Source organism: Streptomyces canus (assembly GCF_041435015.1).
GTDB classification, from domain to species: Bacteria; Actinomycetota; Actinomycetes; order Streptomycetales; family Streptomycetaceae; genus Streptomyces; species Streptomyces canus_G.
The window spans coordinates 1,083,353-1,137,483 of sequence record NZ_CP107989.1; the positions used below are offsets into that span (position 1 = coordinate 1,083,353).

At 71.3% G+C, this 54,131-nt stretch carries 61 protein-coding genes (2 of these 61 running past the window's edge); 26 read left to right on the forward strand and 35 right to left on the reverse strand.

From position 1 onward, the window contains the following. The 3 genes in view from OG841_RS05085 to OG841_RS05095 are tightly spaced (at most 55 nt apart) and all read right to left on the reverse strand, a layout consistent with a single transcriptional unit that may run on beyond the window. Positions 1-783, reverse strand: the 5' portion of a protein-coding gene (locus OG841_RS05085; RefSeq protein ID WP_328642578.1) for an aldo/keto reductase. The gene continues 189 nt to the left of window position 1, outside the view; the window shows 783 of its 972 coding nt (coding positions 1-783); it begins with the start codon at positions 781-783; the stop codon falls past the left edge of the window. A gap of 55 nt (positions 784-838) precedes the next feature. Beyond that, entirely contained in the window at positions 839-1,366 is a 528-nt protein-coding gene (locus OG841_RS05090) for a flavoprotein (RefSeq protein WP_328642577.1), read from the reverse strand. Positions 1,367-1,375: 9 nt separating this feature from the next. Further along, positions 1,376-1,834, reverse strand: coding sequence for a nuclear transport factor 2 family protein (locus OG841_RS05095; RefSeq protein WP_328642576.1), 459 nt, complete (start codon positions 1,832-1,834; stop codon positions 1,376-1,378). Between the two features lie 106 nt (positions 1,835-1,940). On the opposite strand from OG841_RS05095, the gene OG841_RS05100 reads away from it, so the two are divergent. Continuing rightward, positions 1,941-2,492, forward strand: coding sequence for a TetR/AcrR family transcriptional regulator (locus OG841_RS05100; RefSeq protein ID WP_328642575.1), 552 nt, complete (start codon positions 1,941-1,943; stop codon positions 2,490-2,492). Positions 2,493-2,620: 128 nt separating this feature from the next. After that, positions 2,621-3,106 carry a hypothetical protein gene (locus OG841_RS05105; RefSeq protein WP_371563738.1) on the forward strand — a complete coding sequence of 162 codons (486 nt, stop codon included), beginning with the start codon at positions 2,621-2,623 and terminating at the stop codon, positions 3,104-3,106. On the opposite strand, the gene OG841_RS05110 is transcribed toward OG841_RS05105, so the two are convergent. Together OG841_RS05110 and OG841_RS05115 are read right to left on the reverse strand one after the other, a co-directional pair. Further along, positions 3,081-3,281 (reverse strand): ferredoxin, encoded by a 201-nt coding sequence (locus tag OG841_RS05110; RefSeq protein ID WP_371563741.1) that lies wholly within the window; start codon positions 3,279-3,281, stop codon positions 3,081-3,083. The two genes, OG841_RS05105 and OG841_RS05110, sit on opposite strands and share 26 nt — an antisense overlap. Before the next feature lie 11 nt (positions 3,282-3,292). Next, entirely contained in the window at positions 3,293-4,492 is a 1,200-nt protein-coding gene (locus OG841_RS05115; protein WP_371563743.1) for a cytochrome P450, read from the reverse strand. A gap of 225 nt (positions 4,493-4,717) precedes the next feature. On the opposite strand from OG841_RS05115, the gene OG841_RS05120 reads away from it, so the two are divergent. After that, positions 4,718-5,167, forward strand: a complete 450-nt coding sequence (locus OG841_RS05120; RefSeq protein ID WP_328642571.1) for a nitroreductase family deazaflavin-dependent oxidoreductase — start codon at positions 4,718-4,720, stop codon at positions 5,165-5,167. Between the two features lie 62 nt (positions 5,168-5,229). Here the strand turns inward: OG841_RS05120 and OG841_RS05125 are convergent, their stop codons facing one another. Further along, positions 5,230-6,201, reverse strand: coding sequence for a cation diffusion facilitator family transporter (locus tag OG841_RS05125; RefSeq protein WP_328642570.1), 972 nt, complete (start codon positions 6,199-6,201; stop codon positions 5,230-5,232). 95 nt (positions 6,202-6,296) lie between these two features. Between OG841_RS05125 and OG841_RS05130 the strand changes: the two genes are divergently transcribed. Both OG841_RS05130 and OG841_RS05135 read left to right on the forward strand, forming a co-directional pair. Next, positions 6,297-7,316, forward strand: a complete 1,020-nt coding sequence (locus tag OG841_RS05130) for a glutathione S-transferase family protein (RefSeq protein ID WP_328642569.1) — start codon at positions 6,297-6,299, stop codon at positions 7,314-7,316. Between the two features lie 41 nt (positions 7,317-7,357). Next, positions 7,358-7,654 carry a DUF4235 domain-containing protein gene (locus tag OG841_RS05135; RefSeq protein ID WP_328642568.1) on the forward strand — a complete coding sequence of 99 codons (297 nt, stop codon included), beginning with the start codon at positions 7,358-7,360 and terminating at the stop codon, positions 7,652-7,654. Between the two features lies 1 nt (position 7,655). Here the strand turns inward: OG841_RS05135 and OG841_RS05140 are convergent, their stop codons facing one another. The 4 genes from OG841_RS05140 to OG841_RS05155 all read right to left on the reverse strand — a co-directional run bounded on the left by OG841_RS05140 (position 7,656) and on the right by OG841_RS05155 (position 9,073). Then, a complete protein-coding gene (locus tag OG841_RS05140) occupies positions 7,656-8,048 on the reverse strand; it encodes a VOC family protein (RefSeq protein WP_326660904.1) in 393 nt (130 codons plus the stop codon). A gap of 78 nt (positions 8,049-8,126) precedes the next feature. Beyond that, positions 8,127-8,594 carry a pyridoxamine 5'-phosphate oxidase family protein gene (locus tag OG841_RS05145; protein ID WP_328642567.1) on the reverse strand — a complete coding sequence of 156 codons (468 nt, stop codon included), beginning with the start codon at positions 8,592-8,594 and terminating at the stop codon, positions 8,127-8,129. 22 nt (positions 8,595-8,616) lie between these two features. Further along, a complete protein-coding gene (locus tag OG841_RS05150) occupies positions 8,617-8,961 on the reverse strand; it encodes a GNAT family N-acetyltransferase (protein WP_371563748.1) in 345 nt (114 codons plus the stop codon). Continuing rightward, the gene (locus OG841_RS05155; RefSeq protein WP_371563749.1) at positions 8,942-9,073 is read right to left on the reverse strand and encodes a hypothetical protein; all 132 of its coding nucleotides are present in this window, start codon (positions 9,071-9,073) and stop codon (positions 8,942-8,944) included. The genes OG841_RS05150 and OG841_RS05155 overlap by 20 nt, the downstream gene beginning before the upstream one ends. Positions 9,074-9,165: 92 nt before the next feature. Between OG841_RS05155 and OG841_RS05160 the strand changes: the two genes are divergently transcribed. Both OG841_RS05160 and OG841_RS05165 read left to right on the forward strand, forming a co-directional pair. After that, complete coding sequence (locus OG841_RS05160) at positions 9,166-9,528, forward strand: DUF1304 domain-containing protein (RefSeq protein ID WP_326660909.1); 363 nt, start codon at positions 9,166-9,168, stop codon at positions 9,526-9,528. After that, positions 9,525-10,088, forward strand: a complete 564-nt coding sequence (locus OG841_RS05165) for a TetR/AcrR family transcriptional regulator (protein ID WP_266555964.1) — start codon at positions 9,525-9,527, stop codon at positions 10,086-10,088. The genes OG841_RS05160 and OG841_RS05165 overlap by 4 nt, the downstream gene beginning before the upstream one ends. Positions 10,089-10,113: 25 nt before the next feature. On the opposite strand, the gene OG841_RS05170 is transcribed toward OG841_RS05165, so the two are convergent. Next, positions 10,114-11,073 carry a GlxA family transcriptional regulator gene (locus OG841_RS05170; protein ID WP_328642566.1) on the reverse strand — a complete coding sequence of 320 codons (960 nt, stop codon included), beginning with the start codon at positions 11,071-11,073 and terminating at the stop codon, positions 10,114-10,116. A 71-nt stretch (positions 11,074-11,144) separates the two neighbouring features. Between OG841_RS05170 and OG841_RS05175 the strand changes: the two genes are divergently transcribed. Then, entirely contained in the window at positions 11,145-12,095 is a 951-nt protein-coding gene (locus tag OG841_RS05175; protein WP_328642565.1) for an NADP-dependent oxidoreductase, read from the forward strand. Positions 12,096-12,099: 4 nt separating this feature from the next. Here the strand turns inward: OG841_RS05175 and OG841_RS05180 are convergent, their stop codons facing one another. Both OG841_RS05180 and OG841_RS05185 read right to left on the reverse strand, forming a co-directional pair. Continuing rightward, positions 12,100-13,206: an NAD(P)-dependent alcohol dehydrogenase gene (locus tag OG841_RS05180; RefSeq protein WP_328642564.1), complete on the reverse strand. Its 1,107-nt coding sequence runs from the start codon at positions 13,204-13,206 to the stop codon at positions 12,100-12,102. 42 nt (positions 13,207-13,248) lie between these two features. Beyond that, a complete protein-coding gene (locus tag OG841_RS05185; RefSeq protein ID WP_328642563.1) occupies positions 13,249-14,703 on the reverse strand; it encodes an aldehyde dehydrogenase family protein in 1,455 nt (484 codons plus the stop codon). 103 nt (positions 14,704-14,806) lie between these two features. Between OG841_RS05185 and OG841_RS05190 the strand changes: the two genes are divergently transcribed. Both OG841_RS05190 and OG841_RS05195 read left to right on the forward strand, forming a co-directional pair. Next, positions 14,807-15,244, forward strand: coding sequence for a MarR family winged helix-turn-helix transcriptional regulator (locus tag OG841_RS05190; protein WP_062040119.1), 438 nt, complete (start codon positions 14,807-14,809; stop codon positions 15,242-15,244). A gap of 134 nt (positions 15,245-15,378) precedes the next feature. After that, positions 15,379-15,795, forward strand: a complete 417-nt coding sequence (locus OG841_RS05195) for an anti-sigma factor antagonist (protein ID WP_328642562.1) — start codon at positions 15,379-15,381, stop codon at positions 15,793-15,795. 7 nt (positions 15,796-15,802) lie between these two features. Here OG841_RS05195 and OG841_RS05200 read toward each other — a convergent pair whose 3' ends face one another. Then, the gene (locus OG841_RS05200; protein ID WP_328642561.1) at positions 15,803-16,756 is read right to left on the reverse strand and encodes a ribose-phosphate diphosphokinase; all 954 of its coding nucleotides are present in this window, start codon (positions 16,754-16,756) and stop codon (positions 15,803-15,805) included. 220 nt (positions 16,757-16,976) lie between these two features. On the opposite strand from OG841_RS05200, the gene otr(A) reads away from it, so the two are divergent. Continuing rightward, positions 16,977-18,824: a tetracycline resistance ribosomal protection protein Otr(A) gene (gene otr(A) / locus OG841_RS05205; protein WP_371563754.1), complete on the forward strand. Its 1,848-nt coding sequence runs from the start codon at positions 16,977-16,979 to the stop codon at positions 18,822-18,824. A gap of 6 nt (positions 18,825-18,830) precedes the next feature. Here the strand turns inward: otr(A) and OG841_RS05210 are convergent, their stop codons facing one another. Next, positions 18,831-20,024, reverse strand: a complete 1,194-nt coding sequence (locus OG841_RS05210) for a cytochrome P450 (RefSeq protein WP_371563756.1) — start codon at positions 20,022-20,024, stop codon at positions 18,831-18,833. Positions 20,025-20,176: 152 nt separating this feature from the next. Between OG841_RS05210 and OG841_RS05215 the strand changes: the two genes are divergently transcribed. Further along, entirely contained in the window at positions 20,177-20,839 is a 663-nt protein-coding gene (locus tag OG841_RS05215) for a DUF4230 domain-containing protein (RefSeq protein WP_328642558.1), read from the forward strand. On the opposite strand, the gene OG841_RS05220 is transcribed toward OG841_RS05215, so the two are convergent. From OG841_RS05220 to OG841_RS05245, 6 genes are read right to left on the reverse strand one after another with little or no spacing between them, the layout of a single operon-like run. Then, on the reverse strand, positions 20,840-22,600 hold the full coding sequence (locus OG841_RS05220) for a complex I subunit 5 family protein (protein WP_371563758.1): 1,761 nt from the start codon (positions 22,598-22,600) through the stop codon (positions 20,840-20,842). Next, complete coding sequence (locus OG841_RS05225; protein WP_328642556.1) at positions 22,600-22,947, reverse strand: sodium:proton antiporter; 348 nt, start codon at positions 22,945-22,947, stop codon at positions 22,600-22,602. The genes OG841_RS05220 and OG841_RS05225 overlap by 1 nt, the downstream gene beginning before the upstream one ends. Then, a complete protein-coding gene (gene mbhE / locus OG841_RS05230; RefSeq protein ID WP_328642555.1) occupies positions 22,947-23,687 on the reverse strand; it encodes a hydrogen gas-evolving membrane-bound hydrogenase subunit E in 741 nt (246 codons plus the stop codon). The genes OG841_RS05225 and mbhE overlap by 1 nt, the downstream gene beginning before the upstream one ends. After that, positions 23,684-23,944, reverse strand: coding sequence for a hydrogenase subunit MbhD domain-containing protein (locus tag OG841_RS05235; protein WP_280860863.1), 261 nt, complete (start codon positions 23,942-23,944; stop codon positions 23,684-23,686). Before OG841_RS05235 ends, mbhE begins: the two co-directional genes overlap by 4 nt. Further along, on the reverse strand, positions 23,937-24,389 hold the full coding sequence (locus OG841_RS05240; RefSeq protein ID WP_328642554.1) for a monovalent cation/H+ antiporter complex subunit F: 453 nt from the start codon (positions 24,387-24,389) through the stop codon (positions 23,937-23,939). The genes OG841_RS05235 and OG841_RS05240 overlap by 8 nt, the downstream gene beginning before the upstream one ends. Further along, positions 24,386-24,568, reverse strand: coding sequence for a hypothetical protein (locus OG841_RS05245; RefSeq protein ID WP_328642553.1), 183 nt, complete (start codon positions 24,566-24,568; stop codon positions 24,386-24,388). The genes OG841_RS05240 and OG841_RS05245 overlap by 4 nt, the downstream gene beginning before the upstream one ends. Before the next feature lie 214 nt (positions 24,569-24,782). On the opposite strand from OG841_RS05245, the gene OG841_RS05250 reads away from it, so the two are divergent. After that, positions 24,783-25,346 (forward strand): VanZ family protein, encoded by a 564-nt coding sequence (locus tag OG841_RS05250; RefSeq protein WP_371563762.1) that lies wholly within the window; start codon positions 24,783-24,785, stop codon positions 25,344-25,346. A 110-nt stretch (positions 25,347-25,456) separates the two neighbouring features. Next, on the forward strand, positions 25,457-26,683 hold the full coding sequence (locus tag OG841_RS05255; protein ID WP_371563764.1) for an RICIN domain-containing protein: 1,227 nt from the start codon (positions 25,457-25,459) through the stop codon (positions 26,681-26,683). 7 nt (positions 26,684-26,690) lie between these two features. On the opposite strand, the gene OG841_RS05260 is transcribed toward OG841_RS05255, so the two are convergent. Further along, positions 26,691-26,927 (reverse strand): hypothetical protein, encoded by a 237-nt coding sequence (locus OG841_RS05260; protein ID WP_326660950.1) that lies wholly within the window; start codon positions 26,925-26,927, stop codon positions 26,691-26,693. Between the two features lie 102 nt (positions 26,928-27,029). After that, the gene (locus OG841_RS05265) at positions 27,030-27,839 is read right to left on the reverse strand and encodes an SDR family oxidoreductase (RefSeq protein ID WP_371563765.1); all 810 of its coding nucleotides are present in this window, start codon (positions 27,837-27,839) and stop codon (positions 27,030-27,032) included. 180 nt (positions 27,840-28,019) lie between these two features. Between OG841_RS05265 and OG841_RS05270 the strand changes: the two genes are divergently transcribed. The 4 genes from OG841_RS05270 (at position 28,020) to OG841_RS05285 (ending at position 32,208) form a co-directional block, all read left to right on the forward strand. Then, positions 28,020-29,060 carry a PHP domain-containing protein gene (locus tag OG841_RS05270; RefSeq protein ID WP_371563767.1) on the forward strand — a complete coding sequence of 347 codons (1,041 nt, stop codon included), beginning with the start codon at positions 28,020-28,022 and terminating at the stop codon, positions 29,058-29,060. Between the two features lie 39 nt (positions 29,061-29,099). Beyond that, entirely contained in the window at positions 29,100-29,756 is a 657-nt protein-coding gene (locus tag OG841_RS05275; RefSeq protein WP_371563769.1) for an HAD family hydrolase, read from the forward strand. Positions 29,757-29,785: 29 nt separating this feature from the next. Continuing rightward, entirely contained in the window at positions 29,786-30,952 is a 1,167-nt protein-coding gene (locus tag OG841_RS05280; RefSeq protein ID WP_371563771.1) for an FUSC family protein, read from the forward strand. Positions 30,953-31,248: 296 nt separating this feature from the next. Further along, the gene (locus OG841_RS05285; RefSeq protein WP_371563773.1) at positions 31,249-32,208 is read left to right on the forward strand and encodes an SDR family NAD(P)-dependent oxidoreductase; all 960 of its coding nucleotides are present in this window, start codon (positions 31,249-31,251) and stop codon (positions 32,206-32,208) included. Positions 32,209-32,487: 279 nt separating this feature from the next. Here the strand turns inward: OG841_RS05285 and OG841_RS05290 are convergent, their stop codons facing one another. Then, on the reverse strand, positions 32,488-33,144 hold the full coding sequence (locus tag OG841_RS05290; RefSeq protein WP_328642546.1) for a M15 family metallopeptidase: 657 nt from the start codon (positions 33,142-33,144) through the stop codon (positions 32,488-32,490). Between the two features lie 148 nt (positions 33,145-33,292). Here OG841_RS05290 and OG841_RS05295 point away from each other — a divergent pair, with 148 nt between their 5' ends. Continuing rightward, positions 33,293-34,321, forward strand: coding sequence for an SDR family oxidoreductase (locus OG841_RS05295; protein WP_328642545.1), 1,029 nt, complete (start codon positions 33,293-33,295; stop codon positions 34,319-34,321). A 21-nt stretch (positions 34,322-34,342) separates the two neighbouring features. On the opposite strand, the gene OG841_RS05300 is transcribed toward OG841_RS05295, so the two are convergent. The 5 genes from OG841_RS05300 to OG841_RS05320 all read right to left on the reverse strand — a co-directional run bounded on the left by OG841_RS05300 (position 34,343) and on the right by OG841_RS05320 (position 38,498). Further along, positions 34,343-34,588, reverse strand: coding sequence for a hypothetical protein (locus tag OG841_RS05300; RefSeq protein ID WP_328642544.1), 246 nt, complete (start codon positions 34,586-34,588; stop codon positions 34,343-34,345). A gap of 62 nt (positions 34,589-34,650) precedes the next feature. After that, positions 34,651-35,940 (reverse strand): ROK family transcriptional regulator, encoded by a 1,290-nt coding sequence (locus OG841_RS05305; protein ID WP_371570575.1) that lies wholly within the window; start codon positions 35,938-35,940, stop codon positions 34,651-34,653. After that, complete coding sequence (locus OG841_RS05310) at positions 35,937-36,980, reverse strand: phosphotransferase family protein (protein WP_371563776.1); 1,044 nt, start codon at positions 36,978-36,980, stop codon at positions 35,937-35,939. Before OG841_RS05310 ends, OG841_RS05305 begins: the two co-directional genes overlap by 4 nt. A gap of 311 nt (positions 36,981-37,291) precedes the next feature. After that, positions 37,292-38,149, reverse strand: coding sequence for a DUF3626 domain-containing protein (locus OG841_RS05315; protein WP_371570577.1), 858 nt, complete (start codon positions 38,147-38,149; stop codon positions 37,292-37,294). Between the two features lie 115 nt (positions 38,150-38,264). Then, positions 38,265-38,498, reverse strand: coding sequence for a zinc-binding dehydrogenase (locus OG841_RS05320; RefSeq protein WP_328642542.1), 234 nt, complete (start codon positions 38,496-38,498; stop codon positions 38,265-38,267). On the opposite strand from OG841_RS05320, the gene OG841_RS05325 reads away from it, so the two are divergent. After that, positions 38,488-38,892: a CGNR zinc finger domain-containing protein gene (locus OG841_RS05325; protein ID WP_328642541.1), complete on the forward strand. Its 405-nt coding sequence runs from the start codon at positions 38,488-38,490 to the stop codon at positions 38,890-38,892. The two genes, OG841_RS05320 and OG841_RS05325, sit on opposite strands and share 11 nt — an antisense overlap. On the opposite strand, the gene OG841_RS05330 is transcribed toward OG841_RS05325, so the two are convergent. Next, positions 38,856-40,163 carry an erythromycin esterase family protein gene (locus OG841_RS05330; RefSeq protein ID WP_371563779.1) on the reverse strand — a complete coding sequence of 436 codons (1,308 nt, stop codon included), beginning with the start codon at positions 40,161-40,163 and terminating at the stop codon, positions 38,856-38,858. The two genes, OG841_RS05325 and OG841_RS05330, sit on opposite strands and share 37 nt — an antisense overlap. Before the next feature lie 225 nt (positions 40,164-40,388). Between OG841_RS05330 and OG841_RS05335 the strand changes: the two genes are divergently transcribed. The 3 genes from OG841_RS05335 (at position 40,389) to OG841_RS05345 (ending at position 44,034) form a co-directional block, all read left to right on the forward strand. Further along, on the forward strand, positions 40,389-41,666 hold the full coding sequence (locus OG841_RS05335) for an FUSC family protein (protein WP_328642539.1): 1,278 nt from the start codon (positions 40,389-40,391) through the stop codon (positions 41,664-41,666). Between the two features lie 35 nt (positions 41,667-41,701). Continuing rightward, positions 41,702-42,724, forward strand: coding sequence for a hypothetical protein (locus OG841_RS05340; RefSeq protein WP_371563781.1), 1,023 nt, complete (start codon positions 41,702-41,704; stop codon positions 42,722-42,724). 92 nt (positions 42,725-42,816) lie between these two features. After that, entirely contained in the window at positions 42,817-44,034 is a 1,218-nt protein-coding gene (locus OG841_RS05345) for a lactonase family protein (protein ID WP_371563783.1), read from the forward strand. Here OG841_RS05345 and OG841_RS05350 read toward each other — a convergent pair. Both OG841_RS05350 and OG841_RS05355 read right to left on the reverse strand, forming a co-directional pair. After that, positions 44,002-44,727 (reverse strand): DUF2470 domain-containing protein, encoded by a 726-nt coding sequence (locus OG841_RS05350; RefSeq protein ID WP_371563786.1) that lies wholly within the window; start codon positions 44,725-44,727, stop codon positions 44,002-44,004. The two genes, OG841_RS05345 and OG841_RS05350, sit on opposite strands and share 33 nt — an antisense overlap. Positions 44,728-44,817: 90 nt before the next feature. Beyond that, on the reverse strand, positions 44,818-45,426 hold the full coding sequence (locus OG841_RS05355) for a TetR/AcrR family transcriptional regulator (protein ID WP_371563788.1): 609 nt from the start codon (positions 45,424-45,426) through the stop codon (positions 44,818-44,820). A gap of 107 nt (positions 45,427-45,533) precedes the next feature. Here OG841_RS05355 and OG841_RS05360 point away from each other — a divergent pair, with 107 nt between their 5' ends. Then, positions 45,534-47,054, forward strand: coding sequence for a cytochrome P450 (locus tag OG841_RS05360; protein WP_371563789.1), 1,521 nt, complete (start codon positions 45,534-45,536; stop codon positions 47,052-47,054). Here the strand turns inward: OG841_RS05360 and OG841_RS05365 are convergent. Further along, the gene (locus tag OG841_RS05365) at positions 47,022-47,831 is read right to left on the reverse strand and encodes a pentapeptide repeat-containing protein (RefSeq protein ID WP_371570580.1); all 810 of its coding nucleotides are present in this window, start codon (positions 47,829-47,831) and stop codon (positions 47,022-47,024) included. The genes OG841_RS05360 and OG841_RS05365 overlap by 33 nt on opposite strands. 130 nt (positions 47,832-47,961) lie before the next feature. Here OG841_RS05365 and OG841_RS05370 point away from each other — a divergent pair, with 130 nt between their 5' ends. After that, a complete protein-coding gene (locus OG841_RS05370) occupies positions 47,962-48,282 on the forward strand; it encodes a transposase (RefSeq protein ID WP_365120252.1) in 321 nt (106 codons plus the stop codon). Between the two features lie 113 nt (positions 48,283-48,395). Here OG841_RS05370 and OG841_RS05375 read toward each other — a convergent pair whose 3' ends face one another. Next, positions 48,396-49,397 carry a hypothetical protein gene (locus OG841_RS05375; RefSeq protein WP_328642532.1) on the reverse strand — a complete coding sequence of 334 codons (1,002 nt, stop codon included), beginning with the start codon at positions 49,395-49,397 and terminating at the stop codon, positions 48,396-48,398. Between the two features lie 495 nt (positions 49,398-49,892). Here OG841_RS05375 and OG841_RS05380 point away from each other — a divergent pair, with 495 nt between their 5' ends. Continuing rightward, on the forward strand, positions 49,893-50,561 hold the full coding sequence (locus OG841_RS05380) for an HAD family hydrolase (RefSeq protein WP_328642531.1): 669 nt from the start codon (positions 49,893-49,895) through the stop codon (positions 50,559-50,561). Between the two features lie 8 nt (positions 50,562-50,569). Here OG841_RS05380 and OG841_RS05385 read toward each other — a convergent pair whose 3' ends face one another. Continuing rightward, positions 50,570-54,131, reverse strand: the 3' portion of a protein-coding gene (locus OG841_RS05385; protein WP_371563792.1) for an nSTAND1 domain-containing NTPase. 389 nt of this gene lie beyond the right edge of the window; only the last 3,562 of its 3,951 coding nucleotides appear in the window; its start codon lies off the right edge, out of view — the gene reads right to left on this strand; its stop codon occupies positions 50,570-50,572.

Here is a 54,131-nt window from a genome sequence, read left to right on the forward strand (position 1 = left end):
GCCCCGGTCGCCGGCGATGCGGGTGACGGCCTCGACGATCGTGCGGTCGCCCTCCTGGTAGAGGCGGCTGCCGAAGTTGTCGGTGGAGCTGCGGTCGGTGACCGTGCCCCAGTCCCGGGTCAGGCGGCCGCGGGCCAGCGGGCTCCACGGCAGGGCGCTGACGCCCTGGTCGGCGCAGAGCGGCAGCATCTCGCGCTCCTCCTCGCGGTAGAGGAGGTTGTAGTGGTTCTGCATGGACACGAACTTCGTCCAGCCGTGCCGCTCGGCCGTGTACTGCATCTTGGAGAACTGCCAGGCGTACATCGAACTGGCCCCGATATAACGCACCTTGCCCGCCTTCACCAGGTCGTGCAGCGCCTCCATCGTCTCCTCGACCGGTGTGCGCGGGTCGAAGCGGTGGATCTGGTAGAGGTCGACGTAGTCGGTGCCGAGGCGCCGCAGGCTGTGGTCGACCTCCGTCATGATCGCCTTGCGGGACAGTCCGGCGGCGTTCTGACCGGACCGCATCGGGCCGTTCACCTTGGTCGCGAGCACGATCTCGTCGCGGTTCGCGAAGTCCGCGAGGGCCTTGCCGACGATCTCCTCACTGGTGCCGTCGGAGTAGACGTTCGCGGTGTCGAAGAAGTTGATGCCCGCGTCCAGGGCCTGCCGGATCAGTGGCCGCGACGCCCCCTCGTCGAGGGTCCACTCGTGCACGCCGCGGTCCGGCAGGCCGTAGGACATGCAGCCCAGACAGATCCGCGAGACGTCCAGGCCCGTCGAACCGAGCTTCACGTACTGCATCGTTGCTGCTCCTGACGTCGAGAGAGGTCCGAAGGGGAGCGTACGACTTCGCGCTTCAGCATCCTCCCGGCTCGACCAGATCCAGCGCCCGTTCCCACCCGAACTCCTCGCCCTCGGGGCCCTGATGGGGATGTCCGAAGCGCACCCCCATCCCCCGCAGCCGGGTCAGGCTGTCCTGGTAGGCGGGGTGACCGGCGAGGTCGTCGGAGACACAGGGCAGGACGCCGATCGGGACGCCCCGGCCGGCCACCTCGCACAGTGTGCCCACCGCGAGGGTGTCCGCGATTCCGGCCGCCCACTTGTTGATCGTGTTGAAGGTGGCCGGGGCCACCACGACCGCGTCCGGATCCGGGAAGGGCCGCGGGTCCCCCGGCCGCCGCCATGCGGAGCGGATCGGGTATCCGGTGGCCGCTTCTACGGCCGCCGTGTCGAAGAAGCCGTTCATGGCGGTGGGCGTGGCGATGACGCCGACCTGCCACTCCCGCTCCTGCGCGGCGGTGATCAGCTTTCCGACATCCGCCGCGATGCCGGCGGCGCACACGACGACGTACAAGAAGGGCGGTATCTCGTCCTGTTCGGTCACGCCGGAACCCTACTGAAGCGGGAAGGACAGCCCCCGCTCGGTCGCGGGGCGCGGTCCGTGGATCCGGCGCTCCTTCTCCTCGATCGGCACGTCGTTGATGCTCGCCTCGCGCCGGGTCATCAGCCCGTGCTCGTCGAACTCCCACAGCTCGTTGCCGTACGACCGCCACCACTGCCCCTCGGTGTCCTGGCACTCATACTGGAAGCGGACCGCGACGCGGTTGCCGTCGTGGGCCCACAGGTCCTTGCGCAGCGCGTACTCCCGCTCGCGTGCCCACTTCGCGGTGAGGAACTCGACGATCCCGGCGCGCCCGGTGACGAAGGTCCCGCGGTTGCGCCACACGGAGTCCTCGGAGTAGGCGAGTGCCACCCGCTGCGGATCGCGGGTGTTCCACGCGTCCTCGGCGGCCTGCACCTTCTGGACGGCACTCTCGCGGGTGAAGGGCGGCAGGGGCGGGCGGTCGGTCATGTCATCCTCCGTGGCCGAAGCGGCCGGAACAGGGGAGAACGCGCGTTCTCCCGGTTGCCTGTTACCGTAGGAGAACGCGCGTTCTCACGTCAAGGAGTGGTCGTCCATGGACAGCGCAGTGGCCCGCGAGCGGGTGCTGGACGCCGCCGAGGAGCTGTTCTACGGGCGGGGCATCCAGTCCGTCGGCATGGACGACATACGGGGCGCGTCCGGCGTCTCCCTCAAGCGGCTCTACCAGCTGTTCCCGGCGAAGGAGCAGCTGGTGGAGGCCTATCTGGAGCGGCGGGACGGACGGTGGCGGGGGCGGCTGGCCGAGTTCGTGGAACTCCGGTCGTCCCCTGAGGAACGGATCCTCGCGGTCTTCGACTGGCTGGAGGAGTGGTTCGGCGAGGAGGGCTTCCGCGGGTGCGCGTGGATCAACTCGTACGGCGAGCTGGGCGCGACCTCGGACCGGGTGGCGGACCAGGTCCGGGCGCACAAGAGGGCATTCGGGGACTACTTCGCCTCACTCGTGGCCGCCGCGGGGCGGCCCGCGGCGCTGGCCGGGCCGCTCTTCCTGCTCGCCGAGGGGGCCATGGTGACCGCGGGCATCACGCGGAGCACGCGGCCCGCGGCGCAGGCGCGGGAGGCGGTCCGGACGCTGCTGGAGCCGCGCTGAGGTCAGACGGCGGCGAGTGCCGTCACCTGCGCGCGGGCCCGGTCGAGGGAGTCCGTCACGAGATCCTTCAGACCCGCCAGGTGCGGCAGCAGACCGGCCGGGGTGAGTTCGGCCGCCACGACATGCAGGTGCCGTACGCCGAGCTCGCGAAGAAGCTCGCCGGCAGGGCCCGGCTGAAGGTCCGGGGCACCCCCGCCGTCCCGGAGGCCGAGCTCGGCCGGCATCGGCAGCTGGTGGAGGCGTTCCTGGCCGCCGCGCGCGGCGGTGACCTGGGCGGGCTGCCGGACATGCCGGCCCCGGACGTGGTGCGCCGGGCGGACCCGGCCGCGCTGCCGCCCGGGGTGCCGGCGGAGCTGCGGGGTGCCCGCGCGGTGGCCGAGGGGACCGTGGCTCTGCGCGAGGGGTCCCGGTTCGCGGCCGCGGCCCTGGTCGACGGGGACGTCGGCCTCGTCGTCGCCCCGCGCGGGCGGCTGCTGTTGGCGCTCACCGTGACGGTCGAGGGCGGGCGGATCACTGCGTACGACGTCGTCGCCGAGCCGGCCCGGCTGCGGCGGGTCGAGCTGGGGGTGCTCGACCCGCCTGGCCGGTTCAGCTCACCGTCTCCGACACGGTGATGGCGGCGACGGGGCGCGCCCGGGCGGCCTCCCGGACCATGGGGTCGCCGCCGCCGTCCTCCCGGCCGGGCAGAAGCATGCTGAAGCCGTCGTCGTCCTGGGTGAAGACACCCGGTGCGGCCGGCGCGCACTGGCCCGCCCCGATACAGGCGTCCTTGTCGATGTCGATGTGCATGGGCGGGCCTCTTACCAGGTCACGGGGAGTTCCAGCATCCCCTGGATCGAGTCGCCGGATTTGAACGGGATCGCACCCGCGGGGGCGGCGAGGCGGAGGGTGGGCAGCCTTTCGAAGAGGGTGCGCAGGGCGATCTCCAGTTCGGCGCGGGCGAGGTTCTGGCCGAGGCACTGGTGGATGCCGAAGCCGAACGCGATGTGGTGGCGGGCGGGGCGGTGCCAGTCCAGGGTGTCCGGGTCGGTGTAGACGCCCTCGTCGCGGTTGACGACCGAGGTCGAGAAGAGGACTCCCTCGCCGGCCCGGATCGTCGTCCCGGCCACCTCGATGTCCTCGAGAGCCATCCGCAGCAGCCCGTCGACGATCGACAGCATGCGCATCAGTTCCTCGACCGCGTTCGGGATCAGCTCAGGGTCGGTGCGCAACTCGGCCAGCCGGTCGGGGTGTTGGAGGAGGGTGTAAGTGCCGAGCGAGATCATGTTGGCGGTCGTCTCGTGGCCGGCGACCAGCAGGATGATCGCCAGCGCGATCAGTTCCTCGCGGGTCAGCTCCCCGTCCCGCAACTGCCGGTGGACGAGTTCGTCGAGTACGCCGTCACCGGCCTCCGGCCGCTTCTGTTTGCGGTCGATCAACTCGTCGAAATACTCCTCCAGTTGATCGCGAGCGTCCATGACGTCCGCAGCCGCGGGACCGCGCAGCAGTCGCCGGGACTGCCCTTCGAAGAAGTCGTGGTCGGTGTAGGGCACACCGAGCAGGGCGCAGATCACGGCCGACGGGACGGGCAGCGCGAAGGCGCTCACCAACTCGGCGGGTGGCCCCTGGGCGATCATCGCGTCGATGCGTTCGTCGACGATCCGCTGGATGCGGGGACGCAGTTCGGTGGCCCGCCGGAGCGTGAAACTGGGGCCCATCATGCGTCGCTGGACACGGTGCTCCGGGTCGTCGACTCCCAGCAGCGCGGTCCTCCGGGTCTTGATCGCCGCGGAGCGTGCCGTGGGCGCGGGAAAGCCGTCGCGGGTGCGGTCGGTGGACAGCCGGGGGTCGGCAAGCAGGGCGCGGGCCGTGTCGTGTCCGGTCACCAGCCAGGCCGGACGGCCGTCGAAGAGGGTGATCCGGGACAGCGGGCGGGCGGCGCGCAGGGGTTCGTAGCCGGTGGGCGGGCGGTAGGGGCAGGTCCGGTCCTGGGGGAAGGCGACAGGTTCCGTTTCCGTCATGGAAGACCTCGCAGACGAAGGGTGCGTCGTGCAGATCTTCATTAGATGCTCGGGGCATCTATAGGGCGACGAGAAGTTCGGCCAGATCGGTGGGGGCAATCTGGCCGGAGATCGCCGTCGGGCGGTCCCGGGTGTACAACCAGGTGCGGGGGGATGATTACCGTTCAGGACGGTGTTGCAGTCCCGTACGAGAACCCCGTAGCAGACGACGAGGAGACGTAGACCATGCCTCTTGAGGGCGAGTACGAGCCCAGCCCGACCCAGTGGGTGCGTGAGCAGGTGGAGCTGTACGAGAGCTCCGGCGGCACCAAGGGGAACACGCTCTTGGACACGGGGATGCCGGTCATCGTGCTGACCACCCGGGGCGCGAAGAGCGGCAGCATCCGCAAGACCCCGCTGATGCGCGTCGAGCACGACGGGCGTTACGCGGTGGTCGCCTCGCTGGGCGGCGCACCCAAGCACCCGGTCTGGTACCACAACGTCAAGGCCGACCCGCATGTCGAGCTCCAGGACGGCGCGGTCAAGCGTGACTTCACGGCCCGCGAGATCACCGGTGCGGAGAAGGACGAGTGGTGGGAGCGGGCCGTCGCCGCGTACCCGCCGTACGCCGACTACCAGAAGAAGACGGACCGGGTGATCCCGGTCTTCGTTCTGGAGCCCGCCGAAGAGGTCTGAGCGACTTCGGGAAAATCTTCCGTCGAAGACGCATGACCCGGTTTCGGCCGGGCACCCGTGCCTCAGGCCCCGCCGCGTTCCCCCGTCGCGGCGGGGCTTTCTCGTGCCTCCTGGGCCGGCCGGTCGGTCACGTCGAGGAAGATCTGGTCCGCCTCGGGCACGGTCCGGGCGACGGACCGCTTGATGCGTACGGCGACCTCCTCGACCTGTTCGCTGTCCAGGCCCGGCACCAGATCCACACGGGCGGCCACCAGGACCGAGTCCAACCCCATCTTCATGGTGAACAGCGCTTCCACGCTGTCGATCTCGGGCTGAGCGTCCAGCAGGGCCCTGATCCGGGCAGCGACCTCCGGGTCCGCGGCCTCACCGATCAGCTGTCCCTTGGCCTCGCGTCCGAGCCGGTAGGCCACGTAGACGAGCAGCACACCGATGGCCAGTGAGGCGGACGCCTCCCACACGACCTGCCCGGTGACCATGTGCAGCGCCATGCCGGCCATGGCGAGGGTCACACCGAGCACCGCCGTGCCGTCCTCCGCTACGACCGTGCGCAGGGTGGGGTCGCGCATGCCCTGGGCGGCCCCGCCCTGCCTGTGCACCTGGTGCAGCGCCCGCACGAGCGAGATCCCCTCGGCGATGAAGGCCACGCCCAGCACGATCAGGCCGGCCACATAGCCGCTGAGCTTCTCCTCGGCGCCGTTGCGCAGCGCCTCGATGCCCTGGAAGACGGAGAAGCAGCCGCCCATCACGAAGATCCCGACGGCCGCGATCAGCGACCAGAAGAACCGCTCCTTGCCGTAACCGAAGGGATGCCGCCGGTCGGCGGGGCGACGGCTGCGGCGCAGCGCGGCCAGCAGGAAGACCTCGTTGAGGCTGTCCGCGACGGAGTGCGCCGCCTCCGACAGCAGCGCGGGAGAGCCCGCGAGGAGGCCGCCGACGGCCTTGGCGACCGCGATCACCAGGTTCGCCGCGAGCGCCACCAGCACGGTGACGCGTGTTTTCCGGTCCGCTGTGTTGCTCTTCGATGTCCCGCTCACCTTCGCCGACTGCCCGGCTCCCCGGCACTCACACCGTGCCGACTGCCGAAAACGGGGAACGCGTCCACCAGGAAAGGCGTACTACGGGAGGAAGCATGGGCAGCGCCGACGACGGCAACAGCTCGTACGGCCAGAAGGCGTTCAAGCGGTCCAAGAGCCATTTCGCGGACCGGGTCACCGCCGACGGCCGGGACGGCTGGCCGGTGGAGGCCGGCCGCTACCGGCTGGTGGTCAGCCGTGCGTGTCCCTGGGCGAGCCGGGCAGTGATCTCGCGACGGCTGCTCGGCCTGGAGGACGCGCTGTCGATGGCGATCGCCGATCCGATCCAGGACGACCGCAGCTGGCGTTTCACCCTGGACCCGGACGACCGCGACCCGGTGCTCGGCATCCGCTACCTCAGCGAGGCCTACGACCGGCGGGAGAGCGACTATCCGGGCGGGGTCAGCGTGCCCGCGCTCGTGGACGTGCCCAGCGGGAAGCTCGTCACCAACGACTACCAGCAGCTCACCCTGGACCTGGCCACCGAGTGGACGGCCCTGCACCGGGACGGCGCGCCCGACCTGTATCCGCGGGCGCTGCGCGACGAGATCGACACGGTGATGGCGGAGGTGTACGAGGACGTCAACAATGGTGTGTACCGGGCGGGCTTCGCCACCGGCCAGAAGGAGTACGAGGAGGCGTGCGCGGGCGTGTTCCGCCGACTCGACCTGCTGGCCTCGCGCCTGGCCGGGCAGCGGTATCTCGTCGGGGACACCCTCACCGAGGCGGACATCCGGCTGTTCACCACACTGGTGCGTTTCGACGCCGTCTACCACGGTCACTTCAAGTGCAACCGCTGGAAGCTGACGGAGAACGAGGTGCTGTGGGCGTACGTCCGCGACCTCTACCAGACGCCGGGCTTCGGCGACACCGTCGACTTCGACCACATCAAACGGCACTACTACCACGTGCACACCGGCATCAACCCGACCGGCATCGTGCCGCTCGGGCCGGACCTGGCGGGCTGGCTGACGCCGCATCACCGTGAGGAGCTCGGCGGCCGTCCGTTCGGCGACGGGACCCCGCCGGGGCCGCCTCCCCCGCAGGAGCAGGTTCCGGCACAGGGACGGCCCTGATCGCCCCCCGATCAACGACTCACCCGACCTAGGAGACTCCCATGGCCAAGAAGAAGAAGCTGCCCCTCGCCTACCAGCCCCTCGGATTCGTCCTCGGCTGGTCGAGCGGTTGGCTCGCGGGACTGGCCTTCCGCAAGACCTGGATGGCGATCCGGCACGAGGAGGACGCGCCCGACGCCCTGGACCGGGACCGCGGCTGGGGGGAGATCCTCCTGGCGGCCGCCATCCAGGGCGCCATCTTCGCCGCGGTGCGCAGTGCCGTGGACCGCACCGGCGCGAAGGCCATCGAGCGGTCCACCGGCACCTGGCCGGCCTCCGACAAGGGCGGCCGGGACTGACTCAGCCCTGTTTGGGCGCGGTCGGTGTGACCAAGCGCAGGGTGAAGGAGTGGCCGGCGGGGTCGGCGTAGCCACGTTCCTCGTACGGCCCCGAGGCGTCCTTCGTCTCCAGTGGGCGCCCGCCGAGCTCCACCACCTTGCGCTCCGTCGCGTCCAGGTCGTCCACCACGAAGTCGATGTGGGCCTGGAGGGAGTTCTCGGGACGGGGCCAGCTCGGCGGTGTCGCGTTCACGTCGCGGCGGAACCCGAGCCGGAAGCCGTCCGCGCCCCTGATCTCCACGCGGTTGGCGGTCGCGTCCGTCTCCTCGGCGTCCAGCAGCTCCTTGTAGAACACGGCGAGCTTCTCGGGCTCGGCACAGTCGAGCACGACGACCCCCGTTTTCACCAGTGCCATGTCTCCTCCGAAGGGTTGGGCCACGGGGTGTTGGCGCCCCGCGGCCTCGTACCTTGCGGATATCCCGGCACGACCGATTCAGTCGCCGACCAGCCACTGTCCGTTCCTCATCACCACACGCCCCGTGAGCTCGTTGGCCTCCCGCCAGGCCTGCACCCGCTGCGGGTGGACCTTGAAGTACAGGTAGGGCGTGGCGAGTCGGCGGGGGTCGAAGCCGGTTCGCACGGCGAACCGGTCCCCCTCCTCGCCGGTCAGTTCGGCCTGGGTGACGGTGTCGACGGTGCCCTCGATCATCACGACGTCCCGGGTGGGCCCGAGGCCGAGGCGCACTCTGCCGGTCGCCTTCAGGTTCCGGCCGGTGGGGCTGTCGGCCGGGGTGGCCAGGAGGATGGTGGAGCCGTCCCAGAGGAACGAGAGCGGGACGAGATACGGCACACCCGAGCCGTCGTCCGGGGCCGTGGCGACCCAGACGTCCTCGTCGTGCTCCAGTCGGTTCAGGGTGTCCTGCTTACGCTGCTCGGCGGGGCGTGCGGGCTGTGCGGCCATCGGCGGGCGTCCTCCTGCTGGATCATCGACTGACGGCATCAGTCTGGCCGTTCCCACCGGATTCCACCTCCGTCTTTCCGCCGAGGTCGTACCGCAACGTGACGGCCTGGGCCCCGAACCCCTGGCGCTCGTAGAAGCGGATCGCCTCCTGGTTGGCCGCGTAGGCGTCGACCTCCGCCTGCGCGGCCCCCTCGGCCCCGGCCCAGGCGAGGAACTCCGCCACCAACTGCCCGCCGATCCGCGCACGCCGATGGGCCGGGCGGACGTACAGGCTGTTCAGCGTGGCCGACTTCACCGGCCGCACGGCGGACGGTTCCGTCAAGGATCCCGTCAGATGTCCGACCACCTCACCGTCGTGAACCACCACCAGGACGAGCCCTGGTTCCGGCGTCCTGGGCGAACAGGCCCGCGCTGGAGGCAACAAGCCCCGGGATGTCGTCGGGGCGGGCGCGGCGGACGGTCACGTCTTGATCGGTCATGGCGCGCACGCTGGCGGGCGGCACTGACAGCTGGACTTCCTGGACGGTTGTCCAGCTATAGTGGACACACGTCCAAGAAGTGAGGAAAGTTGATGGAGATCCTGGCCGATGTGCTGGTCGCCCTGGTGGCGGCGCTGCATGTGTACATCCTGGTGATGGAGATGTTCCTGTGGCAGAAGAAGCCGGGGATGTCCTTTCACGGCTTCGACCCGGAGATGGCCCGGGCCACCGCCGCCATGGCCGGCAACCAGGGGCTGTACAACGGGTTCCTCGCGGCGGGACTCGTGTGGGGGCTCGTGGCCGGGGATCCGACCGGGTTCCGGGCGCAGGTGTTCTTCCTGGTGTGCGTGATCGTCGCGGGTGTGTACGGCGCCGTCACCGCCAATGTCCGGATCCTCGCCGCTCAGGCGCTGCCCGGCGCGCTCGCCCTGGCGGCCGTGCTCGTGGCGCAGTGACCCGCGCCGCACCCGAGGACCCGCGGGCGGCGCGCACCCGGGCGCGGCTGCGGGAGGCGCTGCTCGCGGAGTGCGCCGAGCGGCCGCTGGAGGAGGTCGGCGTGGCCGCGCTGGTGCGGCGGGCCGGGGTCGGGCGGGCGACCTTCTACGTGCACTACGACGGCCTGGAGGCGCTCGCCGTCGACGCCTGCGCCGATGTCGTACGGGACGCCGTGGAGGCGCTGCACGCCTGGCGCGGGCGGCCCGACCCGGTGCACGCGCCGCCCGCGCTCGCGGAGTTCTTCGGCTCGCTCACCCCGCACACCGCCCTGTACCGGTCCCTGCTCGCCCCGGGCGGCGGCGGCCCCCTCGGCAGGGTCCTGCACCGGGACCTGCGGGCCTACAGTCTGCGGGAGCGCGAGCTCGCGGGCGCGGCGGACGCCCCCCTGGTCGCCTCCGCGGTCGCCGCCACCTTCGCCGGCGTACTGGCCGACTGGCTGCACGGACTGCTCGACGCCGGCGCAGCCGACATCGCCGACCAGGTCTGGCAGTTGCTGGTCGCGCTGCACGCGAGCCGGTGAGGCCGGATCACGTGCAGGCGAACGTTCAGCGCGCCGCCGTCTGGAACGTCCGCCGGTACACCTGCGGTGACACCCCGATCGCCGCGTGCAGGTGCTGTCGCAGGGACGCGCCCGTGGCGAACCCGACGCGGCCGGCGATCTGGTCGACGGCCAGGTCGCTGGACTCCAGGAGGTGCCGGGCCCGGGCGACACGCTGCTGGATGAGCCAGCGGCCGGGGCTCATGCCCACCTCGTCGTTGAAGCGGCGGGCGAAGGTGCGCAGGCTCATCCGGGCGTGGGCGGCGAGGTCGGCCAGGGTCAGGGACTCGTCGAGGCGCTCCAGCGCCCAGGCGCGGGTCCCGGCGGTACTCGCGGCGCCCTGTTCCGGGACCGGCTGCTCGATGTACTGGGCCTGGCCGCCGTCCCGGAACGGCGGGACCACACAGCGGCGGGCGACGGCGTTGGCGAGTTCACTGCCGTGGTCCTTGCGGACGAGGTGCAGGCAGACGTCCACCCCGGAGGCCGCTCCGGCCGAGGTGAGGATGCGGCCGTCGTCGACGAAGAGCACGTCGGGGTCGAGGTCGATGTGCGGGAACATGCTCCGGAAGCGGCCGGCGAGCTGCCAGTGGGTCGTCGCCCGCCGGCCGTCCAGGAGACCGGCCGCGGCGAGGACGAAGGCGCCGGTGCAGATGGAGACGATCCGGGCGTCGGGCCGGACGTACGCGAGGGCCTCGCGCACCTCCTCCGGGAGCTCGGCGGGCATCCGCTCCGGCGAGACGGGGGTGATCACCACGGTGCCGGCGGTGGCCAGGATCTCCGGCCCGTGCGCGACGCCGATGGTGAAGTCGGCGTTGCTGCGCACCGGTCGACCGTCGACCGAACAGGTCAGCACCTCGTACCGGCCGTCGGCCGCGCCGAGGATCCGGCTGGGGATGCCCAACTCGAAGGGGTACACGCCGTCCAGGGCCAGCACCACGACCCGCTCGGTCCGCTCCGCATCTCGCATGGCACGATCCTATCGAAGCTTGGCAATCATGCCATTTCCTCGGCGGGCGGGGCCGGGCAGGCTGGACCACCATGAGCACTGTGAACACCATGCGAGCCATCAGCCAGGCCACCCTCGGCGGTCCCGAGGTCCTCGAGGAGATCGAGGTCGAGCGCCCCGCGCCGCGGCCCAACCAGGTACTGGTCCGGGTGCGGGCGGCCGGCCTGAATCCGACCGACTGGAAGCACCGCGCCACCGGCGGCTTCCTCGGCGAGCCGCCGTTCGTCCTCGGCTGGGACGTCTCCGGCGTGGTCGAGGCGGTCGGCATCGGGGTCGCCACCTTCAAGCCCGGTGACGAGGTGTTCGGCATGCTGCCGTACCCGTGGGGCCACGGTTCGCACGCCGAGTACGTCGTCGCGCCGGTGCGGGCCCTCACACACAAGCCGTCGTCGATCGACCACACGCAGGCCGGCGCGTTGCCGCTGGTGTCGCTGACCGCGTGGCAGGCGCTGGTCGAGAACGCGGAACTCCGGCCGGGGCAGCGGGTGCTGATCCACGCGGCGGCCGGCGGGGTGGGCCATGTGGCCGTGCAGATCGCCAAGGCACGGGGCGCGTACGTGATCGGTACCGCGAGCGCGGGCAAGCACGACTTCCTGCGCGAGCTGGGCGCGGACGAGGTGATCGACTACCGGGACACCGACTTCACCGAGGCGGTGAAGGACGTCGACGTGGTGCTGGACACGCTGGGCGGCGACATCTCCGTGCGCTCGCTGCGGGTGCTGCGGCCGGGCGGGATCGTGGTGTCGATCCTGCCGGTCGGCTCGGACGAGTTCGGCGAGGAGGCCGAGCGGCTGGGCGTCAGGGCCGTGCGGATGCTCGTGGACGCCGACCGCGCCGGGATGAACGCGATCACGGACCTGGTGGAGAAGGGCGAGCTGCGGGCCACGATCGCGGGGACCTTCCCGCTGGCCGATGCCGCCGAGGCGCATGCGCTGGGCGACACCGGCCGTACGAAGGGCAAGCTGGTTCTGGTGGTCGACTGACCCGTCAGAACGTCAGCACGGGCTTGATCGCCTTGCCCGCGCCCATGTCCCGCACCGCCTGGTCGATGTCCGCGAACGGATAGGTGCTGATCAGGCGGTGCAGCGGGAGGCGCCCCTCCTTCACCAGACGGACCAGGGCGGGGATGAAGCTCTGGGTCTCGGCATCTCCGAGGGTGAGGCCGACGACCCGCTTGCCGCCGAGGAGCCCGTTGACGTCGAGGGAGACCTCGGTGCCGAACGGCGGGGCGCCCACGACGACCACCGTGCCGCGCGCGCCGAGCGCGTCGACGCCCTGGCGCAGGACGGTGACGTTGCCCGTGGTCTCCACGATGCCGTCCGCGCCCTGGCCGCCGGTGAGGGCGGCGAGCGCCTCGGCGAGGTCCTCCTCGGCCGCGTTGACGGTGTGGGTGGCGCCCAACTCCCGTGCCAGGGTGAGGCGTTCGCCGACCCGGTCGACAGCGACGATCGTCGTGGCGGGAGTGAGGGCGGCGGCCATGACGGCGGAGAGGCCGACCGCTCCGGCGCCGAGCACGACGATCGTGGAACCGGTGACCGGCTTCAGGACGTTCCACACGGCGCCGACGCCGGTCTGTACTCCGCAGCCGAGCGGGGCGATGGACTCCAGCGGCACGTCCTGGTCGACCTTGACGAGGCTGCGCTCGTCGACCAGGGCGCGCTCGGCGAACGAGGACTGGCCGAAGAAGTGCCCGCCGAGCGGCTCGCCGTCCCGGCTGATGGTGCTGGTGCCGTCGGCCCGGCGGCCGCCGAGGAGGTTCAGCGGCAGCCAGCCGGCACAGTAGGCGGGGTGGCCGCCGTCGCAGTTGCGGCAGTCGCCGCAGGAGGTGAAGGACAGCACGACGTGGTCACCGGGGGCGACGCCGGTGACGGACGGTCCGACGGCCTCGACGACTCCCGCGCCCTCGTGTCCGAGGACTCCGGGCAGCGGGAAGGGCAGTCCGCCGCTCGCCACCCCGAGGTCGGTGTGACACAGCCCGGTGGCGACCATACGGACGAGCGCCTCGTGCGGCCCGGGCTCGTCGAGCTCGATGTCGGAGAGGGTGAAGGGTGCTCCGCCGGACTCGACGACGGCGGCGCGGGTGGTGGTGGGCATCGTACGAACTCCCTTTGTCTTCGAGCGTGTTCGGGCGCGCACTCAGTCGAGCGAGACGACGACGGACTTGACCCTGGTGTAGGCGTCGAGCGCCTCGGGGCCGTACTCGCGGCCGTAGCCGGAGTCCTTGACCCCGCCGAAGGGCACCGCGGGGTCGAGCATCGCCCAGTCGTTGACCCAGACGATGCCCGCCTGGAGTCGGTCCGCGACCCGGTGCGCGCGGGCCAGGTTCGTGGTCTGGACGCCCGACGCGAGGCCGTACGGCGTGGAGTTGGCGAGGGCGACGGCCTCGTCCTCGGTGTCGAAGGGCTGCACGGTCAGCACCGGTCCGAAGATCTCCTCCTGCACGACCCGGGAGTCGTTGGAGAGGTCGGCGATCACGGTGGGCTTGTAGTAGAAGCCGCCGTCGAGGTCGAGCCGCTCACCGCCGCAGACGATCCGGCCGCCCTCCTTGCGGGCCAGGTCGACGTACTCCTCGACCTTCTTCAGGTGCTTCTCCCCCGCCATCGGACCGACGACGGTCCCGGGGTCGCGCGGGTCGCCGACCGGCACGCCGGGCACGGCCTCGGCGAGGATCCCCAGCAGGGTGCTGTGGACCGAGCGCGCCACGAGCAGACGCGGGCCGCCCATGCAGAACTGGCCGGTGTTGAAGACGAAGGCCTTGATGATCGCGCCGACCGCCTTCTCCAGGTCGGCGTCCTCGAAGACGATGTTGGCCGCGTTGCCGCCGAGTTCCATGGTGACGGGCTTGAGCGCCTCGCCCGCGGTGGCCGCCACGTGCCGGCCGATCGCGGTGGAACCGGTGAAGGCCACCTTGTCGACCCCGCGGTGGCGCAGCAGAGCCTCGCCGGTCACCGGCCCGGTGCCGGTGACCACGTTGACGACCCCGTCCGGGACGCCGGCCCGCTGGAGCAGTCCGGCCATGTAGAGAGCGCTGAGCGGGGTCTCGTCGGCCGGCTTGTGCACGACCGTGTTGCCGGCGGCGAGCGCGGGGCCGATCTTGGAACCGGCGAGGATCAGCGGGAAGTTGAACGGGGTGATCGCGGCGACCACGCCGAGCGGCTCGCGCTTGGTGTAGGCGAGGGCGTTCATGGGCGTGTTGCGGACGGCGCCGTCCAGGGAGTGGGCGAGGGCCGCGAAGTGCTCGTAGTCGTTGGCCGCGTTGGTCACGTCCACGGCGTGGCACAGCGAGATCGGCTTGCCGACGTCCAGGCTCTCCAGTTGGGCGAGTTCGTCGGCGTTCTCGCGTATCAGCTCGGCGACCCGGTGCAGGATCCGGCCCCGCTCGCGACCGCTGAGGCCGGACCAGGTGCCGCCGTCGAAGGTCTCCCGGGCGGAGCGGACGGCCGCGTCCACGTCGGCGGCGCCGGCCTCCGCGACGGTGGTGACGACCACGCCCCGGGACGGGTCGACCACCTCGGTGCGTGCGCCGTCGGCGGCCTCACGCCACTGGCCGCCCACAAACAGCCGTCCGGGTTCGATCTCGATGGGGGACATCGCCGCTCCTCAGCTTCGTCGCCAAGATTTCAACAAACAGGATTCCTGTTGGTTCGCAGTCTCTTTACGGACAGGTTTCCTGTCAATGGTCTAGCCTGAACCCATGCTCGAGACACAGGTGACCAAGGCGCCCCCGTCGCTCCTCTACATGGTGAAACAGGTGGAGCTCGTCGTCCGTTCCCATCTGGACGAGCTGGTCAGGCCGTCCGGGATCACCGCTCTGCAGTACACGGCCCTCACGGTCCTCGAGCGGCACGACGGGCTGTCGGCGGCTCAACTGGCCCGGGACTCGTTCGTCACCGCCCAGTCGATCGCCGATCTCGTGCGCTCCCTGGAGACCCGCGGGCTGGTGCGCCGGGAGCGCAATCCGAAGAACCGCCGCGAGCTGCTGATCCTGCTGACCGAGGAGGGGCGCGCGCTGCTCGCACAGCACGAGGGCCCCGTGCGGGAGCTGGAGGAGCGGATGGTGCGGGACCTTACCGCGCACCAGACCGAGCAGTTCCGTCAGGCGCTGACCAGGGCCTGGCACGCCCTGTCGTGAGCCGGGCGCGAGCCCCGCGCGCGCCCGGTGCGAACTGGCGGCTGCAATTCGCAGACATATGTCAATCGAACATGCTCAAATTCACTCCATCGAGGGTAACTTGCAGGGCGGGGGAACGGATTCGCACGCACCCCATGCCGCCTGTGGAGCCGGTTGGAGGCGATGTCGTCGTGCAGCAGGAATCCGCACCGCCGTCCCGGCATCTGCGCGTCCACCAGGACCGCGGTCACACGGTGCTGGAGTTCCGCGGGGAGATCGACATCGCCGCGGCCGTGGAGCTCCTGCCCCACCTGGACCGCGTCACGGGCCATCCCGACGCCCGGCTGGTCATCGACCTCAGCGCCGTGGAGTTCTTCGACTGCTCCGGGCTGCGGCTGCTGTACCGGGCACGCTCGCGCGTGCTCGACAACAACGGCACGCTGCTCCTGGTCTGCACACATCCGCTCACCCTGCGGGTCATCCGGGTGACCGGCCTTTCCCGGCTGCTGCCCCCGCTGCCGTCGCTGGACGCGGCCCTGGGCCGGCCCGAGGCCACGTCCGAGACGTTATGACCGTGCGCTACTCACTCCGGGGCGCGTCGAACAGGGCGCTGACGGACTCACCGTTGTGAATGCGCCGTACGGCCTCGGCGAGCGCCGGGGCGATGGACAGGATCCGCAACTTGTCGGTGCGCTCCTCGTCGGGGACCGGCACGGTGTTGGTGCACACGATCTCCAGTACGTCGGGCTGCTCGCCGATCCTCTTGAGGGCACCGTCCGCGAACAGACCGTGCGTGCACGCGACCCGGATGGAGCGCGGGCCCAACTCCCTTAGCCTGTCGAGAAGTTCCAGGACCGTGCTGCCCTTGGCGATCTCGTCGTCCAGCACGATGACGTCCCGTCCGGCGACCTCGCCGATGACGTCGCTGATGCTGACCCGGTCGTCGGCGAACCGCTGCTTGGCACCCGCGGCCACCTGGGCACCGATCAGCCGGGCGAAGGCGGCCGCCTCCTTGGCATTGCCGAGGTCCGGGGAGACGACGGTGGTGCGCGAGAGGTCGTACTGCCGGAAGTGCGCGGCCAGCTCGCGCAGGGCGTGCAGATGGTCGACGGGCACCGAGAAGAAGCCGTGCACCTGCGGGGAGTGCAGGGTCATGGCGAGGACACGGCTCGCCCCGGCCGACACCATCAGGTCGGCGACGAGCCGCCCGCCGAGGGAGATGCGGGGCTCGTCCTTCTTGTCGGAGCGGGCGTAGGAGTAGTGCGGCATGACGACGCTGATCCGGCGCGCCGAGGCACCACGGGCCGCGTCGCACATCAGCAGCAGCTCCACCAGGTGCTCCTGGACCGGCCTGACCAGCGGCTGGATGAGGAAGACGTCCCGCTCCCGGCAGTTCGCCTGGAGCTGCACCTCCAGGCAGTCGTTGGCGAACCGGCTGACCCGGGTGGGGCTGAGCGGCACACCGAGATGTGCGCAGACCTCCGCCGCCAGCTCGGGATGGGCGCTACCGCTGAACACGGCGATGTCTCGCACGGACCTGCTCCTAGGATGATCATCTCGGGCTGCCGGGCTCATGCTACTGGGCTCGCACACCGGCCGCCCGGCCGCCGATATTCGGTTGCGGTCCCCCTGCGGAGGGGCGACATCATGGCGATGTCCGAGCCCTCTCACGTCAGGATGCCTCGCATGCGCCGACTCCTCGAAGTCACCCAGTGCCCCCTTCGGCCCACGGCTTCCGAGGACTCGACCCCGTATGCACACCCTGAACATCGGCATTCTGGCCCACGTCGACGCAGGTAAGACCAGCCTCACCGAGCGTCTGCTGTTCGACCACGGCGCGATCGACCGGCTCGGCAGCGTCGACACCGGTGACACCCGCACGGACGACGGAGCGATCGAGCGGCAGCGCGGCATCACCATCCGCTCCGCGGTCGCCTCCTTCACCGTCGGCGCCACCCGGATCAACCTCATCGACACCCCGGGCCACTCCGACTTCATCGCCGAGGTCGAGCGTGCCCTGGAGGTACTCGACGGCGCGGTGCTGCTGCTGTCCGCCGTGGAGGGCGTGCAGGCGCAGACCCGGGTACTGATGCGGACCCTGCGCGGGCTGCGGCTGCCCACGCTGGTCTTCGCCAACAAGATCGACCGGGCGGGCGCCCGCGGCGAGGGCCTGCTCGCCGACATCCGGCGCCGGCTGACGCCGTACGTCGCGCCGCTGACGGAGGTGGTGGGCATCGGCACGGCCGACGCCCACGTGAGGGTCCTCGCGAAGGACGACCGGCGGCTGACCGAGGCTCTCGCCGACGTGGACCCGGACATCCTCACGGCGGTCGTGGACGGCCCCGCGCCCACCCCGGACGACCTCGACAAAGCCCTTGCCGCCCGCACCGCCGACGGCTCCTTCCACCCGGTGTTCTTCGGCTCCGCTCTCGGCGGCCAGGGCGTCCCCGAACTGGTCGAGGGGATGATCCGGCTGATTCCCCGCCCTCGCGTGACACCTGCGGGTGATCCGCGCGGGACGGTGTTCGCGGTGCGGCCCGGACCCGGCGGCGAGCGCACCGCGTATCTGCGGCTCTACGGCGGTGAGGTGACCGAACGCCAGCGCCTCACCCTCCTCAGGCGCGAGGCCGACGGGACGACCAGCCGGGTCTCCGGGCGGGTCACCCGTCTCGCCGGGCCGCTGACTGCGGGGAACATCGCGGCGATGACCTTCTCCTCCGGCCTGCGCGTGGGCGACCGGCTCGGCGAAGTCACCGAGCGCGCACCGCAGTTCGCGCCCCCGACCCTGGAAACCCTGGTCACCGCCCGCCACCCCGCACAGGCGGCTCGGCTGCGCTCGGCGCTGCTGGCCCTCGCGGACCAGGACCCGCTGCTCCACGCCCGTCCGACGCCCGGGGGCGCCACCACACTTCTCCTGTACGGCGAGGTCCAGATGGAGGTGCTCGCGGCGACCCTCGGGCAGGACTTCGGTGTCGAGGCGGACTTCGAGCCGGCCCGGGTCCGGTATCTGGAGCGCCCGCGCGGCAGCGGTGAGGCCTGCGACGAACTGCCCTGGCACGATCGCGGGCGCTACTGGGCGACGATCGGACTGCGGGTCGAGCCGGGTCAGCGTGGCTCCGGCGGGGTGTTCGCGTACGAAACGGAACTCGGCGCCCTGCCCCGGGCTTTCCACCAGGCCATCGAGGAGACGGTCCACGCGAGCATGCGGACCGGGCTGACGGGCGCGACCGTGACGGACTACCGGGTGGTCCTCGTCCGTTCCGGTTTCGTCGGGCCGCTCAGTACCGCCGCCGACTTCCGGGGGCTCACCCCGATCGTGCTGCGCCGGGCCCTGGAGCAGGCCGGGACGCGGCTGTTCGAGCCGTACCACGCGTTCGAGGCTGAGGTTCCCCTCGATGCGCTGGCCCCGGTCACCGCGCGACTCGCCTCAGCGGGGGCCGAGTTCACCGGCACGACCGGCGGCAGCACCGCATGGCTGATCACCGGCGAGCTCCCGGCCCGGAGGGTCCGCGCGATCGAACTTGGACTGCCCGGTCTCACGCACGGTGAAGGGGTGTGGTGGTCCAGGCCTTCGGGCGACCGGGAACTCAAGCCTCACTAGGAGTACTCACCAGGACACCGGCAACCGCCGCGGCCCCCGTGTCAACTGCCCCTCCCGCCACTCGATCGTCTCCGGCGTGAACTCGGCCCGCAGCCCCGGGAACCGGACCGCCAGCCGGTGCAGGGCCAGCCCCAGCTCCAGGCGGGCCAGCCACGCGCCGAGGCAGTGGTGGGGGCCGGCGCCGAAGACCACGCTCGGTGTGGTCACAGGGGCGAACAGATCGGTCTCGTCGGGCTGCGGGAAGACGTCCGGGTCCCTGTTCGCCGCGTTGGTCTGGACGGCGACCACCGCTCCCGCCGGAATGGTCACCCCGCCGACCTCGACCTCCTCGACGGCCCGGCGGATCAGCCCGGGCAGCACCCTCCCCTCACTCAACGGGATCGTGCGCAGGAGCTGCTCGACCGCGGTCTCGGCCGCCTCCTGGCTCTCGGCGAGCCCCGGCCAGGCCTGCCGCCCGTCGGTGAGGAGGTGGACGACGATGTTGCCGAGGGCGGTCATCGTCGTCTCATGTCCGGCGACGACCAGGCCCAGGACCAGGACGACCAGTCGGGGCTCCTCGATCCCGAGGCCGTCACCGGCGACGACCAGGGCGCTCACCAGGTCGTCGCCCGGCTCCTTGCGCCGCTCGGCGAGCAGTTCCGCGCAGAACAGACCGAACTCCCGCATGGCCGCGCCGACTTCCTCGGCACTGTGCGCACCGCCGGACAGGGCGTGGTCGGCCCAGACCCGGATGCGCTCCCAGTCGGCGTGTTCCAGGCCCATCAGCCGGGAGATCACCGACACCGGCAGCCGGCGGGTGAATCCCTCGACGATGTCGGCGGGTTGCGGCTGCCCCGCGAGGTCGTCGAGGAGGGTCTCCACCACGGAGGCGGTCCAGGGCCGCCAGCGGGCGACCGCGCGGGGGGTGAAAGCCCGCTGGACCGTGCCCCGCAGCAGTTGGTGGGGCGGGCCGTCCTGGTTGAGGAGGCCGTCCGGGGAGTCCAGCAGGTTCGGTACGACGAGAAGGGGCGGGGCGTCCGCGTCCCTGAGGGACTTCCTGTTGAAGCGGGGGTCCATGAGCACCTGGCGCACGTCGGCGTAGCGGGTCACGAGCCACACCGGGGTGCCGGTGGCCAGGGCGGTGAGCCGGGGCGGGCCGTTCTCGGGCAGGGGGATACGGTGCATGGGACGAAGGGTCCGGGACGTGCTGTCCGTGCTCATCCAAGTCTCCAGACACGCCGGTACACAGAGTTCTCCACGCTAGTGCGCCCCGCTGTGTCCCGTCAGTGTCCCAATCGGCCAACAAGACGGTCCCGCCGGGCTTTTGGGAGTCATCCCTGGGCATCCGTGCTTGTAGGAAGGAGGGCCGTCGCATGACGACTCCCATCAGGCGCGTGTCCAGGCGCATGCCCGGCTGGGCGAAGATACTGACCGCCGTCGTGGTGGTGCTCGTGGTGTTCTTCGCCGGGATCCGGTTCAGTGTGCTCCCTGGCCTCAAGGACCTGTTCGGCACGGAGACCCACGACCGTACGGGTCCCGCACTTCTGGAGTCCATCCAGGACATCAGCCGTTACGACGCCGCCTCCGGCAATTTCCAGGTCGTCGTGGACCTGGAGAAGGACACGAAGTTCCTGCCCGACGCGATCCGCGGCTCGCGCACCCTGTATGTCGGGGCGGGCGCCGTCGACGCCTATGTCGACCTCGGCAAGGTCGCCAAGAACGACGTGACGGTCAACGAGGACCGCACGGCCGCCACCCTCCATCTGCCGCACGCGCAGCTGGGCAAGGCCACGCTGGACGCCGACCGCTCCTACGCGGTCTCCAAGCAGCGCGGTCTGCTCGACCGGCTCGGCGACTTCTTCTCCGACAACCCCAACAGCGAACAGGCCGTGCAGAAACTCGCGGTGAAGCACATCACCGAGGCGGCCAAGGAGAGCGAGCTGACCAAGCGGGCCGAGACCAACACCACCAACATGCTCAAAGGACTGCTGAACTCGCTCGGCTTCAAGAAGGTCGAGGTCACCTACGGCAGCTGATCAGCCGCCGAGCATGCCCGGCAGGGTGAGGGCGCCGAGCACGGTCGTGCCGACCAGCACCCATGCCACGTAGTCGCCGACGTGCCCGGACTGCAGGCGCCGTAGCCACAGTGCCCGGTCCAGTGCGGTGAACGGCTTCGGGCGGGTGACGGCGAGGAGGGCGAGGGCCCCGGCCAGCAGGGTCGAGAGCAGGCCCAGCAGGACGCCGGCCGGGGTCCAGTGGACGGAGGTGAACACCCCCGCGGATCCGGTCTCGTTCACGGAGTGCGCGACCACCTTCGCGAAACCGGGGGCCACGCCGACGGTGACGGCTCCGGCGAGCAGCACGGCGGGCACCGCGGTCATGGTGTCCGGGATCCGGCTCAGCCGGTGCCGGGTCTCGGGCCGCTCGCCGGAGCCGGTGGTCTCGTACCCCGAACCGCCCTCGGGCCTGGGGCCCAGACCGCCGAACACCCGGGCGGCGACCCGCAGAACGGCCGCGGCGGTCACCGCGCTCGCCGCCACGTACAGCACCGTGAGCGGGCCTCCCACGGCCTCCTCCGTCACCGACTTGCCGAGTGCGGTGCCGAACGGCGGCAGGCCCGCGAGGCCGAGGGCTCCCAGGACGAACAGCACGGCTACGCCTTTCAGTTCGCGGGCCCTGCCGTACAGCGCGTGCTCGTCGACGCTGCCATAGCGGTCGAGGAGGATGCCGGTGCACGCGAACAGGGCGGCCTTCACTCCGGCGTGGCCGAGGACGTACAGGGCGATCCCGTCGTCGGCCTCGGGCTTCAGAACGCCGATGCCGATGAGGAACAGCCCGGTGTGGGCGACCGTCGAGTAGGCCAGCAGCCGTTTGATGTGCCGCTGGTACCAGCACATCACCGCGCCGATCACGGCCGTCAGCGCGCCCAGCACCACGAGGGCCCGCTCGAACTCCGGGGCCGGGACGCCGCCGGGTCCGGAGAAGACCGTGCCGTAGACGCGCCAGACGCCGAAGACGCCGAGTTCGACCATGACACCCGACAGCAGCATGCACACCGGGGTGGGGGCGACGGCGTGCGCGTCGGGCAGCCAGAAGTGGAAGGGGACGGAGGCCGACTTGACCAGCAGTGCGGTCATGACCAGGACGAACGCGGCGAGGACCAGGGCGTCGGGACGTCCGTGCGCGTCCAGCCCGCGCCCGATCTGGTGCATGCCGAGTTGGCCGGTGCGCGCGTACAGCAGCCCGATGCCCATGAGCATGGCGTAGGCACCGAGCGAGGTGACGACCGCGAAGGTCAGCGCGCCCTGCACGGCCCTGGCCTCCTCGACCCGGTGGCCGGTGAGGGCGTACGCCACGACGCTCATCAGCTCGAACCACACGAACGCGTTGAACAGATCCCCCGCGATCGCGAACCCGCACATGCCGCCCTGGAAGAGCAGCAGGAGCGCGGGGAAGGAACCGGCGTGGCCGCGCGGCGGTTCGTCGAAGTAGTGCCAGGAGTACGCCAGTGCCGCCAGGGTGAGCAGGGAGGCGAGCGCGGCCATGCCGAGGCCGGGGCCGTCCCCGGTCAGGACGATGCCGACGCTCTGTCCGTCCACGGGTGTCCAGCCGCCGGCCCACTCCAGGAAGGGCGGGGAGCAGTTCAGCAGGAGGACGAGGGCGAGGGCGGCCGTGCCGGCGGAGACCGCGCAGCCGACGGTCTCGGCGACGAGCCGGGGCATGAGGCGGCCGCCGGCGACCAGCAGGGCGGCGCCGAGGAGCGGTACGGCCACCAGCAGGGGCAGCGAAGCGTCCATCAGCCGCGCAGCTCGGAGAGTTCGTCGGGGTCGACGGTGCCGTGCCGTTTGGAGATCTGCACGACGAGGGCGAGCAGCAGGGCGGTGACGGTGGCGCCCACGACGACGTCGGTCAGCGTCAGGGCCTGCACGACCGGGTCGACGACGGGGCGGGAGCCGGGTTTCAGGTCGGAGAAGACCGGGGCGGTGGCGCCGTCGCGGTAGCCGACCGTCAGCAGCAGGACGTAGGTGCCGGCCTGGCACACGGACAGGCAGCCGACGGCGTGGATGAGGTTGCGGCTGGTGGCGAGGCCGTAGCAGCCGACCAGGAAGACCCATCCGGCCACCAGATAGGGAAAGACATCCATCACTTCCCGTTCCCCTCCTCGATCTCGACGGCCTGGTCCAGGAAGCGGGCGAGCAGGACGACGACCGCGCAGGCGACCTCCATGCCGACGGCCGCGTTCAGCAGGGGGACGGTGCCGCCGGACGACAGCGTGTTGAAGGTGCCGTACGGCAGCACGGTGTTGGCGAGGAAGGCCGTACCGCCGATCAGCCCGGCGAGGCCGGTGACGACATAGGCGGAGGTCGCGATCGCGTCGCCGGTCTCGTAGAGACCGACCGGCCGGACGCGTTCCAGGGCCCGGTAGTCGGCGCCCAGGTAGAGCAGGTGCAGGGAGGTCGCGGCGACGACCCCGCCCTGGAAGCCGCCGCCGGGGCTGAGCTGGCCGTGGGCGATCACGTAGAGGCCGGTGAGCAGGGCGACGGGCAGAAGGAGGAGGGCGTGGCGGCGGACCGGGCGGGCCACCGTCTCGGGGGCGGGGCGGCCGCGGTGTTCGTCACGGGTCTGCCGCAGCAGGATCACGCAGCCGACGACCGCCGCGAAGAGGATGGTCATCTCGCCGAGGGTGTCGAAGGCACGCTGGTCGAAGTTGACGGAGGCGATGACGTTGGCGGTGTGCCGGGCCAGGGAGGCGTGGACGGCACGGTCGCCGTAGGGATGGCGGTCGCCGCCGAAGGCGGGCAGGTCGAGGGCGGCGGCCACGAAGAGGGTCGCCAGGCCCGCGCCGCCCACCGCCAGGAGCCACAGTCGGACGCGTCGGCTCACCGGTGGCGTCCTTCTTTCCGCCCGCGCCGCTTCACCTTGTGGACCGCGAGCAGGAGCAGCAGCGGGGTGAGGGCGGAGCCGACCGCCAGTTGCGACAGGGCCACGTCGGGTGCCTGGAGCACGGTGAACAGGACCGCGAGGACCACGCCGAGCACGGACAACACGAGGGCCTGGCGCACGGGGTCGCGGACGGCGACCGCCGCCGTCGCGGAGACGGCGACCAGCAGCAGCGCGACGACGATCACCGCGTCAGCCACGGCGGACCCCCGGGAAGCCGCCGGACAGAGCACGTGAGGCGACCATGTTCCCGCCGATCAGCAGGGCGCCGACGACCAGGAGCTTGGCCATGGCCCGGCTCGGCCCGACGGCCACGCACAACGCGGGTACGACCACCGCGCCGACCGCGGCGGCCGCGTAGGTCAGGCCCCAGGCGCTCGGCGGGTCCTCGGCCAGGTCGTCGGCGAGCAGCCTGGCGAAGACGAGAGTGCCCACCGGGCCCAGCAGGGCGAGGACCAGGGCGAGATCGACGTAGGAGGGACGGTCGTAGCCCTGGGAGAGCAGCAGGAGGGCGGGGCAGGCGAACGCGGTGCACAGGTTCTGTGCCACGACCCGGCGCCTGAGCGGCCCGGTGGCGACGCCCCACACGGTGGCGCCCACTCCCCCGCCGAGGGTGACGGCCGCCGTGAGGATCCAGCCGTTCACCGGCCGGTCACCGCCCGTCGGGCGGCCCGGGCGGCGAGTGCGCCGAGGCAGGCGGCCCCCGCGCCGACCGCGAGTTCCAGGGTGTCCACGGTGCTGATGAACACGAGCCAGAGCACGGCGAGCCCGGCCCACCAGCCGAGGAGTTCGGCCGTGGCGAGGAGTGTCGTACGCCCGTTCATGCGCCACCTCCTCGCCGCCGCGGCCTGGGACAGGTCCGTCGCGCGCCATCCAAACACCGGCCCGAGGGCGTGCGGTGGCGACGCGCGCGGTACTCAGCCCGGAGTGCCCCGACCGTACGAAGGGAAACCGGGGCCGGTCGGGGCACGGCGGCATTCTCGGGCCGATCAGGGGTAATCGCCTCACGACACGGGGAAGTTGAGAGTGGAGGACTACATGGCCTGGGCGCCCTCACGTTCGCGAGCGGGGTCGGACACCGGCACCACCAAGACCGAGCGGGCGGCGAAGCCCGCCCGCCCGCGGCGCGATCCGCTCTCCCTCGTCGTGCGTTTCGTGGCGATGGTGTTCGCCTTCGCCTTCATGGTGGCGTTCGCCGTCGTCCTGGCACGGCTGACCCTCGAACCGTCGCCGGCTTCGGTGGACCTGACCCACACCAACCTGCATCCCGGTGACTCCCTCAAGGCGTATCTGGACCAGCCCGAGATGCGGGATGCCGTCAAGCAGATCGGCGGGAACATCCTGCTGGGCGTGCCGTTCGGGATCCTGGTGCCGATCGTGGCTCCCAAGACCCGCGGGCTGCTGCGGATCCTGCTGCTGACGGCCGTGGTGATGCTGCTGGTCGAGTTCGCGCAGGGCGCGCTCGTGGAGGGCCGGGCCTTCGACATCGACGACGTCATCCTCAACACCTCCGGCGCCCTGATCGGCTATCTGCTGCTGGGACGGCGGCTGAGCCGGGCGGTGCACAAGAAGCCGGCCGCCAAGTCGGCGAAGAAGGCGTAAGGAATCCCTTCCGGCTCAACTTCTGGTCCGTACCAACGTATTGACGAGCCCTTAACTCACTCCTTAAATCAAGAGGCGACACCTTCACCCCCCACCTCGAAGGAAGAGCCGTGGCCGCCTCACGCCTGCTGCGCAGATGCCTCCTCGCCGCCCTGTCCGCCGCCCTGATCTCGTCGGGTACCGCCCAGGCGAACCCACCCGCCGCGACCTCGTCCGTCGCCGCGGTGACCTTCTCCGACACCTTCGACGGCCCGGCCGGAGCCGCCGTCGACTCCTCGAAGTGGCAGATCGAGACCGGCGACAACGTCAACAACCATGAGCGGCAGTACTACACGTCGGGCAGCAAGAACGCCGCTCTCGACGGCCAGGGCCATCTCGTGATCACGGCGCGGCGCGAGAACCCGGCGAACTACCAGTGCTGGTACGGCACCTGCCAGTACACCTCGGCCCGGCTCAACACCTCCGGGAGGTTCACGGCGCAGTACGGACACGTCGAGGCGCGGATGAAGATCCCGCGCGGGCAGGGCATGTGGCCGGCGTTCTGGATGCTCGGCACGCCGGTCAACTGGCCGGACTCGGGCGAGATCGACGTCATCGAGAACGTCGGCTTCGAGCCCTCGACCGTCCACGGCACGATCCACGGCCCCGGCTACTCCGGCTCGGGCGGCATAGGCGCCGGCTACTCCCTGCCGAACGGCCAGGCCTTCGCGGACGCCTTCCACACCTTCGCCGTCGACTGGGCACCCGACTCGATCACCTGGTCCGTGGACGGGAACGTCTACCAGCGCCGCACGCCCGCCGATCTGGGCGGGCGCACCTGGGTGTTCAACAAGCCGTTCTTCCTGATCCTGAACCTCGCGGTCGGCGGCTACTGGCCCGGCGACCCGGACGGCTCCACGGCCTTTCCGCGGCAGCTCGTGGTGGACCACGTGTCGGTGACCACCGGCGACACGGCGACGGGGGCGGCGATCCGGGGCCTGGCCGGCAAGTGCGTGGACGTCGCCGGGGCGAACCCCGCGAACGGGACGGCCGTCCAGCTCTACGACTGCAACGGCACCGCCGCCCAGCAGTGGACCGTCGGCTCGGACGGCACGATCCGCGCGCTCGGGAAGTGCCTGGACGTGACGGGCGGCGGCACCGCGGACGGGACGGCGGTCCAGCTCTACGACTGCAACGGCTCCGGGGCCCAGCGGTGGTCGGTCACAGGCGCACGCGACGTCGTCAACCCGCAGGCCGACAAGTGCCTCGACGTGACGGGCAACAGTTCGGCCAACGGCACCCGGTTGCAGCTGTGGACCTGCACGGGCGGCGCCAACCAGAAGTGGACGGTCGGCTGAACCGGGATCAGTGCCGGGTCCAGGTGAACTTGTCGCCGCCCACCCAGCGGACCACGTCCGGGTCGTCCAGGTCGTGGACCGTGATGCCGAAGGCGGCGGCCGCCTCCAGGACGTCGGTGACGGCCCTGGCCTCGCCGACCACTTCCCCGTCGATCTCCACGATCCGGAAGGGAGGCGTGGTCGGCTGGACCCCGAGCACGATGATCCGCGGGTTGGCCATGTACGGGCTCGCGATTTCGGTCATGCATAGAGCGTAGAACGCAATGCCCGGGAGCGAGGGGCGGGCGTCAACGGCCGAGCAGGGTCAGGACCACCGCCTCGACCAGCGGAAGCCCCTCCCACCGCCTCAGGGGCGCCGCCACTCGTCGTCCTCGAGGTGCGAGCCGGCCTGCGGGCCCATCCGGAGCATGCCGCCGTCGACACTCCAGGACGCGCCGGTGACATACGTGGCCTCGGGGCCGGCGAGGAAGGCGATCACGCCGGCGACCTCACGGGCGTCCCCCGGACGGCCGAGCGGGACGCCGGGGCGGTCCTCGGTGTGGACGTCGGTGTCGTCCTGGCCGGTCATCGGGGTGGCGATCTCACCGGGCGCTACCGCGTTGACGGTGATGCCGTGCTCGGCGAGTTCCAGGGCCATGACCTGGGTGAGCAGCCCGAGGCCGCCCTTGGCCGCGCAGTAGGGGGCGGCGCCGACCCGCGGCTGGTGCTCGTGGACGGAGGTCACGTTGACGATCCGGCCGCCCGAGCCCTGCCGGATCATGTGCCGGGCGGCCCGCTGGCCGCACAGGAAGGGGCCGACGAGGTCGACGTCGAGGACCTCGCGGACGGTGTCGAGCTCCAGGTCGAGGAAGGGCGTCATGGTGCCCGTGCCCGCGTTGTTGACCAGGACGTCGAGGCGGCCGAGCCGGTCGCACAGTTCGTCGACCGTGCCGGCGGCGACAGGCAGTCGCGTGAGGTCCATCTGGGCCACGACGGCCCGCTGCCCGTGGGCGCGGACCTCCTCGGCGGTCTCCTCGGCACCCTTGAGATCGGTGTGCCACGTGATGCCGATGTCCATCCCCGCCCGGGCCAGCCGGACGGCGGTGGCCCTGCCGATGCCGGAGTCGGCTCCGGTGATCACGGCCACCTTGCTGCGGGGTGCGGTGGGGGCGGACATCTGGGCCTCCTCGGGAAGGGGGGCGTCGTCGGGGGTGACGAGGCGGTTGCCGGACGTCCGGGGTCCGAGGTCCGAGTGACATCCGACGAGGCATCGCAGTACCCGGCGGCGTACCGGACAAACCGTCCGCCCGTCGTGCGGGCCCCGTGGGCGTGGGGAACCCTGGAGTCGGAGGTGGCGATGGATCCCGTCGAAGCCCTGGACCGGATCGCCTTCCTGCTGGAGCGGTCCCTGGCACCGACCTACCGCGTGCGTGCCTTCCGTACGGCGGCGCGGGTGCTGGCCGAGCTGCCCGCGGACGAGGTGCGCGAGCGCGCGCAGGCCGGGTCGCTGGAGTCGCTCAAGGGCGTCGGCCCGAAGACGGCGCAGGTGGTGCGTGAGGCGCTGGCCGGAGAGGTGCCCGGCTACCTGGAGAAGCTGGAGGGTGAGTCCACCGCCGCGCCGCGCGCCCGGGGCGGCGACCGGCTGCGGGCGCTGCTGCGGGGGGACTGCCATCTGCACTCCGACTGGTCGGACGGCGGCAGCCCGATCGAGGAGATGGGCCGGACCGCGGCGGAGCTCGGCCATGAGTGGGCGGTGCTGACCGACCACTCGCCACGGCTGACGGTGGCCCGGGGACTGTCCCCGGAGCGGCTGCGGCACCAACTGGACGTGGTGGCGGCGCTGAACGAGACATGGGCGCCGTTCCGGCTGCTCACCGGCATCGAGTGCGACATCCTCGACGACGGCTCGCTGGACCAGGAGCCGGAACTCCTGGAGCGGCTGGACGTGGTGGTGGTGTCCGTGCACTCCAAGCTGCGCATGGACGCCCGGGCGATGACCCGGCGCATGGTGGCCGCCGTACGAAATCCGCACGCGAACGTCCTCGGGCACTGCACGGGGCGGCTGGTGACCGGGCGGGGGCGGCCCGAGTCGGAGTTCGACGCGGACGAGGTGTTCGCCGCGTGCGCCGAGTCCGGCACGGCGGTGGAGATCAACAGCCGTCCGGAGCGCCTCGATCCGCCGCGCAGGCTGCTGCGCCGGGCGGTCGACGCGGGAGTGCTGTTCTCGGTCGACACCGACGCGCACGCGCCCGGCCAGCTCGACTGGCAGATCCTCGGGTGCGCGCGGGCGGAGGAGTGCGGGGTGCCTGCCGAGCGGATCGTGAACACCTGGGCTCTGGAGGAGCTGCTGACCTGGTCCCGGGAGGGCCGGGTGCCGTCCCGAGTGACGAACGTCTGACGTGGTACTAGGGAGGGCACGACAGGAAAGGGGCGGTTCATGCGACGCGCGGCAGTGTTCGACGTCGACGGCACTCTGGTGGACACCAACCACCTGCATGTGACGACGTGGTGGGAGGCGCTCCGGCAGGCGGGCCACCGGGTGCCGATGCATGCCGTGCACCGGGCCATCGGACTCGGCTCCGACGATCTCGTCGCCCATCTCCTCGGCGACGACCGCGACAAGGACCAGGACGACGAGCTCGGCGCCGCCCACAAGGCCCTGTACGGGCAGTACTTCGACCGGCTGCCGGCGCTCCAGGACGCCGGTCGGCTGCTGCGCCGTCTGGACCAGGACGGCTGGCGGGTGGTGCTCGCCACCTCGGCGGGCGGAGCGGAACTGTCCGCGCTGCGCCGGGCGATCTCCGCGGACGACGCGATCATGGCCACCGCGAGCGCCGACGACGTGGAGGAGGGCAAGCCCTCCCCCGAGCCCGTCGAACACGCGCTGGAGCTGGCCGGGGTGCCCGCGGAGCGCGCGGTCTTCGTCGGCGACACCGTCTGGGACATGCGGGCCGGCTCCCGGGCGGGCGTGCGCTGCGTCGGCGTCCTGTGCGGCGGCATCCCTCGCGCCGACCTGGTGGAGGCGGGCGCGCAGGCGATCTACGACGATCCGGCCCACCTGCTGGCATCCCTTGCGGACAGTCCTTTGGCATGACGTGCCGGACGGCACGGAACCCACAGCGGATGACTGGTGTGACAGAAGCTCTACGTCGACCCCGCCCGACGCACGCGGTACGGGAGGAGGCACATGCCGTCGGCCGGGCGGCCCGTGCCGCCTGCCGTGGGCCCGGGCGGGAACGCGATCTGCTGGTGCAGTCGCTCAAGGCCTCGGCCGCCGCGATCCTCTCCTGGCTCGTGGCGGGCGTGTGGATGGGCGATCCGATGGCCCTGATGGCGCCCTGGGTGGCGGTGGTGCTGGTGCAGGCCACCGTGTACAGCTCGCTGATGCAGGCCGCTCGGCAGTTCACGGCGATCTGCGCCGGGGCGCTGCTGGCGTCCCTGGCGCTGGCCGTCACCGGGAACACGCTGGGCGCCGTGGCGCTGTCCGTACCGCTGCTGATGCTGCTGGCGAACTGGCCGCGCTTCGGCGACCAGGGGATCTACGGCGCCACCACCGCGCTGTTCACCCTCGCCACCGGCGCCGCCGACGCCTTTGCCGTCGGCCACCGGGTGGGTCAGGCCGCGCTCGGCGCGGTCATCGGTATCGCCGTGAACGCCTTCGTGCTTCCGCCGATCCATCTGCGGGACGTGCGGGAGAACCTCGCGGCGCTGGCCCGGGAGGCGGGCGACGTGCTGCACACCGTGTCCGGTGACCTGCGGGACGGCGAGTGGGACGCGCAGGGCTGGTCGCACGCCTCGGCCCGTCTGGAGCGCCGGCTGGACGCGCTGCGGTCCGCGCGTGGCTGGAGCCGGGAGAGCCTGCGTCTGACCGCCGCCCCGCGGCGTGCCGTACGGCGGCTTCCCGCGTCGGTCCCACCGGAGCAGGACGACGAGCGCTGGAGCCGTGTCACCGGGCACATCCGCGCGCTCACCCGGACCCTGGCCGTGGCCGCCGACGACGGTCGCGCCCCCGCGCCACCCACCAGGCCGGCGCTGGACGCGTACGCCGACCTCCTGCAGCTGATCGGCGACGCCTGTCACGCGGAGAGCGACCGGCTGTTGACGGCCGACGAAGCGGCCCGTCCGGACGACCATGCCGAGTCGGCGATGCGGGAGTTGCGCGGACAGCTGCAGGACGGTCTGCGGGAGCACGCCGGGCAGGGGGGCGACGGCACGACGGTGCTGGGGAGCCTGCTCCTGCAGGCCGAGAACCTGTGGAGCGAGACCGTTCCGACCGGTCGTCACGGGTGACACAGCTCACCCGGGAATGCCCTCAACGGCGGAACACCACAAGGTGGTTGCCCGTTGAACAGACCGTGGGTACGGACGGGACAGTGTCCCCGGGCCTCACCTTTTGCCCACAGGGACGATCGTTCGGCTGAAGCCCTGTGGAGCCTTTCGCCGAGAGGCGACCGCCGTCCGTACCCACCGCTCGACCGCCCCGACCGTGATTCCCCCGTCCGGTCGGGGCTTCCTCTTGTCCGGGCCCGTGCCCCGGGTGGCGTGGGCTTGACTTCGAGAGCACTCCAATTCGTAGCGTTCCCGTCATGAGCACTGCACAGCACAAGATCGGTTCGGGGTTCGGCGCCCACAGCACCGCCGACGACGTCCTCTCGGGCATCGACCTGTCCGGCAAGCTCGCCATCGTCACCGGCGGCTACTCGGGGCTCGGTCTGGAGACCACCCGTGCGCTCACGAAGGCGGGCGCCCGGGTCGTCGTCCCGGCCCGGCGTCCCGACACCGCCTGGAAGGCCCTGGCCGGCCTCGACGGTGTCGAACTGGACGAGCTCGATCTCGGCGACCTGGAGAGCGTGCGCGCCTTCGCCGAGCGGTTCCTCGACTCGGGCCGCGCGGTCGACTTCGTCATCGACAGCGCCGGGATCATGGCCTGCCCGGAGACGCGGGTCGGGCCCGGCTGGGAGGCGCAGTTCGCGACCAACCACCTCGGTCACTTCGCGCTGGTCAACCGGCTGTGGCCGGCGATCGAGCGCGGCGGCGCCCGCGTGGTCTCGGTGTCCTCGCGTGCCCACCACTTCTCCGGGATGCGCTGGGACGACGTCCACTGGCGGACCGGCTACGACAAGTGGCAGGCCTACGGCCAGGCCAAGACGGCGAACGTCCTGTTCGCCGTCCACCTCGACAAGCTCGGCGCCGACCGCGGTGTGCGGGCCTTCTCGCTCCACCCGGGCGGCATCCTCACCCCGTTGCAGCGCCACCTGCCCAAGGCGGAGATGGTGGAGCGCGGCTGGATCGACGAGCAGGGCAACGTGCTCAACCCCTCGGGCTTCAAGAGCCCGGAGCAGGGCGCGGCCACGCAGGTGTGGGCGGCGACCTCGCCCCAGCCGGCCGGGATGGGCGGGGTCTACCTGGAGGACTGCGACATCGCCGAGGCCGCCGTCGACGGCGACGAGACCAGCGGCGTCAGGGCGTGGGCGACCGACCCGGAGCAGGCGGAGCGCCTGTGGACCCTGTCGGCGGAGCTCACGGGCGTGAACGCGTTCGCCTGAGCCGTCGGGACGTCCGGGGTGGGGATCACCGGGGCGCTTTGACACGGCCGGCGTGGGCATCGCCAGGACGCTTCGACACGGCCGGCGTGGGCATCGCCAGGACGCGGCCGGCGCCTGGACCTCCCGAGCCCCTTCGGCACGGTCGGCGCCTGGCCCCCCCAAGCCCCTCGGCACGATCCGCACCTGGGCCCCCGGGCCCTCGGGACGATCGGTGTGCCGAGGACGAGGCGTCGAGATACTCAGCCGCTCCTCGGGAGGTCCCCGGGCCGCCGCCAGGCGTTACGCCGCGTCGAGTTCCTTCGCGCCGTACAGCGCAGCGGGCGCGCCGGTCTCCAGAGCCCAGTAGCGGTCGCCGTAGGACCAGTGCCACCACTCGGTCGGGTAGTTGACGAGGCCCGCCGCGCTCAGCGCCTGGCCCAGCACGGCCCGGTTGGTCTTGGCCTCCTCGGTGATGTTGCCGGCGCCCGTGTAGCAGGCGCCGTCGCTCTCCTCCGGATTGGCGTTCATGGCGGTGCCCAGGTCGAGTTCGCGGCCGTCGGCGTCGGTGAGGGTGAGGTCGACGGCCGCGCCGGCACTGTGCGGGGCTATCTCGGGCGGGGAGACATAGCGGCTGGCCGCGCTGCGGATCCGGTCGGCGGACCAGTCCGGGTGGGCGGCGCGCAGTCCGTCGGCGTACGTCTCGAAGTAGTGCCGCTGGAGGGCGGGCGGCCGGTACCCCTCGACGAAGAGCAGGCGCAGGCCGTCGGGCAGCAGAGCCTGCGCCCGGAGCAGCCGGTCGAGGACACCCTGGCGCAGATGGACCTCGGCACCCCGGGAGTCCTCGTGCTTGCGGTCGTCGACGCGGAGGTGGGCGCGGACGTCCACGAGGGGTTCGCCGTTCTCCTCGACGGGGACGGCGGCGACACGGGCGTCGGACATCAGGATGATCTCACTCATGGGGTGATCATCTCGTGGCCGCGGACCGTGCCGTGCACCGCGTGCACCGCGTGCACCGCGTGCACCGCGTGCACCGCGTGCTCCGCGTGCGTCGCGGGGGGTCGGGTACTCGGGGGTTCCCGCCCCAGCGGCCCGAAGGGAGCCGAACGTGAGCACTTCAACCGGAAGCAGGATCGTGGTCACGGGCGCCACCGGCAACGTGGGAACCAGCGTGGTGCGCCTTCTCTCCGAGGATCCGGAGGTCGGCTCCGTACGGGGCCTGGCCCGGCGGATCCCGGACTGGTCGCCCGCACGGACCGAGTGGTCCGCGGTCGACCTGGCATCGGAACGGACCGATCTGACCGAGGAGTTCGCGGGCGCCGACGCGGTGGTCCATCTGGCGTGGGCGTTCCAGCCGACGCACGACCCGGCGATGACCTGGCGCACCAACGTCCTCGGCTCGATCCGGGTGTTCGAGGCGGTCGCGGCGGCCAAGGTGCCGGTGCTGGTGCACGCGTCGTCCGTGGGTGCCTACTCTCCGGGTCCGAAGGAGCACGCGGTGGACGAGTCGTGGCCGACGCACGGCTGGCCGGACGCCGCGTACTGCCGGGAGAAGGCGTATCTGGAGCGCGCCCTGGACACCTTCGAGCGCGACCACCCCGCCGTCCGGGTCGTACGGATGCGTCCGGCGTTCCTCTTCAAGCGGGAGTCGGCGAGCGAGCAGCGCCGCATCTTCGGCGGCCGTTTCCTGCCGGGCCAGCTGGCCCGGCCCGATCTGCTGCGCTTCCTCCCCGACGTTCCCGGTCTGCGGGTGCAGGCACTGCACACCGACGACGCCGCTCAGGCCTACGCACTGGCGGTGCGCTCGGACGTGAGGGGCGCCTTCAACCTGGCGGGCGAGCCGACGGTCGATGCCGAGCTGCTGGCCGGGATGCTCGACGCCCGTCCCGTACGGCTGCCGCGCACCGCGGCCCGCTCGGCGATCGCGGCCGCGTGGGGCCTGCATCTGCTGCCCGCGTCCCCGCATCTGTTCGACGCGGTCCTGCGGCTGCCCCTGATGGACTGCACGCGTGCGCGTACGGAACTCGGCTGGCACCCGGAGCACACGGCGACCGAGGTGCTGGAGGAGTTCCTGCACGGGATGCAGCAGGGCGCGGGAGCGCGGACGGAGCCGATGAAGGGCCGCAAGGTCGGCTGAGCGGCCCCTGCGGCCCAGGCGTCAGCCGGTGGACTCCTCGGCTCCCGGGTGCTCGGGGTGCACGGTGTCCGACCGCGTCGCTCCCTGCCGGCCGGTGCCCGCCTCATCGGTGTCGGGGACGGCCTCGGGCTCGTCGTCGGTACCGGGCCTCTTGTCCGGGACGTCGGCGACCTCCCAGGGGTCCTCGCCCTCGCCCGCCTGCTGGTCCGGCAGATCCCGCGGGACGGGGTCACCGTTCTCGCCGGGCGCTTCTTGACGGTGGTCCACGGCGTCCTCCCTTCGCGTTCATGGCGGGAGCGCGAGTACCTCCGCGCAGGTCGGCGAAACGTTCAGTGCGGGGCCCGCTCCTCCAGGGCCGTCCGCCAGGCCGGTGCCGGTCCTTCGGGGGCGGGTTCGGGTCGCCGGCCGCCGCGGGCGAAGAAGTCGGCGAGCGGGAGGATGGCCGCGCCGACGGTGACCGCGTCGGGCCCGAGACGGCCGAGGTCGACGGTGACCTTCTCGGCCGGGTACCGCAGTGCGTACGCCGTCGCGTGGCGCCGTACGGCGGGCAGGAAGCGGGCGCCGAGCTGGAGCCCGGCCCAGCCGCCCACGATGATCCGCTCGGGCTGGAAGAGGTTGATCAGGTCGGACAGGCCTGCGCCCAGGTACTCGGCGGTCTCCTCCAGGACGGCCAGGGCCACCGGGTCGGGCTCGGCGCCCTCGGCCGGGTGGGCGGCGGAGAGCATCGCGGTCAGCGCGGTCTCCTCGTCGACGTCCTCGGGCGGGCGGCCGCCCGCTTCCCGCCAGCGCTCGAGCAGCGACTCGGCGCCCGCGTAGGCCTCCAGGCAGCCGAGGGCACCGCAGCGGCAGCGTCGCCCCCTGACCCGTACGGTCAGATGCCCCCATTCGACCGCCCGGCCGTGCTCCACCTCGGGCGTCACCAGACAGGCGCCGACACCGGAACCGAGGAGGACCACGACGGCGCTGCGGGCACCGCGGCCGCCGCCGAACCACATCTCGGCCTGGCCGAGGGTCTTGGCACCGTTGTCGATGAAGTACCGGACGCTGCCGGGCAGCGGGGAGCCGGTGCGCAGCAGTGCCTCCAGCGGGACGGCGTCCCAGCCGATGGTCTGTCCGTGCACGACGGCCCCGCTCCGGGGGGTGTGCGCGACGATGCCGGGCACGCCGATGCCGACGCCGAGCAGCGCCTCGGGATCGGTCCCGGTGCCGGCGAGCACCTCGGCGATGCCGTCGCGGATGTGCCCGACGATGGCCTCGACGTCGTAGCTCCGCTGGGTCAACGGCCGTTCGGCGCGGGCGAGTTCGGTGAGGGTCAGGTCGAACAGCTCGACGCGCACCCGGGTCTCGCCGACGTCGACGCCGATCATGTGGCCGCTCTCGGGCGCCACCCGCAGCAGGGTGCGGGGGCGTCCGCCGTCGGAGTCGACGCTGCCCGCCTCCTCCAGCAGGCCGTCGGCCACCAGGTCGGCGACGACATTGCTGACCGAGCCGGAGCTGAGCCCGGTGGCCGGGCCGAGTTCGAAGCGGCTGAGGGGGCCGTCGAAGTAGAGGCGCTGCAGTACGGCAGTGCGGTTGGCGCGCCTGAGATCGCGTACGGTGCGTCCGTTCACGGGGCTCAGGCTCCTGCGACCCGGGCGAGGGCCTCGATCTCGTCCAGGGCGGCGACGAGTTCCGGGGCCACCGCCGACTGGACCCAGCGTTCCCTCTCGTCGTCGACCGCCCTCGGGACGGTCTCGGTGAGCATGATCAGGTAGAGGTAGGCGCGGTAGAGGGCCAGACGCACCCGGGCCGGCACGTCGAACTCGGCCCGGCCGCCCTCCTCCCGGTAGCCCTCGAGGAACGCCTCGTCCTTCTTGATGTCCCCGAGCAGCGCCAGGGAGACGAAGTCGGCGAGGGGGTCGCCCCAGAGCATCCGCTCCCCGTCGATGAGCCCGCCGATACGGAGCTCCCCGTCCGCCCGGCGGTCCAGCAGGATGTTCCCGTCCCACAGGTCGAAGTGGACCAGGGCCGGGACCGTGACCTCGTCGAGGGCGGGGAAGCCGGCCGTCAGTGTGCTCGCCACCTGGTCGACGGAGCGGGGCAGCCGTGCTCCGTAGTCCCGGGCGTCGTCCAGGATGGCCTCGATCATGACCGTGAACGCGGTCCGCCAGTCGGGCGCGAGCGGACCGAGAGCACCGGAGGGGTAGCCGAAGCCCGGTCCGGTCACGGTGTGCAGCCGGGCCACCTGGCGGCCCAACTCCCTGCGCAGGGGCGCCCGTTCGGCTTCGGTCACCGAGCCGTCCCAGGGCTCGCCGGGACACGCCGTCATCAGCAGATGGGGTACCGCGGTGTCCTCGCCGAGGGCCACGACATGCGGCGCCGCCACCTCGGCCACGGCGGCGGCGCGATAGAACTCCGCCTCGGAGAGCAGGAGTTCACGCTCGTAGCGCAGGCCGGGAACGGTGGCCGCGGGCGGGACCTTGAGCACGTAACGGGTGCCGTCGGTGAGAAGGAGCTCCTCGACGGTGTTGTAGGTGCCGCCGCTCAGCGGCCGCAGCCCGGCCAGGCGGCCCGGGTCGAGACCCGCGCCCTCCAGTACCCGTCGGGCCCATTCCCAGGAGTCCACCAACGTCCCGCCCCCTTCTCCCTGCTCGGCAGCCGTCCGGTCGGCGTCGGGCATGTGTTCCCGGAACAGGGTACGGAACGCGTCCCGTACACCGGGGGCCGATCGTGGCTACCGTGCCGGTCCGGGCCGCCCCGAGGCGTACCGATCCCGTCGTCCGGAACATCCGCGTGTTCCTTGAGCCCGGGGTGGTTCGCCAGAGTCCTGGAATACCAGGCAAGGCGACCGCCGTACCCGCCACCACCAGTGCCCACGGATTCACGGCCCACCTCCTACGCGCCTGCGACGACGAAGCAGATGACGAGTGCGGTCACCTACCAGGGTCCTGCGGGCGCATAAGCATCAAACAAGCACGAACCGGTCGCCCCCTACCCTGCGCCGACGGAGTCGGCAGTCGCGCCAAGGGACCGCGCGCGTCGCCCCGCATGTGCCGTCGTCTCCGGCGCCCCGAAGCGGGCCAGTGTGTGCCAGACCATCTTCAGGTGCTGGAGTTCGTAGCGGCCCGTCCGGGCGGCGTCCCCGATGATCCGCGGGTCGACCACTCCGTCCTCGGCGATGCTCGCGCCCAGGTCGGCGTACTCCTGTCCGCGGTAGTGGGCGTGGCGGTGCAGTTCGGCGACGGTGATCCGGTAGCCGGGGTGCCACTCGACGGGGACGGGCAGCAGGTGCGCCGCCGCCTCGACGGGGGTGTTCCGGTAGCTCGCGTCCAGGACGAGGGCCTCCACATCGCGGGCCAGGTCCACCCCGCCGTGCACCTGAGCCTCGATGTAGTCGTCGAGGGCGTCCTGCTCGTCCGCCTCCGCGAGGGCTATCAGGGACATGCCTGCGGCGACCCCGAAGTGGACCGGCTCGGCGGCGCTGTCGGGGTAGCAGAAGGTGGCGCGGGCCAGCGGCTCACCGGTCAGCCGGAAGTGCGAGGACCCGAACCGCGGGGCCGCGCCCACCACTTGACGACGGAAGTTCAGCGCGCCGTACACGGGCCGGTCATGGGCGTCCGCGTCGTCGTAGGCGCCGCCGAAGATCCGGCTCTCCCAGCGCCAGCGGTCGCCGCCGGGGTGCGCGGTCAGCCCGCCGTTGCTCGTGCCGGTGACGAACTGCGAGTGGTAGGCGCCCTCCTGGGCCAGGGCCCCCAGGAGGGGCAGACCGCGCGCCACGCGGTCCGGATGGAAGTTCAGCGTGATGCGCACCTCCGGGGCGACGGCCGGCCCCTCCGAGACGGCCGCCACATGGCTCAGCGCTGCCCGTGCTCGTTCCGACCCCACTGGATCCACCGGCGTCTCCTCACCCACGACTCACCCACGACTCACCGGATGATCACCTGGCGAGGAGGACGCCCGCATCTCATTTGACGAATTCCGGTCCGACCGAGAGCACGATCTTGCCGCGGTTGTCACGCCGTTCCAGCCGCTCGTGGGCGGCCCGCGCCTCTTCCAGGGGTACGACGGTCTCGATCGGCACGCGATAGCCGCCGGCGGCGACCCGGTCGGCCAGTTCCCGTAGGTCGGGGCGCGGGTCGTAGCCGTGGATCTGGATGTTGGTGAGCTGGAAGACCGACGGAGGTGCGGTGCGAGTCACCGCTCGGGACTTGACGGACGCCCGCCTCCTGCGCGAGGCCCTGTACGGCCTGGTCCGCGCCGCGATGGCCGGCCGGGAACCCGACCCGGCCGACGTGGAGCGCGTCAACGCGGTCGCCGCCCAGCCGGATCTCGCGCCCCAACTGGGCCCGGCCCGCTGGACGGCGCGCAGTCCGGCCCGCGCGGCCCTGGCGACGGTGGCGCGGGACGCCGTACTCCTGGTGCGGGGCCCGCTCCTGGAGCGCGTCAAGGAGTGCGAGAACCCCGCCTGTTCCCTGCTGTTCCTGGACGACTCGCAGGCCCGCCGCCGCCGCTGGTGCTCGATGGACCGCTGCGGCAACCTCGCGAAGATCGCCGGTTACCGATCCCGCAGCCGGGCCGCCTCCACCCGGTGAAGGTGGATCAGAATGTCGTGGGTGCGGGCCAGGGCGACGTCGTGCGGGCCGTCGGGATAGGCGGTGCCGATCTGGTAGGTCGGGCGGGCCCGGCGGAGCCACGTGCGCGCCGGTGAGCCGACGGTCCGCAGGTCGAGCGCGTAGTCGCGGTACCTCACGCGGTCGAGGGTCCGCTCGTTGCTGCCGAGGGCGGCCGGGCCCACCGTCCAGCGCCGGACGGCGGTCTCGTCCTGGTCGGTGGCGTTGAACGAGCCCCGGTCGAAGGTCATGCCGATGTTCACGTACGACGCCCCCAGGCCGTCGCGCAGGAAGGCGCCCTGCATCTTCGGGGAGGCGGGGTCGTAGCTCTCGTAGCCGACATGGGCGTCGTGCGCGGACAGCAGGACCCTTGTCCCGCTGTGCCGTTGCCACCAGAGCACGTTGGCGGCCATCGCCTGGTCGCGGTAGCGCATGGCCTCGGCGATCTGTCCGGGCTCCTCGAAGTCGAAGGCGTACTGACGGGCGGTGCGGTCGATCGCCGTGGCGTCCTGGACGGTCCGGTCGTCCGCCCCCACCCGCCTCACCAGCTCCAGCGCCTCGCCGGTGCGTTCGGCCATCTCCCTGCGTTCGGCGTACGGCTTGCCGAGGTAAGCCTCGATGTACGTTCCCGTCGGCACGGTGGGCCGCAGCCCGCGGTACAGCCCGTTCAGGCGCTCGCCCGAGGCGGGATCTGCGGCGGCCACACGGGCCACGACCGTGTCGTACACCTCGGGGCCGGTCCAGGCGGTGTCGTCGCCGATGAAGCGGACGGGGTCGGTCGGGTGGCGGACGTTGTACGCCCGCATCCACTCGACGAGCCGCAGATAGTCGGTGTTGTTCCACCACAGGTAGTCGCGCTGGAACTCCTCTCGCATGATGCGCCGCGGGTCTCCCTTGCCGTGCACCACGTAGTCGTCGAGCCGCAGGCCGGTGCTCCAGGGGGCCTCCAGGGCGAAGGTGCGAAAGCCCTTCTTCTCGACGAGGTGGCGGAAGAGGCGGTCCTTGAGGGCGAAGAAGTCGTGCGAGCCGTGCGTGGCCTCGCCGACGCCGACGACCTCGGCGTCGGCGATCATACGGTCGAGGGGCCGCAGATCGCGGGTGTCGCCGCCGGGTTCGACGGTGCGCAGGGGGTGCGCGGTCCGGTCGAGGGCCTCGACGACGGACGGGGTCGGTGCCCGGGTCGCCGCCGCCGGCACGACCGTGCCGAGGGTGATGAGCAGGGTCAGGATGGTCGAGGTCCGTTTCCAGGTCATCGCTCCACGCTCTCGCCCCCGACCGGCCGCGGGCCATCCGGCGGTCCACCGTCGACGCCGGGGGTTTTCCCCAGGGATCGCCCGAGGTCGTGCCGGGTGTCCGCGATCACTGCCCCGGCCCCTTGCCGTCAATCGGCCGCACCCCACAATGTGGGCACGCTTGCGGACAGTTACGGTCCGCAAAGAGTGCACCGGACGCCTATGTGGAAGAGGAACACACTGAGGATGCGAGATGTACGTGAGTGGACGGCGTCCCTGGTGCGGTTTGTGAAGCGGCGCCGGGACCCCGTCGTCGTGCAGACGCTGCGGTCGGCGGGCGCGGCGACGATCGCGTACGTCATCGCGCTGCGGCTCAGCCCCGAATCGGCGCCCCTCACGGCTCCCCTGACCGCGCTGCTGGTCGTGCAGGTCACCCTCTACTCCACGCTCACCACCGGCATCCGCCGGGTGAACTCGGTGGTGACCGGAGTCCTCGTCGCCATCGCCTTCAGTCTGCTGGTGGGACTGACCTGGTGGAGCCTGGCCCTGCTGATCGTGGCGTCGCTGGTGGTCGGACGGCTGGTGCGGGTCGAGGAGTTCGTGCCCGAGGTGGCGATCAGCGCGATGCTGGTGCTCGGGGTGACGACCGTCGGGGACACCGCCTGGGCGCGCGTGGTGGAGACGCTGATCGGCGCGGCCGTCGGCCTCGCCTGCAATCTGCTGCTCGCTCCCCCGGTGTGGGTGGACGAGGCGGGCGAGTCGATCGAGGGGCTGGCCCGCCGGCAGCGGAAGCTGATGCTGCGGATGGGCGAGGAGGCCGCAGGCCGGACACCCGTGGAGCTGGCGACGGCCCGGCTGTACGAGGCGCGCGAGCTCGACCACGACATCGTCGAGGTGGACGCGGCCCTCCGGCAGGCCGAGGACAGTCTCAAACTGAACCCCAGGGTGAAGGAGGGTCTGCTGCACCGGGTGGTGCTGCGCACCGGCCTGGACACCCTGGAGATCTGCACGGTCGTGCTGCGGGTCCTCGCCCGCACCCTCACCGACCTCGCCAAGCAACGCGACCCCTTCGCCGACGATCCCTACACGGTCGACGAGGAACAGGCTCCCGAGCCGCTGTTCGGGCCGGAGACCGGCCGTACGGTGGAGCAGTTGCTGTCCGAGATCGGCGACGCCGTGGTCAGCTTCGCGGTCCTGGTCACCACCCATGTCAGCGTGAGCGCCGAGTCCGCGGAGGCCCGGCTCACCGCAGAGCTGCGCCAGGCCACGGCGACCCGCGACAAACTGGCCCAGCTGCTGCTGGAGGAGATCCAGCGCGACTCCCGCCACTGGCAATTGCACGGCGCTGTCCTCACCGAGGTCAACCGCATCCTCGACGAGCTCGACACCGAGCACCGCTCCCGCCGCCTGCTGGAGGAGCTGGACCGGGCCGCCCGTGAGCAGCGCGAGCGGATGCCGCATCTGACCCGGCTCCAGGAGCGGTGGCGCGGGAACCGCCCGGTGCTCTCCCGTCGTTCCAGGTGAGGTAGGCACATCGAGCGGACACAGGGGGCGGGCCGATGACCGGCACGAGCGTGCGGATCGACGGGAACACACTGCGGCTGCCGGGCGGTGCGGCGGTGCGGTTCGTCCGCACCCTGCGGCTGCCCGAGACGGGCACGCATCCGCTGCCGCCGGGGCTCGGCGAGTTCCCGGTGCGCCGCGTCTCCGACTACCCCGACACCGTGCCGGAGCAGTGGCGGGCCCGTGGCGGGGTGATGCTGCCGGTGTATCTGCGCGAGGCGATGTGGCTGAGCTTCGGCAGCACCACCGAGCCCGCCGCCCTCCAGGTCGGGGTGGGCAAGGTGTGCGCGGTCTCCGGGAAACCCTGGAGCGACCGGCTCACGCGTGACCCGCAGAACTACCTGGTCCTGCCCCGCCAGCCGTGGCTGGACGGCATCAACTCCGGCAAGGGGACCGTCCGCCAGTTCGTCGCCGTGCCGCTCGGGCTGGGCGCGACCGTCGAGGGGCAGGTCACGGGCGAGGAGGTCTGGGGCGGCGTCCAGCTGCAGTCCTTCCCGCTGGTCGAGGAGCGGCTGACCGAGTGGCGGGAGGCGCAGCGGCGGCTGCGGTCGGTGAGCAGGCCCGCCATGGGCTACGGCGCTGCCGCGCCCATGGCGATGGCCGCGCCCGCCGCTCCGGCGGGGGCGCCCCGCAGCGCTCCGGCCATGGGACTCGGCGTCGGCGGCTCCATGCGCCAGGAGGTCTACCGGGACGACCGGCCCCTGTCGGACTGGGCGGACACACCGGCCGGCCGGGTGTTCGTGCACCTGGTGACACCGCCCGAGTGGCGCCGCATCACCGGCGAGGCTCCCCCTCCGTCGCCCGTGGACCGCGCCGCGTACACCAACGCGGGGCTGCCCTGGTTCGACTACTACGACCAGGACGCGGAGGACCTCGCCCCCACGGACCCGCTGGAGGGTGTGAAGCCGGTCGGGGACTGGCTCGGGGACGATCACGAGCCCTGGCAGCCGCCGGGGTCGCACCAGGTCAAGAAGCTGGGGGACGCACCGGGCAAGCCGGTCCAGGACGGCGACTGGTAGCGGGCCGCGGGGGCTCGGGTTGCACGGGCCGCGTGATCCGGGTGAAGGTGGCTGTCACGACCGCGACGATCGATCACCCGGGGTGCGCAGGGATGGGCAGTGCGAACGGCGGCTGCAGCAGGCGCGGCTTCGTCGGCGTTCTCGCGGGAGCCGCCTCGGGACTCGTCGGCTGCTCGACGTCGTCCGGATCGTCGGCGCAGTCGGTGCCCTCGCGGACTCCCGGCTCCCCCGGCACGGTCTCACCGAGCCCGACGAAAACCCCGTCGGCGCCGGCTCCGACCGGCCCCCGTCCCTTCTACCTCGGCACCTACACCTCCGTCGAGGGCGGTGGCAACGGCATCGGCGTCGCCAGGTACGACCCAGACAGCGGTCGTATCACCGGCATCGGCACGATCACCGGCGTCACCAACCCCTCGTATCTCGCGCTGCACCCCGACGGCCGCACGCTGTACGCGGTCGCCGAGCAGGACGCCGGTGCCGTGACCGCCGTACGCCTGTCCGACCGCAAGGTTCTGGGGAGCCGCGGCACCGGCGGCGCGGGGCCGTGTCATCTCTCGGTGCATCCGGGCGGCCGCTGGCTGCTCAGCGCGAACTACGGCTCCGGCAGTGTGACCGTGCATCCGATCGACTCCTCGGGAGCGCTCGGCGAGCGCAGGGATACGGTCACGCACTCCAGTCCGGCGCCCGGACCCGGCCAGGAGGGTCCGCACGCCCACCAGTTCCTCACCAGTCCCGACGGCGGCCATGTGCTCGCCGTCGACCTGGGCACGGACACCGTCTACAGCTATCGACTGAACGAACGGACCGGAGCTCTCACGGAGGTCTCGCGGGCGCACACCCGGGCCGGTGCCGGACCGCGCCATCTCACCTTCCATCCCGGGGGCCGGTACGCCTACCTGGCCAACGAGGCCGACAACACGGTGGCGGTCTGCGCCTACGACCGCAAGGCGGGCCGCCTCTCCGTCGGGGCGGCGCAGTCCACGGGAACGGGCTCGGGCACCAACTACCCGGCGCAGCTGCTGGTCACCGCGAACGGCTCGTACGCCTATCTCGCCAACCGGGGCCACAACAGCCTCACGCGCTACGCGGTGGAGGCGGACGGCGCCCGGCTCCGGCTGCTCGACACGGTTCCGGTGAACGGTGACTTCCCGCGGCAGATCGCCTTCTCGCCGGACGGGACCCTGCTGTTCGCGGCCAACCAGAGGTCGAGCAGCGTCAGCGTGTTCCACGTGAACGCGGCGAGCGGTGACCTGCGGGCCGCCGGCCGGCCGTTCGCCTCACCCGTCGCGGTCTGTGCGCTGCCGCTGTAGGGCACGCGGGCAGGACGCTGCGCTCGTCTGGGTCAGCAGGACGTGCATGCGCTCCGTCAGCCGCGCCACGTCGTCGGCGGGTGCGTGGAAGGGCAGGCGTACGTCGCCGTGGGCACGGGTGCGCTCGATGCGCAGCGTCAGTCCGTGCCGGTCCACGGCGAGGGGCTGGACGCGGACCGCGCCGTGCAGGCTGTCGGCCTCGACGAGCCGGGTGAGCCGCTCGACCGCGTCGGGGTGGCAGTCGGCGAGGTGGGTGAGCAGCCGGGCCTCGGCCGTGGCGAGCGGGTCGGGCTCGGCGGCGGCGAAGTCGTCGAGGTCGACGACCACCGCGCCGGACGGCCGACGCAGCACGACGCGTGTGGCCTTGAACTCGAGCCGGCCGTCCCCGGGGACGAACCAGCCCGCGATCCACAGCCGGGCGCGGATCCGGCTGCGCACGGGGACGGGTGCCACGTCGGCGAACTCCAGGACGGCGGACGGCTCGCCGCGGGGCGCGCAGATCGCGGCCGCGACCAGGGTGCTGTCCTCGGGCACGTCCAGTGTCACCCGCCCGTCCTGGGCGACGGTGTGCGCGCCGACGAACTCCTCGCGGCCGCCCTCGGCGGTCACCGCGCAGGACCACGAGGCGGCGAGCACCGACCGGGCGTGTTCCGCCGCGGAAGGCGCGGCCGTCCAGGTTTGGCTGTCACGCATCCATTGCCTCCTAAGGTAAGCCTTGCCTAACTTATCGAAGATCGGCGATGAAGCCAACCTTGGAAGGCGTGACGGACGTGCGCATCCCCATCAGGGTCGGAGAACGCCGAGCAGGGCCCGCGCGCACAGATCGCGCACCTGTTCCCGGGAGAGGTCCGAGCCCCTCAGCCACTCCAGACAGACGGCCGTGGTGAAGGCCAGCCAACCGCGGACGGCCAGCCGAAGGTCGGGGCGCTCTTCGGCCTGGGCCCCGAACTCCGGATCCGCGGCCAGCGCCGCCAGGATCTGCCGCTCCTGTGCGGCCAGCGCCCGCTGGTAGACCTTGCGGACGGACTGGTCCCCGGCGGCGTCGGCACGGTGAAAGGCCCGGTAGCCGTGCGCGTGCGCCGACACGTACTCCAGATAGGTGTCCAGCCCCGCGGTGAGCTGCTCGCGCACCGGGACGCCGGGCACGGCCGCGGTCATGGCCAGCATCCGCCCGCTCTCGCGCTCGACGACCGCCGCGAAGAAGTCCCGCTTCGTCGGGAAGTAGTGATAGAGCAGCCCGCGCGAGACACCGGCGATCTCCGCGACCTGCTCGATCCACACCTCGTCGTACGGGCTCTCCGAGAACAGCCTCGCCCCCACCGACAGGAGTTGCTCCCGGCGCTCCCCGGTGCTGAGCCTGCGGCGCGCGCGCTCGCCCTGCTTCCCGGCCATGCCCGCACTTTACTTGACGCCGGTTCAACAACGGGATCAGACTGAGGCGCGTTATTGAACCCACGTACAACGCGCTCAACTGCCGCTGGATCAAGGGAGATCTCGTCATGGCGGAGACGACGACAAGGGCCGCGCAGCCGAGGGGTTTCCGCAGTGCCGAGCTGGGCTGGCCGGAACTGCACCGCATTCCGCACCCGCCGCGCCGGCTCCCCCTGCTCGGTGACGTGCTCGGCGCCAACCGGGCCACCCCGCTCCAGGACTCCCTGCGCTTCGCTCGCCACTTGGGGCCGATCTACCGGCGCAAGGCGTTCAACCGGGAGTTCGTGTTCGTCTGGGGTGCCGAGCTGGTGGCGGATCTGGCGGACGAGTCGCGGTTCGCGAAGCATGTCGGTCTGGGGGTCGCCAATCTGCGGCCGGTCGCCGGCGACGGGCTGTTCACCGCGTACAACCACGAGCCGAACTGGCAGCTGGCACACGACGTGCTGGCACCGGGCTTCAGCCGCGAGGCGATGGAGGCCTACCACCCGATGATGCTGGCCGTCGCCGGGCGGCTGACGGACCATTGGGACCGCGAGCAGGCGGCGGGCCGGCCGGTCGACGTCCCCGGTGACATGACCAAGCTGACTCTGGAGACCATCGCTCGGACGGGGTTCGGCCATGACTTCGGCTCCTTCGAGCGGGATCGGCCGCATCCCTTCGTGACGGCGATGGTGGGCACCCTGACCTACGCGCAGCGCCTCAACTCCGTGCCCTTCCCGGCGCTTCTACGACGTGCCGCGCAGCGCAACGCGGACGACATCGCCTACCTCAACCGCATGGTCGACGACCTGGTCCGGACCCGGCGCACGGTGGGTGGGGACGGCGACCTTCTCGACCGGATGCTGGAGACGGCCCACCCGGAGACCGGTGAGCGTCTGTCGCCCGAGAACGTCCGCCGACAGGTCATCACTTTTCTGGTGGCCGGTCACGAGACGACGTCGGGTGCGCTCTCCTTCGCCCTGCACTACCTCTCCCGACACCCCGAGGTCGCGGCACGCGCGCGTGCCGAGGTGGACCGCGTCTGGGGCGCGGCCGCCGTGCCGGGGTACGACCAGGTGGCGAAGCTGCGGTATGTGCGGCGGGTGCTGGACGAGTCGCTGCGGCTGTGGCCCACGGCACCCGCGTTCGCCCGGGAGGCCGTCCAGGACACCGTGCTGGCCGGGCGGTACCCGATGCGCCGCGGGGCGTGGACGCTGGTGCTCACGCCGATGCTGCAGCGCGACCCCGAGGTGTGGGGAGCCGACGCCGAGCGGTTCGATCCGGACCGCTTCGACCCCAAGGCCGTACGCTCGCGTCCCCCGCATGTCTTCAAGCCGTTCGGCACCGGGGCCCGGGCCTGCATCGGGCGGCAGTTCGCGCTCCACGAGGCCACGCTGGTGCTCGGGCTGTTGCTGCGCCGCTACGAGCTGCGTGCAGACCCCGGTTACCGGCTCAGCGTGGCCGAGCGGCTGACGCTGATGCCGGAGGGGCTGCGGCTGCACGTGGAACGGCGGGCGGGCGGTAGCGCTGCGGCCGCCCCCGTAGCGGATTCCGACGAGGCCCCGGCCGCCTCGGCGTCACGCTGTCCAGTGTCCGGGGCGGATGACTGAGTCCGGCAGCCGGGTGCCGGCGCTGCCCCGGGCGGCGTTCAGCTGGGGCTGGGTGAGGAAGAAGGCGCCCGTCAGGTCCGCGTCCGTCAGGTCGGCGTCGCGCAGATCGGCACCGATCAGATCCGCGCCGCGCAGGTCGGCGCCGGTGAGGTCGGCCGCTATGAGATAGGCGCCGCGAAGGGTGGCTCCGCGCAGGTCGGCGCCCTGGAGACGGGCGCCCATCAGGTCCGCGCCCCGGCGGTTCTTCCTCCCCTTCGCGACGCCGAATCCGGCCCGCACCAGCTCGCTGGTCCTCAGCAGAAGGACGTTGACCTCCTGCCGGTGCGCGGCGACGTCCAACGCGGCGAGTTCTTCGGCGGTCCCCCGGGTGAGCGCGTCGGTCCGCTCCCGCATGCGGCGCAGGTCGGCGTGGACCGGGCGGGCGGCGGGCAGGGTGAGTGCCTCGGTGAGGTACCAGAGCAACTCGTGGAGCTGGCGCACGACCGGGAAGACGTCGAACATCCGGCGGGCGTCCTCGCGCGGGCCCGTACGCCAGTCCCGGCCGGCGAAGGTGACCTGCGAGACCTTCTGCCCGGCGCCGAAGCAGTCGTAGACCGTGCATCCGGTGTAGCCCTCGACGCGCAGTTTCGCGTGGATGCCGCACCGGTGGTCGTCCCGGAGGTTGGGACAGGGCGTGCCGGCCGGCTTGTCGCGGGCGAAGTCCGCTGAGGCGGTGAAGGGCAGGGCGACACAGCACAGCCCGAAGCACCGCGCGCAGTCGCCGCTGAGATCGATCATTTGTTCTTGCATCGCCGCCAGCCTAGTAGTGCTTCGTCAGGCCTATGCATGAGCGCTGGAACCCAGCCCCCTGATCTTGGACACACGAGACACTGGATCCTGAGGATCTGAGAACGGACATCTCGTGGTCATGAAGAACTATCCGCCGCAGTTCAAGGCGGACGCGGTCGCGCTGTACCAGTCGCGGCCCGAGGCGACGATCCGGCAGGTTGCCGCCGATCTGGGCATCAATCCCGAGCCCCAGCGGAACTGGGGCCGGGCAGCGGGCGCGAGCTGGCCGCGGGGTCACCGGGCAGAGGTAACCTCCGAGCCGCCGACGCCGTTGGACGCCGTTGGACGCCGTTGGACGCGGAGAACGCCGCCCTCCGCAAGAAGGTCCTCGGACTGGAAGCGGGAACGCGAGATCCTGCGCAAGGCAGCGAAGTATTTCGCCGGGGAGACGCGCTGGTGACCCGCTTCCAGTTCGTCGCCGACCACCAACCGCAATAACACCCGACGCCGTCACTCCCGCGCCGGGCACCGCAGCCCCGGGAGCGGGTGCATCCGCGCCGCGGCCGTGGGCCGTTAGGGACGTCCAGCGATGTTGTTCGCCCATACCGCGACATGACCAGGGGCGTAGACGACGAGGTTGCGGTCGTCTTGGAGTTCCAGGATGGAGCCTGGTTTGCCTGACGTGGCGGATGCCCATACGGGGCGGTTGCCTGGGGCGACGACGACCAGGTTTCCATCTGCTTGCATGAACAGAACTGAGTTCGAAACCCGGGTGTTGGTGGCCCAGATGGCTCGCCCGCCGGGGATGTATTCGACCAGGTTTCCGTCGGTCTGCAGGACAAGAACATTGAGTCCGTTGGGGCTGGCCAGTCGGTCGCCGGGGTTGAGGCGTTGTCCGGGGAGCAGCCGCCCCCAAGCGGCTGTCAGGGACGACGACGCCCGTGAGGGGAACGCAATCCGGACGGGGCCGCCCATCCGGGAGGTCATCTTCGCTGTCTTGTCGGCGAAGACGCACCACGCAGGATCACTTCCCCCGTGCCCGAGGCACGACGTGGCTTCCTTCGGGCTGGACTTCCTGGCCCAGTGGCCGCGTTGGAAATTGAGATAGACCTCGGCGTAGTTCTGAGGGGTGGAGATCTCCCGCACATGCAGTTCTGTGACGTACTCGTGATCGGGCTGGAGCTGCGCGGCCGAGGAGGTGCCGACGGTGAGAGTGCGTCCCGGTCCGCGGTCGTCGTACTCGGTGTCGAGGTAGGCGTTGGGAAGGTTGGAGCGGTAGGACTTGATGCCGTTCTTCACGCCACCGTAGGTTTCGGCATCCACTTCGAGAGACCTTGATCCGGTGCATCGCAGTGCTGTGATCTCACTGCGGGAGAAGGTGAAGGCTGTTCGGACGACGAGTTCTTTGAAAGTGTGCCCGGCAGATGAGTCCGTGTACTGGACTGTCAGGCTTCCCGCACCTGGCGTCCAGGTGCCGCAGTCGGCGGCTTGCGCCTGAACTGGCTGGAACAGGGAGGCTGTCAATGCCGCGGTAAACGCAGCAATCGCAGAGATTCCCCGGCGTAGTTGATACACACATCCCCCTTGTGCAGCCACCTTTGCATCCGATGGGGATGCTGGTCGCGGTGTCGTGCGGGCTCATCCTGCGCCATGGACCTGTGTCACAACAGGGCACAACTTCGGCGCAAGGAAGCGCTGCTGGGCGCGAAACGTGGCACGCACGCCCACGGTTCACATGTCGATCCGGTGGTGGGCAGTTGGCGTGGGGGGCCTTGACCTCGAATCCTGGACACGGTTATGCGGCTGGTGTCAGCGTAGTTGGTGTTGTTCGGGACGCTGTTTCGTAGGCGATGGGGTGTCGTCGCCCTCAACACTGCGGGGGTACATAACCGCCTCTCTGCTCGTCCACATCGAGCAGGTCGCACGGGACGCCGGTTAGGCGCTCCGCGTGGTCTGCGCCCTGGTGCCTGGTCGCTCCCTGAACGCATGGTGCGGGTGGCCGTCGACGCGCCGGGCCGGTGCGGTCGGGACGAGAGTCGGGCATCCTGGGAAAGACCGAGCGAGGTGCTGATGCGATACGACGCCGTCCTCTTCGACTTCTCCGGAACGCTCTTCGGGCGCGCCGACGGCTACGCCTGGCTGTTCCCCGAAGGGGAGACGGACGAATCGATCCAGCGCGCCGTGGTGGACGCCCTGCGCTTTCCCGGCCGTCAACTCGGCTCGATGACCGGCGCCGAGCGGGAATGCTGGGAGTTTCGCGACCTCTCAGACGAGGCGAACCGGCAGGCCTATCGCGCCCTTTTCCGCATCGCGGGACTCGAATGCGAGGCATTGTTCGACACCGTCTTCGATCGGCTGACCGACGAACGCCACTGGGCGGCCTACGCGGACACCCGCCCCACCCTGGAACACCTGAGCAGGGCCGGCCTGCCCGTGGGTGTCCTCAGCAACATCACCTGGGACATCCGCCGGGCCTTCGGACGCGAGGAGTTGACACCGCTGGTGGACGACTTCGTCCTGTCCTACGAAGTCGGATGCTGCAAACCGGAGCCGGACATCTTCCGGACCGCCTGCGAGCGGCTGGCAGTGCCTCCGAAGCGCTGCCTGCTGCTGGGTGACGACGAGGTGACCGACGGCGGCGCCGTACGGGCGGGCCTGGGGTTCGCGCACGTCGCCACGGGACCGGTGGGACGACGGCCCCCGGTGCTGATGGCGGCCCTCGCACAGCACGGCCTGTGACGGCTCGGTCAGTGTGCCCTCCGCCTGGCCTCCTTGATTAGTGTGTGCACGTCACACTCCGGTGCCGACAGGGGACGGGCCGGCCCGTCAGATAGGTCCCACAGACAGATGCTGCCTGCGGTCGCTGCGGTGACGGCCTGGTCTTCCGAGCCCGTCCATAGGGCCCGTACGACGGGACCTCTGTCCGCCCGTGCGACGGTGAGCTGCCCGCCGGTCCCCGGGTGCCAGGTGCGCGCGGTCCCATCGTCCGAGGCGGAGAGCAAAGTGGCGCCCTGGGGCGACCACGCGAGGGAGTTCACGGACGCTGAGTGTCCGTACAGCCGAAGCAGTTCGGTCGCCGATGGGCGGGAGCCCAGTTCCGTACCCAGCATGATCACGGTCCCGTCGGTGCAGCCCACCGCGAGCCGCTCGCCGTCCGGGCTCCAGGCGAGGCTAGTGAACACCTTGTCCGTCTCCCAGTGGGCCACAGTCTGGTCGAGGGCGTTGAGGGTGACCATGTTGTCCTGACCGGCGACGGCGAAAATGGGGTGTTCCGGGTGCCAGGCGACGGCCCGCAGGAAGCTGTGGTGGCCGCGCCAGCGCCGGTCGCCGTCGAGCGGCCGGCCGTCTCGGTCGTACAACCTCGGGCGCCAGGTGCGGTCTCTCGAGACCACGGCGATGTACCGGCCGTCGGAGGACCATTGGGCGTCCGTGACGCCGTCGTGGGCCCGCGCGATGACGTTCGGCTCCCAACGCGGACGCGTGTCCGTGGTGGGCAGGACGAAGGCCGTACCTTCGAGTGAGCCGACGAGGAGGCGTCGGCCGTCCGGGGACCATGCCAGGGAGGACACCTGGTGCGCGTACAGCCGATAGACCTTGCTGGCCCGGTCCGCGAAGTCCAGGTACCCGCTCTCCACCGCCCCGTCGGCGCGGGTCACGTCGTCCCGAATTCCCACGATCAGGCGGTGGGTGGCTGCGGACCAGGCCAGGCTGGTCACCCTTCCCTCCCGCATCGTCCTGCGATCCTTCGGTTCCGCCCCGACCTTCCACACACGTGTCTTCCCGTCGTCCGACGCCGAGGCGAGCCGGTCGCCCGCGTGCGACCAGGCGACGTCACACACGCCTTGCCCGTGATCGGCCAGCGTCAGGAGCTCACCCACCGAGCCCGGCGTCCAGACGCGCACGGTCTCGTCCGCCGAGGCCGTGGCCACCCGAAGTCCGGACGGCGACCAGCTCACCCGGCGCACTTGGTCCCGGTGCCCCTGAAACGCCCTCGACGCCGAATCGAGCTGGATGACGTGCGCGTTGTTCGCCTGGTCGCCCGTGGCCACATAGTTCGCATGAGGACTGAACCGCACCGTCCGCACCGTAGGTCGCCCTCTGCCGGGCGGCACAAGATGCCTGACGGGCGTGAGAGTGTCCCGGGCGTGCAGGTCGACACCACCGTCCTCCCGTGCCGTCGCCACGAACCTCCCATCGGCCGACAAGTCGGCGTCCCACAGCCGCACCGGCTGCCCCTCCTCGTCCACACTGGTGTAAGTCCGGACTGGTTCGCGACTGAGCCCGCGTACGGCGTGCAGATACGCCCTGCCGTCCGCGCACGCCACCAGCACATGGTCACCGGACGAGTCGAAGCGCACTGACCACGGACGGTTGGGCAGGGGAATAAGGTTGGCCTCGCGGCGGTCCGTCCAGGACCAGAGACGTACTGTCTCGTCAGTGGCGGCGGAGGCGATCAGGTCGCCTTGCGGTGACCAGTCCACCGAACGGACCCAGCCCGGGTTGTCCCCCCTGCGTTCTTGACCGTGGGTGAAGCGGGCAAGGCAGGTACCGGAGTTGATGTCCCAGACGCGGACGGAGCCGTCCTTCGAGCCGGTCACGAGCTTGGAGTCGTCCGGCGACCACGCGACACCCCACACGCCCTGTTCGTGCCCGAGCAGCGTCCGGGTGAGGCTGACGTCGCCCAGGACGCGGCGCAGGGCGCGTTCCCACGAGGTGATGTCCGGTGCGTGCAGGAGCATGGTGAGCACGTCGTCGCCCGGTGCGGATCCGGCACCGACGAGCATGCGCAGGGGGGTCTGAGGGTTCGCCACCATGACCAGGGCACGAGCCACCTCCTCCTCGAGGTTGCGCTGCAGCGACACCTCCATCAGGCGGAGCGCCGCATCGGAGAGTTGGAGGGCGATCAATCTTTCGAGCAGCTCGGGCCAGCGGTGCTTGAAGACCGGAGGCCGTCCGTCCGGCTTGAGTGGCGGGGAGAGGAAGCTCAGGAGGCGCATGAGACGCGAAGGCGGGAGGAGTTGGTCGTGAGGGTGGCCCGCCTCCTGCCAGACGAGGGCGAGGTCCTCGATCTCCTGGCGGGCCCGCAGAGAGTCCCGTTCCTGGTCGAGTTCGGCCCGCAGCCGCGGCCAGTGCAGGAACAGACTCTCGTGGGCTACCTGGACGAAGTTTCGGGTCGTCGTCCGAAAGGTCGTGAGCACCCGGCACTTCACGAACGGCTCCAGCAACGAAGTCTCGTCAGGGGGCAGTTCGCCCAACTGCACGGCCCGGCGGGTGTATCTGCCCGATGCGTCGACCGACACCAGGCGGCGCAGCGCCCGCAGCACGCGCTGCTCGGCCAGCCCCTGAGTGATGGTCCGGCCGACGGCGTTCAGTGCGACGCTGCGGGCTAGCCCGAAGGCCTCTTCGGCCTGTACCCGCAGCACGTCCTGCACGCACCCGGCCGCCAGGTAGTCGTGCAGGCCGATGATCCTCGGTTCCTGGTGTCCGTCCGGATTGACGTGCCGCCACAGCTCGTCCAACGCGAACGCGAGCAGCGGCAGTGCTTCACCGCCGGCGTCCTCCACCACACGGCCCAGGGCCTCGTCGCTCATGCGCCAGCCCAGCCGGTCCAACGGGCCGTTGATGATCTGTGGCAGATCGGCTCGGCTTAGCGGTTTGACGAGGAAGTCGTCGCGGACTAGGGGCGCCAGTAACTCCTTGGTCATCAGTGCGTCGAGCAGGTCCGCCCGGACCGTGTAGACCAGCCAGGCCTGTTTGTGCGTGGCGGAGATCAGCGCGGAGACCAGAGTCCTGGTCTCGCCCTCTCCCCACAGGAGCTCCTCGGCCTGGTCGAGGACGATGAGGACGCGGGCCTCCGGCGCGGCCCGAGTGATGTGGGACAGCAACGTGTCGAGGCTGTCGGGCGATTCAGCGATGAACTCTTCGACCGCCTCTGCGGTGGACAGGTCCAGCCCCATGTCGCCCCGGATCTCCGCGATCCCCGCGCCCAGTGCGGTGACGCCTTCCTCGGGCCGGAATGGCCCGAGGACGAGCCATATCGGTGCGGAGCCGTCGCGAGCCGTCGGCCGACGGCGCAGACGAGGCACGAGCCCCGCTCTGACCAACGATGACTTGCCCGCACCCGAGGGGCCGACCACGGCGAGCGTGCCGCTCCTGCGTGAGCCCAACAGCGGGCGGGCCAGGTGTTCGGTTTCCTCCTGCCGGCCGAAGAAGATGCTCGCGTCGCCCTCTTCGAAGGTACGCAGGCCGGGGAAGGGTGAGGTGAGCCCGGGCGCCGTGGACACCCCGTGCGAAGACAACAGGCGCACC

Coding starts and splice junctions, on each gene's coding strand:
- OG841_RS05215 (WP_328642558.1), top strand. CDS start 20,177: ATGACGACTCCCATCAGGCGCGTGTCCAGGCGCATGCCCGGCTGGGCG.
- OG841_RS05185 (WP_328642563.1), bottom strand. CDS start 14,703: ATGTCCCCCATCGAGATCGAACCCGGACGGCTGTTTGTGGGCGGCCAG.
- OG841_RS05380 (WP_328642531.1), top strand. CDS start 49,893: ATGCGATACGACGCCGTCCTCTTCGACTTCTCCGGAACGCTCTTCGGG.
- OG841_RS05145 (WP_328642567.1), bottom strand. CDS start 8,594: ATGGCCGCACAGCCCGCACGCCCCGCCGAGCAGCGTAAGCAGGACACC.
- OG841_RS05265 (WP_371563765.1), bottom strand. CDS start 27,839: ATGTCCGCCCCCACCGCACCCCGCAGCAAGGTGGCCGTGATCACCGGA.
- OG841_RS05110 (WP_371563741.1), bottom strand. CDS start 3,281: ATGCACATCGACATCGACAAGGACGCCTGTATCGGGGCGGGCCAGTGC.
- OG841_RS05140 (WP_326660904.1), bottom strand. CDS start 8,048: ATGGCACTGGTGAAAACGGGGGTCGTCGTGCTCGACTGTGCCGAGCCC.
- OG841_RS05220 (WP_371563758.1), bottom strand. CDS start 22,600: ATGGACGCTTCGCTGCCCCTGCTGGTGGCCGTACCGCTCCTCGGCGCC.
- OG841_RS05360 (WP_371563789.1), top strand. CDS start 45,534: ATGGCGGAGACGACGACAAGGGCCGCGCAGCCGAGGGGTTTCCGCAGT.
- OG841_RS05365 (WP_371570580.1), bottom strand. CDS start 47,831: ATGATCGATCTCAGCGGCGACTGCGCGCGGTGCTTCGGGCTGTGCTGT.
- OG841_RS05275 (WP_371563769.1), top strand. CDS start 29,100: ATGCGACGCGCGGCAGTGTTCGACGTCGACGGCACTCTGGTGGACACC.
- OG841_RS05370 (WP_365120252.1), top strand. CDS start 47,962: ATGAAGAACTATCCGCCGCAGTTCAAGGCGGACGCGGTCGCGCTGTAC.
- OG841_RS05355 (WP_371563788.1), bottom strand. CDS start 45,426: ATGGCCGGGAAGCAGGGCGAGCGCGCGCGCCGCAGGCTCAGCACCGGG.
- OG841_RS05210 (WP_371563756.1), bottom strand. CDS start 20,024: ATGAGCACGGACAGCACGTCCCGGACCCTTCGTCCCATGCACCGTATC.
- OG841_RS05345 (WP_371563783.1), top strand. CDS start 42,817: ATGGGCAGTGCGAACGGCGGCTGCAGCAGGCGCGGCTTCGTCGGCGTT.
- OG841_RS05330 (WP_371563779.1), bottom strand. CDS start 40,163: ATGACCTGGAAACGGACCTCGACCATCCTGACCCTGCTCATCACCCTC.
- OG841_RS05115 (WP_371563743.1), bottom strand. CDS start 4,492: ATGACGGAAACGGAACCTGTCGCCTTCCCCCAGGACCGGACCTGCCCC.
- OG841_RS05225 (WP_328642556.1), bottom strand. CDS start 22,947: ATGGATGTCTTTCCCTATCTGGTGGCCGGATGGGTCTTCCTGGTCGGC.
- OG841_RS05195 (WP_328642562.1), top strand. CDS start 15,379: ATGCCGCCTGTGGAGCCGGTTGGAGGCGATGTCGTCGTGCAGCAGGAA.
- OG841_RS05350 (WP_371563786.1), bottom strand. CDS start 44,727: ATGCGTGACAGCCAAACCTGGACGGCCGCGCCTTCCGCGGCGGAACAC.
- OG841_RS05190 (WP_062040119.1), top strand. CDS start 14,807: ATGCTCGAGACACAGGTGACCAAGGCGCCCCCGTCGCTCCTCTACATG.
- OG841_RS05290 (WP_328642546.1), bottom strand. CDS start 33,144: ATGAGTGAGATCATCCTGATGTCCGACGCCCGTGTCGCCGCCGTCCCC.
- OG841_RS05095 (WP_328642576.1), bottom strand. CDS start 1,834: ATGACCGACCGCCCGCCCCTGCCGCCCTTCACCCGCGAGAGTGCCGTC.
- OG841_RS05160 (WP_326660909.1), top strand. CDS start 9,166: ATGGAGATCCTGGCCGATGTGCTGGTCGCCCTGGTGGCGGCGCTGCAT.
- OG841_RS05170 (WP_328642566.1), bottom strand. CDS start 11,073: ATGCGAGATGCGGAGCGGACCGAGCGGGTCGTGGTGCTGGCCCTGGAC.
- OG841_RS05180 (WP_328642564.1), bottom strand. CDS start 13,206: ATGCCCACCACCACCCGCGCCGCCGTCGTCGAGTCCGGCGGAGCACCC.
- OG841_RS05340 (WP_371563781.1), top strand. CDS start 41,702: ATGACCGGCACGAGCGTGCGGATCGACGGGAACACACTGCGGCTGCCG.
- OG841_RS05155 (WP_371563749.1), bottom strand. CDS start 9,073: ATGACCGATCAAGACGTGACCGTCCGCCGCGCCCGCCCCGACGACATC.
- OG841_RS05135 (WP_328642568.1), top strand. CDS start 7,358: ATGGCCAAGAAGAAGAAGCTGCCCCTCGCCTACCAGCCCCTCGGATTC.
- OG841_RS05280 (WP_371563771.1), top strand. CDS start 29,786: ATGACTGGTGTGACAGAAGCTCTACGTCGACCCCGCCCGACGCACGCG.
- OG841_RS05175 (WP_328642565.1), top strand. CDS start 11,145: ATGAGCACTGTGAACACCATGCGAGCCATCAGCCAGGCCACCCTCGGC.
- OG841_RS05130 (WP_328642569.1), top strand. CDS start 6,297: ATGGGCAGCGCCGACGACGGCAACAGCTCGTACGGCCAGAAGGCGTTC.
- OG841_RS05285 (WP_371563773.1), top strand. CDS start 31,249: ATGAGCACTGCACAGCACAAGATCGGTTCGGGGTTCGGCGCCCACAGC.
- OG841_RS05120 (WP_328642571.1), top strand. CDS start 4,718: ATGCCTCTTGAGGGCGAGTACGAGCCCAGCCCGACCCAGTGGGTGCGT.
- OG841_RS05335 (WP_328642539.1), top strand. CDS start 40,389: ATGCGAGATGTACGTGAGTGGACGGCGTCCCTGGTGCGGTTTGTGAAG.
- OG841_RS05260 (WP_326660950.1), bottom strand. CDS start 26,927: ATGACCGAAATCGCGAGCCCGTACATGGCCAACCCGCGGATCATCGTG.
- OG841_RS05100 (WP_328642575.1), top strand. CDS start 1,941: ATGGACAGCGCAGTGGCCCGCGAGCGGGTGCTGGACGCCGCCGAGGAG.
- OG841_RS05245 (WP_328642553.1), bottom strand. CDS start 24,568: ATGAACGGGCGTACGACACTCCTCGCCACGGCCGAACTCCTCGGCTGG.
- OG841_RS05250 (WP_371563762.1), top strand. CDS start 24,783: ATGGCCTGGGCGCCCTCACGTTCGCGAGCGGGGTCGGACACCGGCACC.
- OG841_RS05270 (WP_371563767.1), top strand. CDS start 28,020: ATGGATCCCGTCGAAGCCCTGGACCGGATCGCCTTCCTGCTGGAGCGG.
- OG841_RS05310 (WP_371563776.1), bottom strand. CDS start 36,980: ATGCCCGACGCCGACCGGACGGCTGCCGAGCAGGGAGAAGGGGGCGGG.